The sequence below is a fragment of the Tenacibaculum sp. genome, assembly GCF_050290165.1.
Classification (GTDB): domain Bacteria; phylum Bacteroidota; class Bacteroidia; order Flavobacteriales; family Flavobacteriaceae; genus Polaribacter.
In genome coordinates, this window is the sequence record NZ_JBNKHD010000016.1 from 57,672 (window position 1) to 115,342 (window position 57,671).

General features: G+C 32.8%; 52 protein-coding genes (2 of these 52 cut by a window edge). 30 read left to right on the top strand and 22 right to left on the bottom strand.

Going from position 1 to position 57,671, the window contains the following annotated elements:
* From metH to ACQY6M_RS14380, 3 genes are all read left to right on the top strand, one after another.
* A protein-coding gene (gene metH, locus ACQY6M_RS14370) for a methionine synthase (RefSeq protein ID WP_428741124.1) crosses the window boundary here: on the top strand, positions 1-450 show its final stretch. Its footprint begins 2,226 nt before the window's first position; 450 of the gene's 2,676 nt are visible here — the last part of the coding sequence; its start codon lies beyond the left edge, outside the window; its stop codon occupies positions 448-450.
* A 295-nt stretch (positions 451-745) separates the two neighbouring features.
* The gene (gene metF, locus ACQY6M_RS14375) at positions 746-1,702 is read left to right on the top strand and encodes a methylenetetrahydrofolate reductase [NAD(P)H] (protein WP_428741123.1); all 957 of its coding nucleotides are present in this window, start codon (positions 746-748) and stop codon (positions 1,700-1,702) included.
* A 230-nt stretch (positions 1,703-1,932) separates the two neighbouring features.
* On the top strand, positions 1,933-2,721 hold the full coding sequence (locus ACQY6M_RS14380; protein ID WP_428741122.1) for a PhzF family phenazine biosynthesis protein: 789 nt from the start codon (positions 1,933-1,935) through the stop codon (positions 2,719-2,721).
* Positions 2,722-2,913: 192 nt separating this feature from the next.
* Here the strand turns inward: ACQY6M_RS14380 and ACQY6M_RS14385 are convergent, their stop codons facing one another.
* The gene (locus ACQY6M_RS14385) at positions 2,914-4,476 is read right to left on the bottom strand and encodes a hypothetical protein (protein WP_428741121.1); all 1,563 of its coding nucleotides are present in this window, start codon (positions 4,474-4,476) and stop codon (positions 2,914-2,916) included.
* Between the two features lie 132 nt (positions 4,477-4,608).
* On the opposite strand from ACQY6M_RS14385, the gene ACQY6M_RS14390 reads away from it, so the two are divergent.
* Genes ACQY6M_RS14390 through leuB form a run of 4 tightly spaced genes read left to right on the top strand, consistent with a single transcriptional unit; the run spans position 4,609 to position 8,876 of the window.
* Positions 4,609-5,784 (top strand): 2-isopropylmalate synthase, encoded by a 1,176-nt coding sequence (locus tag ACQY6M_RS14390; RefSeq protein ID WP_428741120.1) that lies wholly within the window; start codon positions 4,609-4,611, stop codon positions 5,782-5,784.
* A complete protein-coding gene (gene leuC, locus ACQY6M_RS14395; RefSeq protein WP_428741119.1) occupies positions 5,784-7,166 on the top strand; it encodes a 3-isopropylmalate dehydratase large subunit in 1,383 nt (460 codons plus the stop codon). Before ACQY6M_RS14390 ends, leuC begins: the two co-directional genes overlap by 1 nt.
* A gap of 1 nt (position 7,167) precedes the next feature.
* Positions 7,168-7,749, top strand: a complete 582-nt coding sequence (leuD, locus tag ACQY6M_RS14400) for a 3-isopropylmalate dehydratase small subunit (protein WP_428741118.1) — start codon at positions 7,168-7,170, stop codon at positions 7,747-7,749.
* An 11-nt stretch (positions 7,750-7,760) separates the two neighbouring features.
* Positions 7,761-8,876 (top strand): 3-isopropylmalate dehydrogenase, encoded by a 1,116-nt coding sequence (gene leuB, locus ACQY6M_RS14405; protein WP_428741117.1) that lies wholly within the window; start codon positions 7,761-7,763, stop codon positions 8,874-8,876.
* A gap of 123 nt (positions 8,877-8,999) precedes the next feature.
* Here leuB and ACQY6M_RS14410 read toward each other — a convergent pair whose 3' ends face one another.
* The 5 genes from ACQY6M_RS14410 to ACQY6M_RS14430 form a co-directional block, all read right to left on the bottom strand.
* On the bottom strand, positions 9,000-10,253 hold the full coding sequence (locus ACQY6M_RS14410; protein WP_428741116.1) for an alpha/beta hydrolase-fold protein: 1,254 nt from the start codon (positions 10,251-10,253) through the stop codon (positions 9,000-9,002).
* A 100-nt stretch (positions 10,254-10,353) separates the two neighbouring features.
* On the bottom strand, positions 10,354-10,722 hold the full coding sequence (locus ACQY6M_RS14415; protein WP_428741115.1) for a nuclear transport factor 2 family protein: 369 nt from the start codon (positions 10,720-10,722) through the stop codon (positions 10,354-10,356).
* A 10-nt stretch (positions 10,723-10,732) separates the two neighbouring features.
* Positions 10,733-11,476, bottom strand: coding sequence for an SDR family NAD(P)-dependent oxidoreductase (locus tag ACQY6M_RS14420; RefSeq protein WP_428741114.1), 744 nt, complete (start codon positions 11,474-11,476; stop codon positions 10,733-10,735).
* Between the two features lie 4 nt (positions 11,477-11,480).
* A complete protein-coding gene (locus tag ACQY6M_RS14425; RefSeq protein ID WP_133535486.1) occupies positions 11,481-11,675 on the bottom strand; it encodes a tautomerase family protein in 195 nt (64 codons plus the stop codon).
* Between the two features lie 120 nt (positions 11,676-11,795).
* A complete protein-coding gene (locus tag ACQY6M_RS14430) occupies positions 11,796-12,359 on the bottom strand; it encodes a Crp/Fnr family transcriptional regulator (protein ID WP_428741113.1) in 564 nt (187 codons plus the stop codon).
* Between the two features lie 451 nt (positions 12,360-12,810).
* On the opposite strand from ACQY6M_RS14430, the gene ACQY6M_RS14435 reads away from it, so the two are divergent.
* From ACQY6M_RS14435 to ACQY6M_RS14450, 4 genes are read left to right on the top strand one after another with little or no spacing between them, the layout of a single operon-like run.
* On the top strand, positions 12,811-16,239 hold the full coding sequence (locus ACQY6M_RS14435; RefSeq protein ID WP_428741112.1) for a SusC/RagA family TonB-linked outer membrane protein: 3,429 nt from the start codon (positions 12,811-12,813) through the stop codon (positions 16,237-16,239).
* A gap of 12 nt (positions 16,240-16,251) precedes the next feature.
* Positions 16,252-17,739, top strand: a complete 1,488-nt coding sequence (locus tag ACQY6M_RS14440; RefSeq protein WP_428741111.1) for a RagB/SusD family nutrient uptake outer membrane protein — start codon at positions 16,252-16,254, stop codon at positions 17,737-17,739.
* Between the two features lie 17 nt (positions 17,740-17,756).
* Positions 17,757-18,656, top strand: coding sequence for a zinc-binding metallopeptidase (locus ACQY6M_RS14445; protein WP_428741110.1), 900 nt, complete (start codon positions 17,757-17,759; stop codon positions 18,654-18,656).
* A 19-nt stretch (positions 18,657-18,675) separates the two neighbouring features.
* Positions 18,676-19,968 carry a DUF4302 domain-containing protein gene (locus tag ACQY6M_RS14450; protein WP_428741109.1) on the top strand — a complete coding sequence of 431 codons (1,293 nt, stop codon included), beginning with the start codon at positions 18,676-18,678 and terminating at the stop codon, positions 19,966-19,968.
* A gap of 362 nt (positions 19,969-20,330) precedes the next feature.
* Here the strand turns inward: ACQY6M_RS14450 and ACQY6M_RS14455 are convergent, their stop codons facing one another.
* The 10 genes from ACQY6M_RS14455 to ACQY6M_RS14500 all read right to left on the bottom strand — a co-directional run bounded on the left by ACQY6M_RS14455 (position 20,331) and on the right by ACQY6M_RS14500 (position 31,826).
* Complete coding sequence (locus ACQY6M_RS14455; RefSeq protein ID WP_428741108.1) at positions 20,331-22,235, bottom strand: tetratricopeptide repeat protein; 1,905 nt, start codon at positions 22,233-22,235, stop codon at positions 20,331-20,333.
* A 161-nt stretch (positions 22,236-22,396) separates the two neighbouring features.
* Entirely contained in the window at positions 22,397-23,671 is a 1,275-nt protein-coding gene (gene argH / locus ACQY6M_RS14460) for an argininosuccinate lyase (RefSeq protein ID WP_428741107.1), read from the bottom strand.
* Positions 23,672-24,005: 334 nt separating this feature from the next.
* Entirely contained in the window at positions 24,006-25,070 is a 1,065-nt protein-coding gene (locus tag ACQY6M_RS14465; protein WP_428741106.1) for a M20 family metallo-hydrolase, read from the bottom strand.
* Positions 25,067-25,843, bottom strand: a complete 777-nt coding sequence (gene argB, locus ACQY6M_RS14470; protein ID WP_428741105.1) for an acetylglutamate kinase — start codon at positions 25,841-25,843, stop codon at positions 25,067-25,069. Before argB ends, ACQY6M_RS14465 begins: the two co-directional genes overlap by 4 nt.
* On the bottom strand, positions 25,840-26,775 hold the full coding sequence (locus ACQY6M_RS14475; protein WP_428741104.1) for an acetylornithine carbamoyltransferase: 936 nt from the start codon (positions 26,773-26,775) through the stop codon (positions 25,840-25,842). Before ACQY6M_RS14475 ends, argB begins: the two co-directional genes overlap by 4 nt.
* A 251-nt stretch (positions 26,776-27,026) precedes the next feature.
* A complete protein-coding gene (locus ACQY6M_RS14480) occupies positions 27,027-28,175 on the bottom strand; it encodes an aspartate aminotransferase family protein (RefSeq protein WP_428741103.1) in 1,149 nt (382 codons plus the stop codon).
* Entirely contained in the window at positions 28,175-28,972 is a 798-nt protein-coding gene (gene proC / locus ACQY6M_RS14485) for a pyrroline-5-carboxylate reductase (RefSeq protein WP_428741102.1), read from the bottom strand. Before proC ends, ACQY6M_RS14480 begins: the two co-directional genes overlap by 1 nt.
* Positions 28,973-29,058: 86 nt before the next feature.
* The gene (gene argC, locus ACQY6M_RS14490; protein WP_428741101.1) at positions 29,059-30,036 is read right to left on the bottom strand and encodes an N-acetyl-gamma-glutamyl-phosphate reductase; all 978 of its coding nucleotides are present in this window, start codon (positions 30,034-30,036) and stop codon (positions 29,059-29,061) included.
* 3 nt (positions 30,037-30,039) lie between these two features.
* Complete coding sequence (locus tag ACQY6M_RS14495; RefSeq protein ID WP_428741100.1) at positions 30,040-31,218, bottom strand: argininosuccinate synthase; 1,179 nt, start codon at positions 31,216-31,218, stop codon at positions 30,040-30,042.
* Positions 31,215-31,826 (bottom strand): GNAT family N-acetyltransferase, encoded by a 612-nt coding sequence (locus ACQY6M_RS14500; RefSeq protein ID WP_428741099.1) that lies wholly within the window; start codon positions 31,824-31,826, stop codon positions 31,215-31,217. Before ACQY6M_RS14500 ends, ACQY6M_RS14495 begins: the two co-directional genes overlap by 4 nt.
* An 898-nt stretch (positions 31,827-32,724) precedes the next feature.
* On the opposite strand from ACQY6M_RS14500, the gene ACQY6M_RS14505 reads away from it, so the two are divergent.
* From ACQY6M_RS14505 to ilvA, 6 genes are read left to right on the top strand one after another with little or no spacing between them, the layout of a single operon-like run.
* Complete coding sequence (locus ACQY6M_RS14505) at positions 32,725-33,612, top strand: branched-chain amino acid transaminase (RefSeq protein ID WP_428741098.1); 888 nt, start codon at positions 32,725-32,727, stop codon at positions 33,610-33,612.
* 1 nt (position 33,613) lies between these two features.
* On the top strand, positions 33,614-35,290 hold the full coding sequence (ilvD, locus tag ACQY6M_RS14510; protein WP_428741097.1) for a dihydroxy-acid dehydratase: 1,677 nt from the start codon (positions 33,614-33,616) through the stop codon (positions 35,288-35,290).
* A 10-nt stretch (positions 35,291-35,300) separates the two neighbouring features.
* A complete protein-coding gene (gene ilvB / locus ACQY6M_RS14515; protein WP_428741096.1) occupies positions 35,301-37,034 on the top strand; it encodes a biosynthetic-type acetolactate synthase large subunit in 1,734 nt (577 codons plus the stop codon).
* A 6-nt stretch (positions 37,035-37,040) separates the two neighbouring features.
* Positions 37,041-37,568 (top strand): acetolactate synthase small subunit, encoded by a 528-nt coding sequence (gene ilvN, locus ACQY6M_RS14520; protein WP_133535472.1) that lies wholly within the window; start codon positions 37,041-37,043, stop codon positions 37,566-37,568.
* 24 nt (positions 37,569-37,592) lie between these two features.
* A complete protein-coding gene (gene ilvC, locus ACQY6M_RS14525; RefSeq protein ID WP_428741095.1) occupies positions 37,593-39,095 on the top strand; it encodes a ketol-acid reductoisomerase in 1,503 nt (500 codons plus the stop codon).
* A 4-nt stretch (positions 39,096-39,099) separates the two neighbouring features.
* Positions 39,100-40,365, top strand: coding sequence for a threonine ammonia-lyase IlvA (ilvA, locus tag ACQY6M_RS14530; RefSeq protein WP_428741094.1), 1,266 nt, complete (start codon positions 39,100-39,102; stop codon positions 40,363-40,365).
* Positions 40,366-40,486: 121 nt separating this feature from the next.
* Here the strand turns inward: ilvA and ACQY6M_RS14535 are convergent, their stop codons facing one another.
* Both ACQY6M_RS14535 and ACQY6M_RS14540 read right to left on the bottom strand, forming a co-directional pair.
* Complete coding sequence (locus tag ACQY6M_RS14535) at positions 40,487-40,852, bottom strand: YchJ family protein (protein WP_428741093.1); 366 nt, start codon at positions 40,850-40,852, stop codon at positions 40,487-40,489.
* A gap of 4 nt (positions 40,853-40,856) precedes the next feature.
* Positions 40,857-41,216, bottom strand: a complete 360-nt coding sequence (locus ACQY6M_RS14540; RefSeq protein WP_428741092.1) for a hypothetical protein — start codon at positions 41,214-41,216, stop codon at positions 40,857-40,859.
* A 111-nt stretch (positions 41,217-41,327) separates the two neighbouring features.
* On the opposite strand from ACQY6M_RS14540, the gene ACQY6M_RS14545 reads away from it, so the two are divergent.
* Both ACQY6M_RS14545 and ACQY6M_RS14550 read left to right on the top strand, forming a co-directional pair.
* A complete protein-coding gene (locus tag ACQY6M_RS14545) occupies positions 41,328-42,230 on the top strand; it encodes a DnaJ C-terminal domain-containing protein (protein WP_428741091.1) in 903 nt (300 codons plus the stop codon).
* A 2-nt stretch (positions 42,231-42,232) separates the two neighbouring features.
* Positions 42,233-42,523 carry a chaperone modulator CbpM gene (locus ACQY6M_RS14550; protein WP_428741090.1) on the top strand — a complete coding sequence of 97 codons (291 nt, stop codon included), beginning with the start codon at positions 42,233-42,235 and terminating at the stop codon, positions 42,521-42,523.
* 10 nt (positions 42,524-42,533) lie between these two features.
* On the opposite strand, the gene ACQY6M_RS14555 is transcribed toward ACQY6M_RS14550, so the two are convergent.
* The 3 genes from ACQY6M_RS14555 to ACQY6M_RS14565 form a co-directional block, all read right to left on the bottom strand.
* A complete protein-coding gene (locus ACQY6M_RS14555) occupies positions 42,534-44,909 on the bottom strand; it encodes an FdhF/YdeP family oxidoreductase (RefSeq protein WP_428741089.1) in 2,376 nt (791 codons plus the stop codon).
* Positions 44,910-45,028: 119 nt separating this feature from the next.
* On the bottom strand, positions 45,029-45,928 hold the full coding sequence (locus ACQY6M_RS14560) for a hypothetical protein (protein WP_428741088.1): 900 nt from the start codon (positions 45,926-45,928) through the stop codon (positions 45,029-45,031).
* 237 nt (positions 45,929-46,165) lie between these two features.
* Positions 46,166-47,161: a metal-dependent hydrolase gene (locus ACQY6M_RS14565; RefSeq protein WP_428741087.1), complete on the bottom strand. Its 996-nt coding sequence runs from the start codon at positions 47,159-47,161 to the stop codon at positions 46,166-46,168.
* Between the two features lie 170 nt (positions 47,162-47,331).
* On the opposite strand from ACQY6M_RS14565, the gene ACQY6M_RS14570 reads away from it, so the two are divergent.
* From ACQY6M_RS14570 to ACQY6M_RS14600, 7 genes are read left to right on the top strand one after another with little or no spacing between them, the layout of a single operon-like run.
* Positions 47,332-47,943, top strand: coding sequence for a TetR/AcrR family transcriptional regulator (locus ACQY6M_RS14570; protein ID WP_428741086.1), 612 nt, complete (start codon positions 47,332-47,334; stop codon positions 47,941-47,943).
* A 4-nt stretch (positions 47,944-47,947) separates the two neighbouring features.
* Positions 47,948-49,207, top strand: coding sequence for a TolC family protein (locus ACQY6M_RS14575; protein ID WP_428741085.1), 1,260 nt, complete (start codon positions 47,948-47,950; stop codon positions 49,205-49,207).
* A gap of 7 nt (positions 49,208-49,214) precedes the next feature.
* Complete coding sequence (locus ACQY6M_RS14580) at positions 49,215-50,102, top strand: HlyD family secretion protein (protein WP_428741084.1); 888 nt, start codon at positions 49,215-49,217, stop codon at positions 50,100-50,102.
* An 11-nt stretch (positions 50,103-50,113) separates the two neighbouring features.
* On the top strand, positions 50,114-51,016 hold the full coding sequence (locus ACQY6M_RS14585; protein ID WP_428741083.1) for an ABC transporter ATP-binding protein: 903 nt from the start codon (positions 50,114-50,116) through the stop codon (positions 51,014-51,016).
* Positions 51,016-51,744: an ABC transporter ATP-binding protein gene (locus ACQY6M_RS14590; RefSeq protein ID WP_428741082.1), complete on the top strand. Its 729-nt coding sequence runs from the start codon at positions 51,016-51,018 to the stop codon at positions 51,742-51,744. The genes ACQY6M_RS14585 and ACQY6M_RS14590 overlap by 1 nt, the downstream gene beginning before the upstream one ends.
* Positions 51,741-52,847 carry an ABC transporter permease gene (locus tag ACQY6M_RS14595; protein ID WP_428741081.1) on the top strand — a complete coding sequence of 369 codons (1,107 nt, stop codon included), beginning with the start codon at positions 51,741-51,743 and terminating at the stop codon, positions 52,845-52,847. The genes ACQY6M_RS14590 and ACQY6M_RS14595 overlap by 4 nt, the downstream gene beginning before the upstream one ends.
* Before the next feature lies 1 nt (position 52,848).
* Positions 52,849-53,970, top strand: coding sequence for an ABC transporter permease (locus tag ACQY6M_RS14600; RefSeq protein WP_428741080.1), 1,122 nt, complete (start codon positions 52,849-52,851; stop codon positions 53,968-53,970).
* Between the two features lies 1 nt (position 53,971).
* Here ACQY6M_RS14600 and ACQY6M_RS14605 read toward each other — a convergent pair whose 3' ends face one another.
* Positions 53,972-54,847 carry a LysR family transcriptional regulator gene (locus tag ACQY6M_RS14605; RefSeq protein WP_428741079.1) on the bottom strand — a complete coding sequence of 292 codons (876 nt, stop codon included), beginning with the start codon at positions 54,845-54,847 and terminating at the stop codon, positions 53,972-53,974.
* Between the two features lie 112 nt (positions 54,848-54,959).
* Here ACQY6M_RS14605 and ACQY6M_RS14610 point away from each other — a divergent pair, with 112 nt between their 5' ends.
* The 4 genes from ACQY6M_RS14610 to ACQY6M_RS14625 form a co-directional block, all read left to right on the top strand.
* The gene (locus ACQY6M_RS14610; protein ID WP_428741078.1) at positions 54,960-55,520 is read left to right on the top strand and encodes a short chain dehydrogenase; all 561 of its coding nucleotides are present in this window, start codon (positions 54,960-54,962) and stop codon (positions 55,518-55,520) included.
* 3 nt (positions 55,521-55,523) lie between these two features.
* Complete coding sequence (locus ACQY6M_RS14615) at positions 55,524-56,018, top strand: lipocalin-like domain-containing protein (protein WP_428741077.1); 495 nt, start codon at positions 55,524-55,526, stop codon at positions 56,016-56,018.
* A 95-nt stretch (positions 56,019-56,113) separates the two neighbouring features.
* Positions 56,114-57,322, top strand: coding sequence for an MFS transporter (locus ACQY6M_RS14620; RefSeq protein WP_428741076.1), 1,209 nt, complete (start codon positions 56,114-56,116; stop codon positions 57,320-57,322).
* Between the two features lie 19 nt (positions 57,323-57,341).
* Positions 57,342-57,671, top strand: partial view of a 5-carboxymethyl-2-hydroxymuconate Delta-isomerase gene (locus tag ACQY6M_RS14625; RefSeq protein WP_428741075.1) — the 5' portion only. It continues 15 nt past the right edge of the window; only the first 330 of its 345 coding nucleotides appear in the window; it begins with the start codon at positions 57,342-57,344; its stop codon lies beyond the right edge, outside the window.

Below are 57,671 nucleotides of genomic sequence, written 5' to 3' on the forward strand. Positions count from 1 at the left end.
AAAGAGAACCATGATGATTATAATGCAATTATGACACAAGCTATTGCCGATCGTTTTGCAGAAGCTTTTGCAGAGTATTTACATCATCGAGTAAGAACCAAACATTGGGGCTATGCTTCCGAAGAAAACTTAACCAATGATGAATTGATAAAAGAAACTTATAAAGGAATACGTCCTGCACCAGGATACCCTGCTTGTCCTGATCATTTAGAGAAGGAGACAATATGGGAATTGTTACAAGTAGAAGAAAACATAGGGGTAACCTTAACAGAAAGTTTAGCGATGTGGCCAGCGGCAGCAGTTTCAGGTTATTATTTTGCCAATGAAGAAGCTAAATATTTCGGTTTGGGTAAAATAACAGATAATCAGGTAAGAGATTATGCAGAACGAAAAAATATTCCTTTAGAAAAAGCCAGAAAATGGTTGCATCCAAATATATCAGACAATTAATAATAATTTAAAAAAACAATAAAAAGAGCGTATTTAATTAACAATAAGTTTTAAGTAAGCTAAGATAAAAGCTAAAAAGCCATAGTAATATTGCTGTATAAAAAATCAGGTACGATGAAACCTATATTATTTCAATAATTAGGCTACATCTAACAATTGAGAAATCATAAAAATCAACAGATGAAAAAATATCAATTAGAAATCAGGTTTGCAATTCAGTTAGCAATTATGGCAGTTTTATCGTTATTCGTAGCTTCACTAATGTAAGTTAAATATGCCTTTGTAAGCTATACTTATGAAGGTAACAGAACACATACAAAATGCTAACGGAACATCGTTGTTTTCGTTTGAAATTCTTCCGCCATTAAAGGGAGATACTATTGATTCAATATTTAAAAATATTGATCCGTTAATGGAGTTCAATCCTCCTTTTATAGACGTAACCTATCATCGAGAAGAGTACGTGTATAAAGAATTAGAAAACGGATTGTTAAAAAAGCAGGTGGTAAAAAAGCGTCCAGGTACGGTAGGTATTTGTGCGGCGATTCAAAATAAATATCAAGTAGATGCCATTCCACATATTTTATGTGGAGGATTTACCAAAGAAGACACCGAGAACTTCTTAATAGACCTCGATTTTTTAGGTATCGATAACGTAGTTGCATTGCGTGGAGATGCGGTAAAAAGCGAAACCTATTTTAAACCCGAAAAAGAAGGACATGCCTATGCAAGTGAGCTAGTAACTCAAATAGAAAGTTTAAATAAAGGAAGGTATTTAGATGATAATTTACAAAACTCCTCAAAAACTGATTTTTGTATTGGTGTAGCTGGTTACCCAGAAAAACACATGGAAGCACCAAGTTTAGATTCTGACATTCACTTTTTAAAGAAAAAGATTAGAAACGGAGCTAGTTATGTAGTAACTCAAATGTTTTTTGACAATCAAAAGTATTTTGAGTTTGTAGAAAAATGCAGAGAGGCAGGAATTACAGTTCCTATTATTCCAGGGTTAAAACCAATCTCCACCAAAAAGCAATTGAATCTTATTCCACATCGTTTTAAGGTAGATTTACCAGATGCTTTGGTGAAAGAAGTCGTGAATTGTAAAGACAATAGTGAAGTGCGTCAAGTAGGTATTGAATGGTGTATTGCACAAAGTAAGGAGCTACAACAAAAGGGAGTGCCTATTTTGCACTATTACTCAATGGGAAGATCAACTAATATTCAACAAATAGCGGAGGCAGTTTTTTAATCGCAGGGCGATAGCCAAAGGTTTAATTCTCTGAAGAAGTTGATCACTAACCGTCATTTCGAACCAAGTGAAACGAAGTGTGAGAAATCTCATTAAACGAGTAACTCAATTCAAAATAGATTCCTCCTCGTACCTCGTTCGGAATGACGTGAGTAAACATTCTTTTACTATTACCTTGTTTATATAACAAAGTTGAAAGTAATATATTTACATGTTAAACAAAGAAAAAGATGAAATTACCATTATATCAAATAGATGCTTTTACAGATAAAGTATTTGGAGGAAATCCAGCCTGTGTTGTACCCTTACAAGATTGGTTACCAGATGAAATTCTTTTAAAAATAGCCAAGGAAAATGCTGTGGCAGAAACAGCTTTTTTTGTTGATAAAGGAGAGAAAATACATTTAAGATGGTTTACTCCAGAAATTGAAATGGATTTATGTGGACATGCAACACTTGCTACAGCTCACTGTTTACACTCAATTTTAAACTATCCTCATGATAAAATCATATTTGAAACCTTGAGTGGTGACTTAATTATTACCATTCAAGAAGACTTTTATTCTATGGATTTACCTTCTAGAATGCCTGTAGTTTCAGAATTACCTGAAATCATTCAAAAATCTTTAAATATAGAACCTAAAGAGGTGTTAAAATCTAGAGATTATGTATTGGTTTACGATTCAGAAGAGCAAATAAAAAATGTAAAAGTAGACAGACAAATCTTTGATCAAATAAATCTTGATCCGGGAGGTGTTGTAATTACTGCTATGGGTGATGAATGTGATTTTGTATCAAGGTATTTCACCCCACAATCTTCAATTTTAGAAGACCCTGTTACGGGATCTTCTCATTGTTCATTAGTACCTTTTTGGAGTTCAAGATTAAACAAAGAGAATTTGGATGCTATACAAGTTTCTGAAAGAGTAGGAGTGCTAAAATGCCAAAATAAAAAGGATAGGGTAATAATTAGCGGCAAAGCCAAAACATATTCAGAAGGAAACTTATGGATAGAGTAAAATGTGTTTAAAAAGTCGTCATTTCGAACCGAGTGAAACGAAGTGTGAGAAATCTTATGAAAGTAAGTTATTCATTTTTATGAGATTTCTCCCTTCGGTCGAAATGACAGGTTAGTTTTTAATATTTCATACGTCATAACGAGGGGTATAACGACATAGTTATCTCATTAAGAGAAAGTAGTACCCAAAGTATTATTTTTGGGTACTAACAAATTTTTCCTGAATAATTTGTGCTACAGGTTTATTTTCTATCTTGCTTTCAAGCCAAGAAAGAATATCTAAATACAAAAAAGCTCTTTTTTCATAAGGATGATTCTCATATACTTTTAAGCGATCGTATATCTTTTTAAACTCCTTTTTTATTTGATGTGGATACACATCGCCTAATGCTTTAATTGAAGAGATAAACTCTTTTTGAACTTCTTGTAGATTCTCCATTTTTAGTAAAAAACGATAAGTATCTTTAAATTGTCGTTCTAAATCGTAATCCAATCCGCACTCATAATGGGCAATTAAGCACAATACTCTGGCAAAACATTGCAAATCTTGTGCTACATCAATATGTTTAGATTTGATGATTTTATTTAGGTATAAAATACACTCTTTGTTTTTGCCCATACCAAAGTACAAACAAGCTATTTTATAGTAAAATACAACAATATGATGCGTGTCTAAACGATCCTTGTATTCATCAATTTTATCATTGATAATGTCTACTAAATATTCGCCTTCTAAAAAGTTTCCTTCTAAAAAGTGTAGGTGTAATTTATTGGCATAATAGTATAAAAAGGTAAGGATTTCAGTATTACTATTCTGAGGAATAGTTTTAGCCTCAATTTCATCTTTAAACAAAGAAAGTTCTTCTTTAAATTTATCATAGTGCTTGATAAAAAATAAGCTTTCTAATAAATAATTTTTCCCTTTCAAATAAAAAACAGGGTGTAAAGAAATATTCTTAGGATCATTTTTAAATAAATCTACCCATTTGTTGGCGTATTTATAGCTCTGTAAAAAATCTTGTGTTAAAAAACTATGCCACAAGTGTGCTTTGTACAGCCATAACTTTTCTCTAAATCCTAATTTTTCATAAGTATATTCAGGTAACTTAGAATTGAAATAAGAATTTACGCGTTGTAGTTCTTCATCATTTTTTACGTAGCCATTTTTTAATAAAGTTCCATATAATTGTAGTGATAGGTTAGATAATTTACTTGCAATGACATTTTGCTGACTCAGCTCTTTTGCTTGAACAGTTAGTTCATCAGAACGTGTATCAATACTTCTAGTAATATATTGACTTTCAATAACTTTTTCCAGTTCTACAATTTCATAGGCAATGTTTTTTTCTTCATTTTCAATTGCCATATTTTTTGCTTTGTCAAGGAGCTTTAAACTTTGTTTGTACAATCCTTTTTGATACAAAACCGTAGCAAAATCTAACTGTTCACGTATTTGAATTCTGATGTTTTTATGAGCAGGATTCATACGAAGACTAATCAGTATTTGCTTATATAAATGCGCTTTTAAATTTGAAAGTTGTAATTTGCTAACAACACCACTATCAATAATAGCTTTTTCATTATAACACTTTTGTTTTTCTAACAATTTAAAAAGGGTAAAGAATTTCGCATCTACATTACCACCTAAACGACCTACATATAAATTAAATTGACGTTTTTCTGATTTTGATAAGGACTTTATCAAAACAAATAATGCGTCATTTTGTTGGTTGGAGAATGTAATTGGTTTACGCATAACTTTTTGTCTTTCAGTAGTTTATTTTTGTTTTTTCTTGTTTTGATATCGTAACTACCCCATTTAAAAAGAGTTTGTTAGAAAAGCCAATATATACATTTGGATTTTATTCTGATAATCATAGTTAGATTTATGCACAACGATAAAATTCAAATTTTTGATACCACTTTACGAGACGGGGAACAGGTTCCAGGATGTAAATTAGATACCCAACAAAAATTAATTATTGCCGAAAGACTCGATTTTTTAGGAGTTGATGTAATAGAAGCAGGTTTCCCTGTGTCGAGTCCAGGTGATTTTACTTCGGTACAAGAGATTGCTAAACTGGTTACAAACGCTTCAGTTTGCGGATTAACAAGAGCTGTAAAAAAAGATATTGAAGTAGCTGCCGATGCTTTAAAATTTGCTAATAAGCCTAGAATTCATACAGGTATTGGTACTAGCGATTCTCATATTCAATACAAGTTTAATGCTTCAAAAGACGAAGTAATTAGACGCGCTAAAGAAGCAGTTTCGTATGCGAAGAACTTTGTAGATGATGTAGAGTTTTATGCAGAAGATGCTGGTAGAACTGATAATGCTTTTTTAGCAAAAGTTTGCGAAGAGGTTATCAAATCAGGGGCAACAGTGTTGAATATTCCAGATACTACAGGGTATTGTTTGCCAGAAGAATACGGAGCAAAAATTAAGTACTTAAAAGAACATGTAAAAGGTATTGAGAATGTGATTATCTCTTGCCATTGTCATAATGATTTAGGGTTGGCAACAGCTAATTCAATCGCTGGAGCAATTAATGGTGCACGTCAAATAGAATGTACCATAAATGGAATTGGGGAACGTGCAGGGAATACTGCATTAGAAGAAGTAGTTATGATTTTAAAACAACATCCATACTTAAATCTTCAAACAGATATCAATACCAAATTGTTATACGATACAAGTATCATGGTTCGTGAAAAAATGGGAATGCCTGTTCAGCCTAATAAAGCAATAGTAGGAGCTAATGCTTTTGCACATAGTTCAGGAATTCATCAAGACGGAGTGATTAAAAATCGTGAGACTTATGAAATTATCAATCCAGCAGATGTGGGGGTTAATGAAAGCGCTATTGTGTTAACTGCACGAAGCGGAAGAGCAGCCTTAGCATATCGTGCCAAAAAGATTGGATATGAATTAACCAAAATTCAATTAGATACTGCTTATAAAACTTTTTTACAGTTTGCTGACAGACAAAAAGAAGTGATTGATGAAGATATTCACCAAATTATGAAACAAGTTAATAAGATATCAAAAATAGCTATAGCCTAATGGGAAAGACATTATTTGATAAAGTTTGGGATGCACATGTGGTTGATAGCATTAAAGACGGACCACAAATTCTCTATATAGACAAGCATTTAATTCACGAGGTGACAAGTCCACAGGCATTTAATGAATTAAAAGAACGCAATATTCCAATTGCGCGACCTGATAAAATTGTTGCAACGGCTGATCATAACACACCAACTGTAAATCAACATTTGCCGATAAAAGACGAGTTGTCTCGAAATCAGCTAGAACAATTGACCAAAAACTGTGAGGAAAACAACATTACCTTATACGGGTTAGGTCATCGTTATAATGGAATAGTTCATGTTATGGCTCCTGAATTAGGAATCACACAACCAGGAATGACGATGGTATGTGGTGATAGTCATACCTCAACGCATGGTGCTTTTGGTACTATTGCTTTTGGTATCGGTACTAGCCAAGTAGCACAGGTATTTGCAAGCCAATGTTTGTTGTTAGAAAAGCCTAAGAGTTTACGTGTAAATGTGAATGGAAAGTTGAAAAATGGAGTATTACCAAAAGATGTAATCTTATATATCATTGCCAAACTAGGTACGAATTCAGGTACTGGATATTTTTGTGAATATGCTGGAAATGTATTCGAAGAAATGTCTATGGAAGGACGTATGACCGTTTGCAATATGAGTATTGAAATGGGAGCAAGAGGAGGTATGATTGCTCCAGATGAGACTACTTTTGAATACGTAAAAGGACGTGAGTTTGCTCCAAAAGGAGAGGAGTTTGATAAAAAAGTAGCGTATTGGAAAACGCTTAAAACAGATAAAAATGCAGCATTCGATAAAGAATACTCGTTTGAAGCAGAAGATATTGAACCAATGGTAACTTATGGAACCAACCCAGGAATGGGTATAAAAATTTCTGAAAATATTCCCCTTTTAAATGATGCTTCCTTTGAAAAGTCATTGCAATATATGGATTTTCAAAAAGGAGCATCTTTAATAGATAAACCGATTAATTATGTTTTCATTGGTAGTTGTACAAATTCTCGAATTGAAGATTTTAGAGTCGCTGCCAATTATATAAAAGGAAAGCAAAAAGCACCTAATGTACATGCATGGTTAGTACCTGGGTCACAACAAGTAGCAAAACAAATTAAACTAGAAGGATTACAAACCATTTTTGAAGAAGCAGGTTTTCAATTACGTCAACCAGGATGTTCTGCTTGTTTAGCAATGAACGACGATAAAATTCCAGCAAAAGAATACTGTGTTTCTACATCCAATAGAAATTTTGAAGGACGTCAAGGACAAGGAGCACGTACTATTTTAGCAAGTCCTCTTGTAGCTGCAGCGACAGCTATTGAGGGTAAAATAATTGACATTACTAAACACTTAAATTAAGATGGAAAAGTTTGTAAAACTGATTGATACAGCCATACCTTTACCAACAGAAAATATTGATACAGATCAAATTATACCAGCACGCTTTTTAAAATCGACTGACAAAAATGGCTTTGGTGATAATGTGTTTAGAGATTGGCGTTTTCAAAAAGATGGAAGCTTAAATGAAGATTTTGTATTAAATAATGATAATTATAGCGGAAGCATTTTAATCGCAGGAGATAATTTTGGTTGTGGCTCTAGTAGAGAACATGCAGCTTGGGCGTTAGCGGGTTATGGATTTAAGGTAGTTGTCAGTAGTTTTTTTGCTGATATTTTTAAAGGAAATGCTTTGAATAATGGAATCTTACCTATACAAGTACCAAAAGAATTTTTAGCGACACTCCTAAAAAAAGTTACTGATGTACCGGATACTACGATAATTATCGACTTAGAAAATCAAGTATTAAAAACTCCTATTGGGAATATAGATTTTGAAATCAATTCATATAAAAAACTATGCTTATTAAATGGTTATGATGATATTGATTTTTTAATTAGTAAACAAGATAAAATAACAGCTTTTGAAGCAAAAATGGTATAAAAAAGAAATATATGAAGTACAATATAACCGTAATTCCAGGAGATGGAATAGGACCTGAAGTAATCGAGCAGGCAAAAAAAGTGCTAAAAGCAGTTGGTAATGTATTCGATCATACTTTTTTATTTAAAGAAACATTGATGGGAGCTTGCGCTATTGATCAAACAGGAACCCCATTACCAGAAGAAACTATTGAACTATGTAAAACTAGTGATGCTATATTATTTGGAGCCATTGGAGACCCAAAGTATGATAATGATCCTACAGCTAAGGTACGTCCAGAACAAGGCTTATTGCGTTTACGAAAGGAGTTAGGCTTGTTTTGTAATGTGCGTCCAGTAAAAGCATATGATACGTTGATTCATAATTCACCTTTAAAGAAAGAAAGAATTGAAGGAACAGATATCGATATTTATAGAGAGTTAACAGGTGGAATTTACTTTGGTATTAAAGAACTAAGTGATGATGGAAAGCATGCTTTTGATGGTTGTTCTTATACAGTTGAAGAAATTGAACGAATGGCACATTTAGCTTTTCAGTCAGCGCAAAAAAGACGTAAAAAGCTAACTTTGGTAGACAAAGCTAATGTATTAGAAACTTCAAGATTGTGGCGTAAAACAGTTACGGCCATGGCAAGTGACTACCCTGATGTTGAAGTAGATTTTTTATTTGTAGACAATGCAGCAATGCAGTTAATTTTAAATCCGAAACAGTTTGATGTAATTTTAACAGAAAACCTTTTTGGAGATATACTTTCTGACGAAGCCAGTGTTATTGGTGGTTCTATAGGTTTATTAGCATCTGCTTCCGTTGGAAAAGAAAATGCTTTGTTTGAGCCAATACACGGTTCTTTTCCACAAGCTAAAGGAAAAGATATCGCAAATCCGTTAGCTTCAATCTTATCTGCAGCTATGCTATTAAAACATTTAGGTTTATTACAAGAAGCTCAAGTAGTAGAAGCAGCAGTTGAAAAATCATTAGAATTAGGAATTACAACTCAAGATATTAATCCGGAAAACCCATTTTCAACCAGTAAAGTTGGTGATTTTATTGCTGATTACATTTATAATCAGGAAGATAGTAATATCAACTTTCAAAATGTACATATGGGACAAAGCACCATTATTTAATCAATTAGTTATTTTTTGCAAAGAAAGGTTACTTATTTTTATGAGTAGCCTTTTTTAAAACCAGTCAAAATAAAACGACTGAGTTTACTAAGTGGTTGGAAATTTAACAACCAAAAGCTATCCCTAACCTTTTATCTTTTCTTTAATATTACTTATTCTTTGTTTGTAATAATCATCAGGATTAATTTCAAATGCTTTAGTCGCAAATTTTAATGCATTAGTATAATCATTACTTGCTTCATAGAAATCAACCATAGAATTATAAGGATTTGCATTATTAGGATAGAACTTTATAGCAAATTCAAAAAACATCTGAGCTTTATTCAAGTCACCCATATCCATACTCATATGTCCAAGAGCATCAAAAAGATCTTCAGGGTACGGTGGAACTACATATCCAAAATGAGTTTCAAGTTTTTTTGCACGATAATTAATAAATTTGAATAACTCTTCCTTAGTAGTATCTGGAGAGTTGAATTTGTCTGTGTTTTCCATTTGATACCACTTAAAGTTGAATATCAAACCATCCATAATAGACGGAAAGGGTATCGTACCATGTATATCATTAGGATAGAAATTCCATTTAAATGCTAACCCATTTTTACTATGATGTTTTATCACGTTTGAAAAAGCAATATTAGCCCTGGGAAATGATGTTGATTCAGAGGTATCTTGCATTACATTATCGATATTAATATCTGGGTTTTGTGGATGTAATTGCCCATTTAAAGACATAAATAAAGATTTACCCTTATAAGAGCTTTTAGAAAATGCTTGCTGAGCATCTGATAATAATTTCTGATTGTCCCAATCTAGACTTGGGTCAATAGCAAGATAATTGGTGAAAAGATCTGGAGTATTGATTAGTGTGTACATAACAAATAAACCTCCATAAGAGTGACCTATTAATGTTCTGAATTGTGTGACTGGATATTTACTTTCTATAAAAGGAATTAGTTCACTACCTATGAATTTATTAAAATTATGAGCTTTTCCATTTTCTTCAGTATAAGGCATGCCGTATTTTTTATCAATTTTTGAAGTGGTTAAGTCTCTGGTTCTATTGCTGGCATTTGAAATACCTATTAGAATCATTTCAGGAGTAAACCCACCACTATAATACCTTTGTACATCATTAACAGTAGGAAGAAATACTTCACCATCTAAAATGTAAGCAACGGGGTACTTTTTTTTAGAGTTGTAATCTCCTGGTAACTGGACATAAAACTTTCTGTATTCTTTTAGTGTTTTTGAATAAATACTATCTATAGTACCAACTTTTTGTAAAAACTGATTGTCATTATTGGTTTGACTCATTAAAGATTGTTGGAATAAAAAAATCAATCCAATTACAATTAAGATTTGTATCTTATTCATTAGGTATGTTGAATTTAGCTTATTAAAAAAATAAATGTAAATGGTTTTTATTAAAATAAAAAACGGTTCAAGTTAAAACTTAAACCGTTTTGAAATATGATTACGCTACATGAGTAAAAATCTTAGCTACAATTTTCCAATCATTATCTACTTTTGTTAAAGATAAGTAGTCGTAATAATTATAACCTAACATTGGAACATGTAGTTTTACCATAGCAATATTTCCCATAATATCAATTCCCACAATTTTCATGTTAAAGGTTTCTTTTAGCTCATTTGGACTTTGTCTATTAGCAACTCCTTCAATATAGTTTTCAGCATTTTTAAAATAGTCCACTCCTTTAATATCTCCATAAATAGGAGTATTGTTGTGAAAACAAGCTTGAAGTTTTTTAATGTCTCCATAAAAAATACCTTCAAAGTAATTGGTAATTAAACGTTCTATTGCTGTTATATTATCTAGATACATGATTTTCATTTTAGATGGCATGACCAACAGTATGACCTCCAGCCACATTAATAGTTTCACCCGTAACAAAGTTTGAAAAAGCTAAATAATAAGCCGCTTCTGCAATATCATTAGTTTCTCCAATTCTATTTAATAAGTGTAAACCTGCTAAACTATCGGCATCTTCAATACCTATTTTTCCTTGCAATGGACTTCTGATAATTCCAGGAGCTATGGTGTTAACTTTAATATTGTCTTTACCAAATTCAGCTGCTAATTGTCTTGTCAAGGTATGAATTGCACCTTTACTCATTAAAGGAGCTGTTGCGGGAAAACCAGCGATAGCATGATCAACCAAAACAGTTCCTACATTTATGATTGCTCCACCTTTTTGAGCGACCATGTTTGGAATTACTGCCTGAGATGTAAAGTAGGTTCCTTTTAAGTTTACATTCCAATACAATTCTAAATCACTTTCTTGAACGTCTAAAAAAGGTTTTGGAGAAAATATTCCCGCGTTATTAATCAATACATCTATAGAACCAAATTTTTCCAGAGCTAATGTTACCAGTTTATAACTAGTTTCTTGTTTACTAATATCTCCAACAATATATGTTGCATTTGCAGGAGAACCTAGTTCCTGAAAAGTATTTAATAAGTTCTCTTTGTTAGAAGAATTCATAACTACGTTAGAACCTTTCTCTATAAAAAGTTTTGCAATTTCTTTACCAATACCTGTTGAAGCTCCTGTAATAATTACTGTTTTATTTTTCATGGTTTTATTTTTTTGTTCCTGTATATTGTTTACCATTATGTCCCCAATTTCCTAAAGGAATTTCTTCAATAACTATATGAGTAGTTGCAGGATTTTTTTGAAGTACATCCACTAAAAGCTGTGTAGTTCCTTCAATAAGTAGACGTTTTTGTTCTTGAGTTACCTGTTCGTCAGTAACTTTAATGTTTACGTAAGGCATAATAATATGTTTTAAAATTATGCTACAAAGTTGCGACGAGGGTACAATTTTACATAGGAGCTATGTCACTTCTTTGAAGTGATGTAGGTCACACATAGGAAATAAGTAAAATAAGAAGACTTACGAGTTAAGTCTGCTGAGAGTTTCTCTAGATACTCCCAAATAGGCAGCAATCATTTTTTTAGGCACTCGTTGGAAAAGTGTAGGGTACTGATCTAAAAGTTGGTCATATCGTTCTTTAGCAGAATTTTGTATGAGTGAAATGATTCTGTTTTGTAAAGCTATTCTACCCATTTTACTCTTTTTAGCCCAAAAGCGTTCCATTTTGTGCATTTGAGCAGTTAGTTTTTCTCTATTGTCATAAGTAATATACAACAGTTCACTATCTTCTATACAATCAATAGCAGTTTTGGCGGGGAGTTGTTTTACAAACGATTCATAATCGGTAATCCACCAATTTTCCATTGCAAACTGTAAAATATGTTCTTTACCGCTATCTTCAATAAAATAGCTCTTTACACAACCTTTAATTACCCAATATTCTTTATTTGCAATTTCGCCTTCTTGTACTAAATATTGATGTTTACGTTTTTTTATAGATTCGAAAAAACTTAAGATATATTCAAATTCTTCATCGGTAAGAGGAATAATTTCTTCAATATGTTGTCGTAAAGGGTGTGTCATGTGTAAATATTATACTATTTTTTTTTCATTATATGCAAATATAGTTTTAAAGTAAAGTAGTGTTTAGAAAAATGTTTTGTAATCTATAATTTTCTACAGATATTTTTTAAGTAATTATTTAATAGTTTCTAAACCTTATCGTAATTCAAAATAAAGGATCTACACCCTTATTCGTACTACATTTATACACAAAATAAAAAGGAGAAAAACTTTTTATATACTTCATTTAAAAAACGTTAAAATTTACCAAACGACCCCTTTTGTCTGGGTGCAAAAATAAGGGGTGACCCCTTTTGTCTGTGCTGTAAATTAGGGGGTTACGGTACTTGTCGTCAAATTTGTGGACGAGACATTAACACGCTCATTTTTTAGCGGTTAATATCTAAGAACAAGTAAAAGCGTCCAGCTTTCTTGTCGAATAATATTAAGTCCAACAAATAATTAGACGATTATGAAAAAATGTTTTAATCTGGGGGCACTTTCTAGTGTATTGCATAAGCCGTTGTTGTTTATGGGTATGCTAACTGTACCTCTTTTATCCAATGCTTCTAATAGTTATTACGAAACAACTATAACAAGGCATACCGAAGACTTCTTTACTGTAGAAGATCAACAGGCTTACGAAATTTCGGGTATTGTTAAAGATACTCACGGAATGCCTTTACCAGGAGTAACCGTAGTAATTAAAGGAACTACTATTGGGGTTTCTACAGATTTTGACGGAAAGTATACGTTAAATGTAGCATCAGGTAAAAATGTAACCTTAGTGTTTTCTCTACTAGGAATGGAAACGCAAGAAAAAGCTGTATCAGCTAATAAAAAAGTAGTAAATGTAACTTTATCTGAAGCTTCTGAGCAATTAGATGAGGTAGTTATTACTTCTGATGGATATAGAAAAATAGACCGTCGTTTGTTTACAGGTGCTGCTACAAAAGTTAATAAGGAAGACCTTTTACAAGGAATGCCTGATGTAAGTAGAGCCTTAGAAGGAAAGGTTGCAGGTGTTTCGGTACAAAACGTATCAGGAACCTTTGGAGCTGCTCCTAAAATTCGTGTACGTGGAGCCTCGTCTATTTTTGGAGACACCAAACCGTTATGGGTAGTAGATGGAGTGGTTTTAGAAGATGTAGTTGATGTATCACCAGATCAATTATCTTCAGGAGACGCAGCAACATTAATCGGGTCTTCAGTAGCAGGTTTAAATGCGGATGATATTGAAAGCTTTCAAATTCTTAAAGATGCATCGGCTACAGCATTATACGGAGCTCGTGCAATGAATGGGGTAATTGTTATTACAACCAAAAAGGGAAAGAGTGGTAAGATTAATATCTCATATAAAGGAGAGCAAACATTACGTGCTAAACCAACCTATAAAAATTATAACATTATGAACTCGGTAGATCAAATGTCTGTTTACCGTGAGTTAGAAAGTAAAGGTTGGTTGAATCATGCAGAAATTTCAAGGCAAAGTAATGGAGGAGTGTACAAAAAAATGTATGACTTAATTAATACCTACAATCCAAGTACAGGAAAGTTTGGATTGGAAAATACACCAGAAGCACGTGCTAAGTTTTTACAATCTTATGAAAGAAACAATACCGATTGGTTTGATGTATTGTTTAGAAACTCTATTATTCAAAATCACTCTTTAAGTTTATCAGGAGGTACCGATAAAGGAAACTTCTATTTTTCTACCAGTTTTTATAATGATGAAGGATGGACGTTAGCTGATGATGTATCTAGATTTACAGTAAACGCGAAAGCGAATGTAAAAGCTTCTGATAAATTAAAAATAGGTTTTTTAACTAGAGGATCTATCCGTCAACAAACCGCACCTGGTACGTTTAAAAGAAGTAAAAACCCTGTGGATGGAGCTTATGATCGTAATTTTGATATCAACCCATTTAGCTTTGCTTTAAACACAAGTAGAGTATTAAAGCCATACGATGATAATGGTAATTATGAGTACTATCGTATGAATTATGCTCCGTTTAATATTATTGAAGAGTTGGAGAACAACCAGATAGAAATGGATGTACTTGACTTAAAGGTTCAAGGAAACTTAGATTATAAGCTTTCAGAAAATCTAGATTATAGTTTTGTAGGATCGTTACGTTATGTAAAATCTACCCAAGAACACAAGATTACAGAAAAGTCGAACTTGGCTAATGCTTACAGAGCAGATGATACTTATGAAATAGCTTCATCAAACCGATTTTTATTTTCTGATTTAGCGAACCCTAATGCTTTACCAGTGGTAGTATTACCTAAGGGAGGTTTTTATAACAGAAAAGATGATTTGTTATTCAACTACTACTTTAGAAACTCGTTAAACTGGAATAAAACCTATAACGATAAGCACATTTTAAATGTATTAGTAGGGCAAGAATTAAAGTACTCAAATAGAGAAAACTCATTCTTTGATGGGGTTGGATACCAATATGATAGAGGAGGAATTCCTTTTATCGATTACCGATTCATTCAACAACAAGTACAGTCAGGATTTAGTTACTACGGAATGCAAGAATACCGTGATAGATTCTTAGCTTATTTTTCAACAGCAAGTTATTCTTACGATCGTAAGTATACCTTTAACGGAACCTTTAGATATGACGGATCTAACCTTTTAGGAAAGTCGAAAAGTGCACGTTGGTTACCAACTTGGAACGTAAGTGGTTCTTGGAATGCACACGAGGAAGATTTCTTAGCTGACTCTGATGTAATCTCATATTTAACCTTACGTGGAACTTACGGATTAACGGCAAGTATGGGACCTGCTAGAAACTCTAGCTTAATTTTAATGAACCAAATTTCTGATCGTCCTTATGACTCAGAAAGAGAGTCTCAGATGTTTATACAGTCTTTAGAAAACAGTGAGTTAACTTGGGAAAAGCAGTTTGAAACTAACTTAGGGGTTGACTTAGGATTGTACAATAACAGAATTAATTTAAGTTTAGATGCTTATAAAAGAAACGGATTCGATTTAATTGGTAACATTCGTACTTCAGGTATTGGAGGTGAGTTTTACAAGTTTGCCAACTACGCCGATATGGAGTCAAAAGGAGTTGAATTTACGTTAGGTACTAAAAACATACAAGGAAAGAACTTTAGTTGGAATACAAACTTAACTTTTGCATACAATAAGAATGAAATTACCAACTTAAAATCGTCACCTAATGTTTTTGATTTAGTACAGAGTACAGGTGGAGCTTTAGAAAACTATCCAGTTCGTGGTTTGTTCTCAATTCCGTTTGCAGGATTAAACGAAGAGGGAATTCCAACATTTATCAATGAAAATGGAGAGGTTTCTACCGATATAAACTTTCAGTCAGAAAATACAGACTTCTTAAAGTATGAAGGACCAATTGACCCTAAGGTAACAGGTGGATTAACCAATACTTTTAAATACAAGAACTTTAAGTTAAATGCTTTTGTTTCTTATCAATATGGTAATAAAATTCGTTTGCATCCGTCATTTAAAGCACGTTATTCAGATTTAGATGCTTTACCAAATGAATTTAAAAACAGATGGGTATTACCTGGTGATGAAAAATTAACCGATGTACCTGTAATTCTTTCAGATAGAGCATACGATGTGAACTACGAAAGAACTTACAATGCTTATAACTATTCAGACGCACGAGTTGCTGATGGATCTTTTATAAGAATGAAAGAGATATCGTTATCGTACGATTTTCCAAAACTTGTTTTAGATAACCTAGGCCTTAGTAATGCACAAATAAGATTACAAGGATCTAATTTATTCTTACTCTATTCAGATAAGAAGTTAAACGGTCAAGACCCAGAGTTCTTTAGAGCCGGAGGGGTGGCTATGCCTGTATCTAAGCAGTATACTATGTCATTAAAAATAGGATTTTAAACTATAGAAATTATGAAAAAATTTAAAACATATGTATGGTCTTTAATTGCTATAAGCGGATTGTTTTTTTCGTGTAGTGATTATTTAGAGACTGTACCTGATAACCGAGCAACGTTAGATTCACCTGAAAAAGTAAGTGAGTTGTTAGTATCTGCATACCCTGATGCTACACATATGAACTTTACGGAAACCATGACAGATAATGCAGGAGATAAAGAGAAAGGTGATTACATTCAAGATAGATTGGAGAATTCTGAAGCGTTTTTCTGGAAAGACCATACTACAGTAGAGCATGGTACCCCCACTTTCTATTGGAACGCTTGTTATAAAGCTATTGCGCATGCTAATGAGGCTTTAAAAGTAATAGAAGAGGTAGATGATCCAGCAAACTATTCAGCACAAAAAGGAGAAGCTTTATTAGCAAGAGCGTATTCTCACTTTATGTTGGTAAATCTATTTGCTAAGCATTATGATCCTGCAACTGCAAGTTCAGATTTAGGAGTTCCGTTAGTAACTGAACCAGAAACTACAGTTTTTAAAACATACAAGAGAGCAACAGTTGAAGAGATTTATACCAGTTTAGAACAAGATATTGTTGAAGGAATTAAATTAATTAAAGATGATGTTTACAGTGTGCCAAAATACCATTTTACGAAAGCAGCAGCGCATGCTTTTGCAAGCCGTTTTTATTTGTATAAAGGTGAATGGGATAAGGTAATTGAACATGCAAACTTTGTTTTAGGAGCTAATCCTGCAAGTAAATTAAGAGATTGGAATGGTGTATACCAAAGCTATACGGTTAATGAAATGGGAGCAGCATACACCAAAGCTGATGAACCTGCTAATTTGTTATTATCAAGTACACACTCTTTATGGGCTAGAGGATACATTGTATATAGATATGCCTTAGTAAATGATATTAAAGAAGAGTTATTTGATTCTCCTATTAATGCTTTTAGTCTTGGATACAGAGTAGTGGGGTCAGAAACATTGTTCCATATTCATAAGTACGAAGAGTATTTTAAACGAGTGGGCGGAGCTAATGCGAATGTAGGATATCCAATGTTAATGGCTCCTTTATTTGTAATGGAAGAGGTACTTTTTAATAGAGCAGAAGCACAAGTTATGAAAGGTGATTATGCTTCGGCATTGTTAGATTTAGATGCTTTTTATAGCAAAAGATCTACAAATTATGATCCATCTAATCCTATTGATGAAGAAGAAATCCGATCAATATACGAGGATGATACTACTCAGTTAACAGCACATTATCCGATAGCAGAAGAAAAAATGGATTATTTAAAATTTATTTTAGACTGGAGACGTCGTGATTTTATTCACTCAGGAATGAGATGGTTTGATATTCGAAGATTCCACATGCCAGTAGTACACAAAACTTTTAACGGTAATGAGTTGGTATTACAAGGTAATGATGCAAGAAAAGTGCTACAAATACCATCGTCGGCAATTGCAGCAGGTATAACTCCAAACCCTCGTTAATTTAAAATCTAGAAATTATGAAAAAAATAATATGCCTTTTAATTACAGGAGTTATGCTTATAACTTCTTGTACTCAAGAAGAGTTAGGAGATTCATTAATTGATACTTCCACTCCACAATTAAACTATATAGATCAATGGATTCGTGATAATTACACAACTCCATATAATATTGAAGTAAAGTATCGTTGGGATGATTCAGAATTAGATAATTCACGACCATTAACTCCACCTGAAGTTGATAGAGTGATTCCTTTTTTAGAATCAATAAAAGAGCTTTGGATTGAACCTTATATTATCCATGGAGGAGCAGACTTTGTAAAAACCTACATTCCTAAACTAATTGTTTTGGTAGGTAGTCATAATTATAATGCAAATGGATCTATTGTATTAGGGCAAGCTGAAGGAGGTAGAAAGATTACCATTTTCGATCTTAATTATATGGAAGAAGATGATGATAAAGAGCTATTAAGTAGTTTAAAAACCATTCATCATGAATTTGCTCATATCTTACATCAAAAGGTTGTGTACCCTGTAGAGTATCAAGAATTAACTCCAAGTTATACAACAACATGGTTTAATTTTTCAAACAAGGAAGCGTTGAGTAAAGGGTTTATAACACCTTACTCAATGAAAAGTCCTGATGAAGATTTTGTTGAAATGGCTTCTGAGTTTTTATTACGTTCAAAAACTGATTGGAATGAACTTATAGATGGTATTCAGGTATACAAACTAGATGAATATGGAAATCCAATTTTTGATTGGACCACTTTTACCTATGTAATTGACGAGGAAAAAACCAATAAAGCAAAAAGCTTGTTAAGAGAAAAACAAGACATTATGATAAACTACTTTTTGCAAGTATGGAATATTGATATGTACAATTTGCAAGAAGAAATCGCTAACAGGTTACCATAAAAAATATAAACGAAATATCATGAAAAAAATAATATATATACTTACCAGTATTACATTTTTACTGTACGGTTGTAGTGATAACACTACAGAAGTTTTTGATGCTCCTGCCGACGTAAGAGTTAACGAAAAGGTATCAGAATTAAAGAACTTATTAGTGTCTTCAGAACATGGATGGACAACTAATTATTACCCAAATCCAGAAGTGTTTGGAGGTTTCTCTTTTGTATTTAAGTTCAATACAGATGAAACTGTAGAAATGGTTTGGGATATTAGAGAAGAAAATAACCTTAGTTATTATTCAGTAAAAGCAATTGACGGTCCTACATTAAAGTTTGACACATATTCGTTGTTTTCAAAAATGACAGATCCTGAAGTAGGACAAGCAGGCCAAGGATTAGGAGGAGAACAAGAGTTAATATATCTAGGAGTTTCAGATGATGGGAATGAAATTTATTTTAAAGGAAAAATAAGAGGTGTTCCTGTAACATTTACCAAAGCTAAAGAACAAGATTGGCAAGATATAAACACTTTTAAAACGATGGAAACTACTTTAAAAGAGGTTCCTGGAGTACATTCATTTTACAATGTGTTATCGGTTGAAGGAGGTACACGAGAATATGTGTTGGTATTTTATGAAGATACACGTCGTGTATATTGTTACTATATGAATGAAAGTGGACAACCAGAAGAGTTTAACATGGGAGTAAACTTCTCGGCTGAAGGTTTTGAGTTTTATGAACCTATTGATATGGGAGGAGGAAAAAAGGTACGATGCTTTAAGTTTGATGAGGCATATAGTAAGTATACTGTAATAGATCCGGGAGTAAATGGAGAAATTGCTTTTAAAGATGAGTCACCTGTAGTTTTTAAGGATGCAGCAGATTTATATTTTTCTACAGCATTTGTTTATAGCTCTTTTGATAGCCCTAAACTACTTAGTCAAATTCAGGAAATGTTTACCATAGCAAAACTTCAATATTTTTATTATTCAGCTTATAGAGCTATTCCAGCTTATCAGGAGTTTAAAACTTTTTTTGAAGATTATTCTTCTTTTTCTTGGGATGTATCTGAGTTTGAAAAAATAGGAGAGGATAGTGTTGTGTTTCACGATGGAGGTTTTAGTAGTAGAGATTATGACGAAGCAACTATAACAAGTAATACAGGAGTTCAAGCATTATACAGCATACTTTTTGACCCGAATGGTTGGACAGTTGTACCAATAACAAAAGATGATTTTGGTAAACGATGCTATTTAGTAAGCAATTCCGATCCGAGTATTTATATGCGCTTTGATAGTGATGTTTTCGATTAATATTTGTGTTGAAAAAGAAAAAAATTGTGTTAATTAATTTGAATTGAGGGTAAGGGTGTTAACTATGGGGTGTTAATGCCTTTACCCATTTTCAATAAAGTACTGTAAATCTTGAATTATCTGATTTATACAGATGTTTTGTACAATGTCAGTTCAAGTAATTTTTATCTCATAATCACTTGGTACAAATTGTATCAAGAACTACTCTAATACTTCTCACTACTTCATTTAAAATTAAATCACTTTATAGAGTGCTATAATAAAGCGAAATAATATCAACTACCTTTAAGTAAATCTACAGGATATTAGTAAAAAAACTTAATTCATTTGAAGTATTGGGAAATTAAATTCACTTAGTGGAATTAAAAGTTACTAAGATATTCGTACAGACTATCTTTCGGGTTCAAGTCGAACTTTTTTCTAAGTCGATAGCGTCTTTTCTCAACAGCATTAACTGATATGTTAAGAACCCTAGCAACCTCTTTAGTGTCTAAATTAAGACGTAAGTAAGCAGAAAAACGAAGTTCGTTAGCATTCAAGTCAGGGTGTTTAGCAACAAGTTCTTTAAAAAATCCTTGATGAACACCTTCAAAATGAATTTTAAAGTTTTCCCAATCCTTATCTAAGTTAATATTACTGTCAATACTTTTTACAAGTGATTTTAAAGCCTTTTTTACCTCAGCACTTTTTGCATTTTCCATGGCAGCAGAAACAGATTCTTTTACAGTTTGTAGAGCCTCATTTTTATTAACTATATGCAAAGCATTGGTTGTAAGCTCTCGTTCTTTTAGCTTTATTTCTGTTTTGTATTTCTGCTTTCTTAATTTGTTTATTTCTTCTTTGGCTTGTATTTCTTCTTGTAAGCGTAAGTTTTCTAAATCTTGTTTCTTTTTTTCAGCATTAATTTTTTCTAGTGCTAGTTTGTCTATTTCTTTTTCTTGTTCAAGTAATAGGTTGTCTCGTTTTAAACTTTTACGATGAAGGTTTAAGTTTCTGAAAATTAAAAAAGAAATAACAAGTAGCCCTACTATAAGTATGATTAAGTTTCGTTGTTGACGTTTTACATTCAATTCTAAATTTTTAATTTCTTCTTCTTTCTTTTCAGTTTCATATTTAATTTTAAGTTCGTTTATCTGTTTTTGTGTTTTATCGTTATAAATCTGATTATTGTAAACAATAAAATGATTTTTACTTTCTAAAGCTTTTTTATAATCGCCTGTGTGAGCATAAGCATCTGCTAGTTCTCTGTAGTTATCTTTAATATGTTCTCTATCTTTATTTTGAATAGAAAGAGCTAGTGATTTTTCAAAAAATAAGATAGCTTTATCATAATCTTTTGAAGCTAAATAGTACCTCCCTAAATTATGAGAAGCAACAATAATTCCTCTAGCGTATTTAATGGTCTCAGAAATTTCAAGAGATTTGTTATAGTTTAAATAAGCATTTAGAAGATTCTCTTTTCCTAAAAAAATATCTCCTAAACTATTAAAAGCAGTGGTGAGCATTTGACTTTCTCCAAGTTTGGTAAATACGGGTATAGCTTTTTCTATGCTTTCCATACTTTTGTCGTAATCCCCCATTAAGGTGTATATGTTAGAAATGTTTACAAGGGTTTTTGCCTTCAACATTTCTTTATTTTCTTTAGTGTAGATATCAATAAGACTATTAAACCATTTTAAAGCATTATCGTAATCTTCGTAAATAGAATAAATAATAGCAATGTTGTTTTGAAGTTGAGCTATTCTATCAATCCTATTCAATTCTTTTGCTTTATTTAAAGATTCAAAATAATATTCTAAAGCATTGTTATACATTCCTAAATGAAAATAAGTGATTCCTATTTCATTTAAGGTACTAATGATATTATCTTCTAATTGTTTATCAACTGCAATTTTCTTGGCGGTTTTAAACTTCTGTAAGGCTTCAAAATAGTTGCCGATGTTTGAATTTTCACGCCCCAAAAAAGTAAGCGCTTCAACTTCTGCTCTTGGGTTATTTAATTCTCTTGAAAGTTCTAGTGCTTGTTTCCCATACAAAACACATTTTCCAGAATCTTTTTCTACATAATAACTACAAAGCTGAAGAAGTATTTGTAATTTATCTTCCTTATTCGCCTGTTTTAATTGGGTTTCAAGATTGTTGATGATTTTAGTATCTGAATCAAGTTGAGAGTATGAAATTGAGGTTATGGATAAAAAAATAAGTAATGCTAAACCTAGTTTTATATCTATAATTAAATGTTTACATGCTTTATACCAATCGCGCATTAAAATATGATTACAAACTTTAAAACAAAAAGAAATGTTTTAAAGGAGATTATTATTTCTTCCTATAGCTAAATTACAAAAATGATATTAGAAAGGCTATAGAAAGTATTGCTTCCACACTGTAAGAATAAATATAGAGAGGAAGCAATGTTCCTTAAAAATTAAAAGTTTAACTTATTACGAATATCATCCAAACACAAATTATCAATACTACCCACATGCGTATGTTTTTTAGAGGTATTTGGAGTATAGGTTCCGTTGTTTACTTCCCCACCAATTTTTTGGTAGGCTTCTCTAAAACTCATTCCGTTTTCAACAAGCGTATTGATATTGTCTACTGTGAATAGATATTTGTATTTTTCATCCTGTAAGTCAATATCTTTTACAATAACTTGCTGAATAGCGTAATCAAAAATATCTAGTACATCTTTTAACTCTTCAAAAGCATTGATGATATTTTCTTTTAATAACTGATAATCTCTATGATAACCACTTGGTAAATTGTTAGTGATTAATAAGGCTTCTGTATATAAAGCTTGAATTTTATTGCATTTTCCTCTAATCAATTCAAACACATCAGGATTCTTTTTATGCGGCATAATACTACTACCTGTAGTCAATTCATCTGGGAAAGAGACAAAATCAAAATTCTGACTCATGTACAGGCAAATGTCCATCGCAAAACGAGCTAAAGTGTTACTCACACTTCCTAATGCCATGGTAAGTGTACGTTCACTTTTTCCTCTACTCATTTGTGCAGCAACCACATTGTATTTTAAGGTTTCAAAGCCTAGTTCTTTTGTGGTGAATTCTCTATCAATAGGAAAAGAACTACCATATCCAGCAGCAGAACCTAACGGATTTTGATCTACTGTTTTTAACGCTGCATTAACCATGTACAAATCGTCAATTAGCAATTCAGCATAAGCAGAAAACCATAATCCAAACGAAGAAGGCATTGCAACTTGTAAGTGAGTATAGCCTGGTAATAGCTTGGTTTTGTATTGCTCTGCTAGCTGTAATAATGTATTAAATAGCGTTTTTGTTTTGTTGGAAATCGATTGTAGGTTGTCTTTATAATACAATTGTAACGCCACCAAAACCTGATCGTTTCTTGAACGTGCGGTATGTATTTTCTTGCCAACATCACCATACATTTTAGTCAATTCAAACTCAATTTTAGAATGTACATCTTCAAATTGAGCATCAATTATAAAAGTACCGTCTTCAATTTGCTGTTGTAACGTAGCAATTCCAGTAGTTAATTGCTCTAATTGTTCCACAGTAATAATACCAATGGATACTAACATTTTAGCATGTGCTAATGATGCTTGCAAATCATACGGAGCGATGTGTGTGTCGATTTCTCTATCATTTCCAACAGTGAAATGTTCTATTTTTTTATCTATGGATAAACCTTTGTCCCAAAGTTTCATATTCTTAGTTTTTTATTTATCACCTCGAACGTATGTGAGAGGTCTTAAAGTTATTAGTAACTCATTTTTTTGAGATTCCTCCTCGTACCTCGTTCGGAATGACGGTTGTTTTAGAGCCAAGAGAATAGACCGCTTCGCTGTTAGAGCAAAGACTTATCTATAGGTCTTTGTTCTTGACTCTTTTTATTGTTTGTTGTCATTTCGACCAGAGGGAGAAATCTTAAGTATGTTTGTTACTCTTTTTAATGAGATTCCTCTCTACCGTTCGGAATGATGGTTAGTTTGTTGTTTTGTGCTAGTAGCTAAAAGCCAATGGTCAGCAACCAACAACTGCCTACCGAACTACTTTTCCCAACAACTGTATATACAATTCAATTCCTTCTTCAATTTCCTTCAGATAAATAAACTCATCAGCGGTATGTGAACGTGTACTGTCTCCAGGACCTAATTTTAACGACGGACAACTCAACACAGCTTGGTCAGATAGGGTAGGAGAACCATAGGTTTCTCTTCCTAAAGTAATACCTGCTTGTACTAATGGGTGTTCCACTGGAATAGATGAGGAGTTTAAATGCAACCCTCTAGGCTGAATTTTACAAGGTGCGTTTCGCTTTAAAAAGTCACTGATTTCTTGATTGGTATACTTGTCGTTTACACGAACATCGATTACCAATTTTACTTCGGAAGGAACAGCATTGTGTTGTTTTCCTGCATTGATTTGTGTTACCGTGAGTTTTACATCTCCTAAAGTTTCTGATGTTTTTTCAAATTCAACATCTTTAAACCACTGCAATACTTTAATAGTGTTATAAATAGCATTATCGTGATTCGGATGTGCTGCATGACTAGGGGTTCCTTTTACCTCAGCATCAAAAACGACCAAACCTTTTTCAGCAATAGCTAAATTCATTAAAGTAGGTTCTCCTACGATAGCTACATCAATCTTTGGTAAAGTTTTTAGTAATCCGTTTAAACCGTTAGGGCCACTGCTTTCTTCCTCGGCAGTTCCTGCAAAAACAAGGTTGTAAGTCAAGTTTTCTTTTTGGTAGAAGTGGGTGTAGGTCGCCAATAACGAAACTAAACATCCACCAGCATCATTACTACCTAACCCGTAGAGTTTGCTATCTTCTACAATAGCTTTAAACGGATCTTTGGTATAGCCGTTATTAGGTTTTACCGTATCGTGGTGCGAGTTGAGTAATAACGTAGGTTTGTTAGCAACAAAATGCTTGTTTATAGACCATACATTGTTCTGGGTTCTGGTATACGGAATATTGTATTCTTGAAACCAGTTTTCTAACAGTTGCGCGGTTAGGTCTTCTTCCGAAGAAAATGAAGGCGTTTCTATTAGGTTTTTTAATAGGTTAATGGCATTTATAGTAAGTTCTTGTATCGTCATAATGTTAATGAGGTGTGTTTAATCGTTGGATTGAATACCATATCGGTATTACCTATATGTACTTTATGTACATTGTGTTGTAAGACGTGAAAACAATTGTCTAGCTTTGGAAGCATTCCTTCAAAAATAACACCGTTAGTTTTTAATTGTGTATAAGTTTCAGTATTGATGTGTTCAATTACTGAGTCATTGTTGTCAATATCGGTTAATACTCCTGACTTTTCAAAACAGTAATACAATTCTGTATTAAAATGTGCAGATAAACCTATAGCAATTTCTGAGGCTATGGTATCTGCATTTGTGTTCAATAACTGTCCGTTAGCATCGTGCGTAATGGCACAAAACACAGGCGTTACTTCGTTATTAATTAATACGATTAGTATTTGCGGATTTACGGTAACAACGTCGCCTGCAAATCCATAATCAATAGGTTTTACAGGACGTTTTACAGATACAATCGTATTTCCGTCAGCTCCCGTAAAGCCTACAGTATTGGTGTTGTGCGCTTGTAACTGTGCTACAATTTGTTTGTTAATTTTTCCAGCATATACCATAGTAATCACGTCTAAAGTTTGTGTATCAGTTACACGTCTGCCTTCAATCATTGTTACCGGAATGTTGAGCTGACTGGCTAGTTCAGAAGCTAATTTTCCTCCACCATGAACCAACACTTTCGGACCTTTTAACTGAGCGAAATTAGCTAAGAAATTGTTCAAAGTTTTTTCGTCGTTAATAATGTTTCCGCCTATTTTAACAATCTTTATGGTTTTCATAATTCTCCTAAAATTTGTTGTAAAATTATTTGAGCAGCAAAGGTTCTGTTGTTGGCTTGTTCAATAACAAGAGAATTCTCACTATCTAACACAGCATCTTCAGCTACCACATTTCTTCTAATAGGTAAACAGTGCATAAATTTAGCAGTACCTATTTTTTCCTGAGTAATCATCCAGTTGGGGTCTTCGTTCAGTATTTTACCATACTCATTAAACGAACTCCAGTTTTTAGAATAGATAAAATCGGCATTCTCAAAAGCTTTTTCTTGATCGTATTCGATAGGAAACTGTTGCGTGATTTCTGGATCTAGCTCATATCCTTTTGGATGGGTAATTACAAAATTAACCTCCATTTTATGCATCATGTGTACAAATGCATTAGCTACAGAATGAGGCAAGGCTTTTGGATGCGGCGCCCATGATAGTACTACTTTTGGTTTACTCACCGTTTTAGCTTCCGTAATGGTAATCGCGTCTGCCAACGCTTGTAACGGGTGGTCAGTAGCACTTTCCATATTCACAATAGGCACTGTGGCATATTTAACAAAACTGTTGAGTACTGTTTCAGTTCTGTCTTTTTCCTTGTTTTCTAAAGAAGGAAAAGCCCTAACCGCAATAATGTCGGCATATTGAGAAATCACTTTAGCAGCCTCCTTAATATGTTCCGAAGTGTTTAAGTTCATTACAGTTCCATCTTCAAACTCCATGTTCCAAGTATTGGTAATGTTTAATACACTTACTTGCATTCCTAAGTTTTTAGCTGCTTTTTCAGTACTTAATCTAGTACGTAAACTAGCATTAAAGAATAGCATAACTAGGGTTTTGTGTTGTCCTAAATCAGCAAACTGATAAGGGTTCTTTTTTAATTGAATTGCTTTTTGAATGGTATCTGAAAGATTCTCAATATCGTTTATAGTGGTATATTTTTTCATGATTATTTTGGGTTGATTGTCTGTTTGACAATCTTTATGTGGTTATTACATCATCCCGAAGCTTCGGGATTGGTAATAAGGTTGTTAATATGCTTCATTATTAATTGTGTTGTTGTATATAAAAAGCTTTTCCGTGATTTTAGTTGTTGCATAGGTTATTTTGTTTTGAATTGTTAATAGTTAGATTGCCACGCTTTGCTCGCAATGACGTTATAATGAGGAGCGGTAGCGACGTGGTTATCTCATGAAAACTAACTATTCAGAATAAATTTCATTGTTAAGTTCTTTTTTAAGGCGATGATAAATGCATCTACATGTTCCTTTTGTAAGGTTAAGGAAGGTAAAATTCTAAGTAGGTTAGGATTTTTAGCACTTCCCGTAAAAACATGCTGATTGAATAATAATGATTTTCTTAAGTTGGCAATAGGAAAATCAAATTCCAAACCTAACATTAAGCCTCTTCCTTTTACAGCTTTTAGTTGTGGAATGGTTGAAATTTGTTCGATAAAGTAGGTGGAAACTTCCTGTACATTTTTCATCAACTGTTCTTTTTCTATAGTGTCAAGGACTGCTAAAGAGGCAGCACAAGCTAAATGGTTACCACCAAAGGTAGTTCCTAACAATCCATGTGAAGCTTGTATACTCGGATGAATTAAAATTCCACCTACAGGAAATCCGTTCCCCATTCCTTTTGCCATAGAAATAATATGTGGCGTAATTCCATGCTTTTGAAAAGCAAAAAAATCACCTGTTCTACCAAAACCGCACTGAATTTCATCAGCAATAAGCACGGTGTTGTATTGTTGGGACAAGTTTTCCAATCCTTTATAAAAAGCTGTTGAAGCTTCGTCTAATCCTCCAATGCCTTGAATGGTTTCAATAATAATGGCGCAAACATCATTGTTCTGTAAAGCCTTTTCAACACCTGCTAAATCTTCAAACTCTAAAAAGATAACCTCTTGTTGTGCATTGATAGGTGCTATGATTTTTGGATTGTCTGTAGCAGCCACCGCAGCAGAAGTACGCCCGTGAAACGAGTTTTTAAAGGCAATTACTTTTTGTTTTCCTGTGTGAAAAGAGGCTAGTTTTAAAGCATTCTCATTAGCCTCAGCTCCCGAATTACATAAGAATAACTGATAGTCTTTACAGCCCGATAGTTTTTCTAGCCGGTCAGCCAATGCAACCTGTAACGGATTTTGAATGGCATTGCTGTAAAAGCCTAGTTTACTTACTTGCTCGCTAACATTTTTTACATACGTAGGGTGTGAGTGCCCGATAGAGATTACAGCGTGTCCGCCATATAAATCTAAATATTTAGTGCCTTTATCGTCATATACATATACATCGTTGGCAGTAACTGGAGTAATATTATATAAAGGATATACGTCAAATAAACTCATTAGTTTTCTTTTTTTATGGTGTTAATTTTGTTGAATGAAGCAACCATTCCCTGTATTAAAGCAGCACTTAAACCTTTGTGTTCCATTTCATTCAAACCTTCAATAGTACAACCTTTAGGAGTAGTTACTTTGTCTATTTCTTCTTCAGGATGATTTCCTGTAGCGATTAATAAGCTGGCAGCACCTTCGCTGGTGTGCATCGCTAATTCTTGTGCTTCTTTGGCATCAAAACCTAGCTGAATAGCTGCCTGTGTGGTAGCACGTATCAAACGCATCCAAAAAGCAATACCGCTGGCGCATACTACGGTAGCAGCTTGCATTTGACTTTCTGGAACTACCATTGAAGTACCTAATTGATTGAAAATAGCTGTAGCCGTTTGTAAGTGTGCTTTTCCTTGAGTATTACTACAAATACAGGTCATAGACTTGCCCACAGCAATAGCCGTATTAGGCATAGCTCTCATAATAAAGGAATTAGAACCGATAAGACTTTCCATTTTTTCTATAGAAAATCCAGTAATGGTAGAAATTAGGATATGCTTATCAGTAAGTACAGAAGCAATTTCTTTTAAAACGCCTTCAAAGTGCCTAGGTTGCACCGCAAAAATGATGATATCTGACAGCGCAATAGCTTCCTCGTTATTAGAAGTTATAAAAACACTCGGGGTATTTTTAAATTCATTTAGCTCTTCCGTATTTCTTTTAGTTAAGAAAAGCTGTGTAAACGAGTTGTTTTGTATCAATCCTTTAGCGATTGATTTTCCTAAATTACCTGTTCCTATAATTGCTATTTTCATCTGAAAAAGTTTAGTTTATATTTTTATATGATTCACTTCTTTAAATAAAGTTATTCATCTTGGTTTACCTAATCCCTCTGCGAGGGTTAAAAATAATTAGCTTTTAGTTGTAATCCTGTATCTTCTTGAAAACCAAACATCAGGTTCATGTTCTGAATTGCCTGCCCAGAAGCTCCTTTTAATAAATTATCAATAACACTGGTTATTAGTAATTTATCTTCGTGTTTGTGCACATGAATTAAACACTTATTGGTATTGACGACTTGTTTTAAATGTAGCTCTTGGTCTGCCATATGCGTAAAAACAGCATCTTTATAATACTCTGTATATAATTGTTTCGCTTCGTCTAAGGTTCCCTCATAATGAGTGTATTGCGTAGCGTAAATACCTCTGGAAAAGTCTCCTCTGTTAGGAAGAAATAACACCTCCGATTCAAAATTTGATTGAAGCGTATGTAAGGTTTGATTGATTTCTCCTAAATGTTGATGCGTGAAAGGTTTATAGTAGGAAAAATTGTTGTCTCTCCACGTAAAATGCGTAGTAGAAGATAATGAAGTTCCTGCTCCAGTAGCACCAGTAACCGCATTGATATGCACATCATCTTGTAACAAACCTGCATTGGCTAAAGGTAGTAACCCAAGTTGAATAGCGGTAGCAAAACAACCTGGATTGGCAATATAAGAAGCGTTTTGTATGGCTTCTTTTTGAAATTCAGGTAAACCATATACAAACTCTTTTCCTTCAAAGGTACTGTCTGCTTCCAGTCTGAAATCATTTCCTAAATCGATAATTTTAGTGTGATTTGAAAAGGTATGTGTTTCTAAAAATTGTTTAGAATTTCCGTGTCCTAAACATAAGAACAGTACATCTACTGCTGTATTAATTTCATTGGTAAATGCTAATTCAGTGCTTCCTACCAAATCCTGATGTACATTCGCTATCTTATTACCAGCATTAGAAGTGCTATAAACAAAATTAATAGTCGCTTTTGGATGTTGTAACAAAAGCCTAATTAACTCTCCTGCTGTATAACCAGCACCTCCGATGATTCCTACTTGTATCATAATTTAGCTATTTACTTGTTGATATATCTTATTCTGATTTCCTAATAATTTGATGAAGCCTTTAGCATCTTCTGCAGTCCATCCTTTGTTTAGTTCACCGTAACTACCAAACTTGGCATTCATTAAATCGTGAGGAGAATCAATTCCATCTAAGGTAAAGTGATACGGTTTTAGCGTCACAAACACGTCGCCGGTAACCTTAGCTTGGCTATTTGTGAAGAAGGTTTCCATGTCTCTCATCACAGGGTCTAAATACTGACCTTCATGAAGGTGCATACCATAAAAACTTGCTAAATATTCTTTGTGTTGCAATTGCCATTTGGTTAAGGTGTGTTTTTCTAACAAATGATGCGCTTTGATTGTGATTAACGCAGCAGCAGCTTCAAAACCAACTCTTCCTTTAATTCCTACTATGGTATCTCCTACATGAATGTCTCTACCAATTCCGAATTTTGAAGCTAGGGCATTCAATTGCTCAATGTTTTGTACAGGAGCTTTTTCGTCATCATTAATAGCCGTTAATTCACCCTTTAGAAAAGAGAGTTTTACTTGTTCAGGTACTGTTTTTGTTATTTGAGAAGGGTAGGCGTGTTCTGGTAACGGGTGTTCTGAGGTTAAAGTTTCTTCGCCTCCTACACTGGTTCCCCATAAACCTTTGTTGACAGAATATTTAGCTTTTTCCCAAGACAAATCAATACCGTTACTTTTTAAATACTCGATTTCTTCCTGTCTTGAAAGCTGTAAATCTCTAATAGGAGTTATGATTTCAATTTCAGGAGCAATCGTTTGAAAAATCATATCAAATCTCACTTGATCATTTCCAGCACCTGTACTACCATGCGCAATATAGCTAGCACCAATACTCTTAGCATAGTTTACTATTTCTATAGCTTGTATAATTCTTTCGGCACTTACAGAAAGTGGATACGTATTGTTCTTTAACACATTACCAAAAATTAAGTACTTAATTACTTTGTTGTAATAATCAGTTACTGCATTGATGTTTTTATAGGTTGCAGTACCCATTGTGTAAGCGTTGTGCTCAATCTTTTTAATTTCTTCTGAAGAAAATCCGCCAGTATTCACGCTAACTGCATGAACTTCATATCCTTGTTTTGATAAGCTTACTGCGCAGTACGAAGTATCTAATCCGCCACTGTAAGCAATTACTAATTTTTTCATTTTTTGTCTTTTTTTAGGAAGATGGTTTCCTTAATTCTTTTTAGTCTTTGAAAGACTTTCTCCTTAACTTTTACGTTTTGAGTTTTTTTGTTAGGATCGTATAACATACCAGTACACAAACACATTTTTTGCTGAGTACGTTGTAAAACATCATAGTTTTTACAGGTTTGACAACCATTCCAAAAAGATTGATCTTCTGTAAGTTCAGAAAAAGTAACGGGTTTATAGCCTAATTCGCTATTCAGTTTCATTACGGCTAAACCAGTAGTAATACTAAATATTTTGGCATTAGGAAACTTGGTTCTAGAATGCTCAAAAACTACTTTTTTAATTTTTTTGGCTAAACCTATACCTCTGTAATCTGGATGCACAATTAATCCAGAGTTCGCTACAAACTTACCATGGCTCCAAGCCTCGATATAACAAAAGCCAGCGAACTTGTCTCCGTCTAGCGCTATAACAGCATTGCCATTTTCTAGTTTTGTAATAATATATTCTGGTTTTCTTTTGGCAATTCCTGTACCTCTAACCAGCGCAGCCTCGTCAATAGTTTGACAAATAATTTCTGCATACTTACTATGCGATTGATCAGCAATAACAACTCTCATTGAAATTGATTTTAAATATATTTTTTGTTAATAATCCTTGGTTTGAAAGAAGAACCGGACGCACCTGAGTTCCCAAAAAAGTAGCACCCTTACGGGCGACGTCGGATAAAAGTAGGTCGTACAATAACTGCGTTATTGAAAATAATAACACTAATTAGTAACGATATAAAAATGTAAATGATTGAAATCACAGATAAAAAAATAAATTATACAATACTCAGTTTAGGGAAAAAGGAAGACTAGCGTCGGTTGTAAGACCGCACTAAAAAACTGGGTATATTGTTGTATATTTTATTTGTTTTCATGATGCAGCAAATCTATAAAATAAATTTTGATAAATGCTAAATAAAAAATAAAAATTTTCGTAAACACAAGTAAAACAGTAGGTTATAAGGTGTTTTTTGGTAGTGTGAAATAAAAAAATCAAAAAAATATTAGGATAACTAAAAAATAATTTTAAATATTTGTGACATCAAATGAAGAAACAAGTATTAAATATCATTTCTATTATTATTGTCATTGTGATTATTTCACAAGGATAAGGAAGTGGTATTTTATTATTAAATTATATAAATTTTGAAAAGGCTTCCTAAATTTTAGGAAGCCTTTTTTAGTTGCAAAAAACATGAATCAATTTTTTAACATCGTGGTAATTATTATTGTCATTATTAGCTCTCCACCGAGTTGATACAGATAGTTTTTGCCTATAAGGAAGCCTGTATCTAACTCTAGATACAGGCTTTTTTTATTCCGTGAATATCATAAGGTTAAAAAGTTAAATTATTGATTTTTAATTGATTGTATTTTTTAAAGATAAATTAGAAATCATTAAAATATTGAAAAACAAAAAATAGAATAAAAACCAAAAAATAATTTTGAACAGCAAAACAACTGGAAAATGTATTACAACGAAGAAACAGTAATTTATTACAACGGAGAATTTATCAAAGCCACAGACGCAAGCGCTAACTTGTATAGTCAAAGTTTACACTATGGAAATGGGGTTTTCGAAGGTATTAGAGCATACAATACTAACGAAGGAGCGAAAATTTTTAAGCCATATGAGCATTACAAAAGGCTAAAGTACGGAGCAGAAGTCATGAATATTCAATTGGAGTATTCAGAAGAAGAACTAACGCAAATTACTTACGAATTGTTAGAACGTAATGGTTTGAAAGATGCTTACATCCGTCCGCTAGTCACTACAGGATCAGACATGAGTTTGTTAACTTCTAAAGAAACCAACTTAGTTATTCAATGTTGGGAGTGGGGTAAGTATATGGGAGATAAATTACTACGTGTAAAAACGTCTTCGTTCCAACGTCCGAATCCGAAGTCATGTTTTGTAGAAGCTAAAGTAACAGGGCATTATATTAATTCAATACTATCAACGAACGAAGCAAAAAATAACGGTTATGACGAAGCATTGTTATTAGATATGAATGGTAATGTAGCAGAGTGTTCAGGAGCTAACATTTTTATGGAGAAAGAAGGGAAACTATATACACCACCTAGAGGCCATATCATGGCAGGTATTACACGTGCTACGGTAATTGAGTTATGTGAAGAAGAAGGAATTTCTGTAGAAGAAAAGCATTTCACTTTAGAAGAATTAAAAAATGCAGACGCTTGCTTTTTCACAGGAACAGCAGCTGAAGTAGTAGGGTTACAATCGCTAGACGATTATCAATTTCCACTAGCGTGGGAAAAATCATGTGGACACAAACTAATGAAATTATATAAATACGAAGTATTAGGCTTACGTCAAAAACGAAAAGCAAGCTAACATGGAACTAAACAAATTTAGTAAACAAGTAACGCAAGACGACACTCAACCAGCAGCTCAAGCGATGTTGCATGCCATAGGATTGTCAAAATCAGATTTGGAAAAACCGTTGGTAGGAATTGCAAGTACGGGGTACGAAGGAAATCCGTGTAATATGCACCTAAACGATTTAGCAAAATTGGTGAAAGAAGGAACCGAAAATGCAGATTTAGTAGGATTGATATTTAATACCATAGGTGTTTCCGATGGAATTTCTATGGGAACACCAGGGATGCGTTATTCTTTACCTTCTCGTGATGTCATTGCCGATTCTATGGAAACGGTAGTGCAAGCGATGTCGTATGACGGATTGGTAACCGTAGTGGGCTGTGATAAGAATATGCCAGGAGCCCTAATGGCAATGCTACGTTTAAACCGTCCTTCAGTTTTAGTATACGGGGGAACTATTGCGTCTGGGTGTCATGAAGGAAAAAAGTTAGATGTTGTATCCGCTTTTGAAGCTTGGGGAGAGAAAGTTGCCGGAACAATTACAAAAAAAGAATATCAAAGTGTCATAGAAAAAGCATGCCCGGGGGCAGGAGCTTGTGGAGGAATGTACACCGCAAATACTATGGCGTCGGCAATTGAAGCTTTGGGTATGAGTTTACCTTACAATTCATCTAACCCTGCGATTAGCAACGACAAAGAGCAAGAATGTGTCAATGCAGGAGAAGCGTTACGGGTATTACTTGAAAAAGACATCAAACCATCAGACATCGTTACTAAAAAATCGTTGGAAAATGCAGTACGATTGGTAACAGTTATGGGAGGTTCTACCAATGCAGTATTACACTTTTTAGCGATAGCAAAAGCAGCTGATGTGCAGTTTACTTTGGAAGATTTTCAACGTATTTCAGATGAAACTCCATTCTTAGCCGATTTAAAACCTAGTGGAAAATACCTAATGGAAGATGTACACAAAGTAGGAGGTACACCAGCAGTTTTAAAGTATTTGTTGGAAAAAGGGTTGTTACATGGAGATTGTTTAACCGTAACAGGAAAAACTTTAGCTGAAAATTTAGCATCGGTTCCTAGTTTAACAGAAGGACAAGATGTAGTAAAACCATTAGAAACTCCTATTAAAGCTACAGGTCATTTGCGAATGCTCTACGGAAATTTAGCAAAAGAAGGTTCTGTAGCGAAAATAACAGGAAAGGAAGGATTGTATTTTTCAGGAAAAGCAAAGGTTTTTGAAGGAGAGTATGAGGCTAATGACGGAATACGAGATGGTAAAGTTGAAAAAGGAGACGTTGTGGTAATTCGTTATGAAGGTCCTAAAGGAGGACCTGGAATGCCAGAAATGTTAAAACCAACAGCTGCTATTATGGGAGCAGGATTAGGTAAAGATGTTGCTTTAATTACAGATGGTCGTTTCTCGGGAGGAACCCATGGATTTGTAGTAGGTCACATCACACCAGAAGCCCAAGAAGGTGGGGTAATCGCTTTGGTAAAAGATGGAGATACTATAACTATTAATGCAGAAACAAACACGATTCATGTTGATGTTTCAGAAGATGAATTAATCAAAAGAAAACACGAATGGACAGCGCCACCTTTAAAAGTAAAAAGAGGAGTGCTATATAAATATGCAAGAACAGTAGCATCAGCATCTAACGGATGTGTAACCGACGAATTTTAACACTTGTACTATGGAAACAAAAACGAAACAACAAACAGAACTAGAAAAAAAACAGAGAGTAACCATTACAGGTGCAGAAGCTGTAGTAAAATGTTTATTAGCAGAAGGAGTCGATTTATTATATGGGTATCCAGGAGGAGCTATCATGCCCGTATATGATGAGCTGTATAAATATCAAGATAAATTGCACCATGTATTAACACGTCACGAACAAGGAGCTACACATGCAGCACAAGGCTATGCTAGAGCTACAGGTAAAGTAGGAGTAGCTATAGCAACTTCAGGTCCAGGTGCAACCAACTTAATTACAGGTATTGCCGATGCGCAGATAGATTCTACGCCAATGGTATGTATCACAGGACAAGTAGGAGCACATTTATTAGGTTCTGATGCTTTTCAAGAAACGGATATTGTGGGAATTTCAACTCCAGTAACGAAGTGGAATTATCAGATAACCAAAGCGAGTGAGATACCTGAAGTAATAGCAAAAGCATTTTACATCGCTCGTTCAGGAAGACCAGGACCTGTGTTGGTTGATATCACCAAAAATGCGCAGTTTGAAGAATTTGATTTTGAATACAAAAAATGTACTTCGGTTCGTAGTTATCAACCTGTTCCGAGTATGAATATCCAAAGTGTTGAAGCAGCTGCTGAGTTGATTAACAATGCGGAAAGACCATTTGTAATTTGGGGACAAGGAGTAATACTTGGAGAAGCTGAAGAAGAATTTAAAACATTTATAGAAAAAGCAGGAATTCCATCGGCAAGTACTTTGTTAGGTTTATCAGCTTTACCAACAAAGCATCCTTTGCATGTAGGTATGGTAGGAATGCATGGTAATTACAGTCCAAATAAATTGACCAATGAATGTGATGTGTTGATAGCCATCGGAATGCGTTTTGACGATCGTGTTACAGGGGATTTAAGTCGTTATGCTAAACAAGCTAAAATAGTTCATTTTGAAATAGATCCTGCGGAAGTAGATAAAAACGTAAAAACAGATGTAGCTGTTTTAGGAAACGTAAAAGAAACCTTAGCGGCAGCACTTCCTCTTTTAGAAGAAAAATCACACAAAGAATGGTTGCAAGAGTTTCGAAATTTAGATGCGGTAGAGTTTGATAATGTGATAAAAAATGATTTGTTTCCAACGAAAGAAGGATTAACGATGGGAGAGGTTATCAAGCAAATAAATGAAGCCTCTAAAGGAAAAGCCATTGTAGTTACCGACGTGGGTCAACATCAAATGATAGCAAGTCGTTATGCAGAATTCAACCAATCAAAAAGCAATATTACTTCGGGTGGATTAGGAACTATGGGGTTTGCCTTACCTGCTGCGATTGGTGCTAAAATGGGAACTCCAGAGCGAGAAGTAGTAGCTGTGATTGGTGACGGAGGTTATCAAATGACTATACAAGAACTAGGAACGATTTTGCAAACCAAAGCAGCGGTTAAAATTGTAGTACTGAATAATGAATTTTTAGGAATGGTACGACAATGGCAGCAGTTGTTTTTTGACAAACGATATGCTTCTACAGTAATGACAAACCCTGATTTTGTTGCCATTGCTAAAGGATATCATATAGCAGCTAATAGAGTTACTAAAAGAGAAGAATTAGCAACAGCTGTTCAAGAAATGATGCAATCCAAAAAAGCCTATTTCCTAGAAGTTTGTGTAGAAAAGGAAGATAACGTATTTCCAATGATTCCAACAGGGGCATCTGTATCTGATGTTCGATTAAAATAAGAAAATATGAATACAAAAAACACCTATACAATTTCAATTTATACAGAAAATAATGTTGGATTGTTAAACAGAATATCAGCAATATTCCTACGAAGACATTTGAATATAGAGAGTGTTAACGTATCAAAATCTGAAATTAAAAGTGTGTCTAGATTTACGCTTTTAGTGAAGGTTACTGAGGAACAAGTTAAAAAAATCATTGGTCAGATTGAAAAGCAAGTAGAGGTAATTAAAGCTTTTTATCATACGGATGAAGCAACAGTTTACCAAGAGTCATGCTTGTTTAAATTAAGTACAGACTTACTTATTCAAAATGATGAAATTCAAACAATCATTAACCAAAGTAAATCAAGGGTAATTAATATAAACAAAAACTTTTTTGTTCTTGAAAAGTCCGGAACCAAAGAAGAAGTAGAAGAACTATATCACATTTTAGATAAGCATGGTATCATGCAATTTGTTCGGTCTGGTAGAATAGCTATTACGAAAGATGAAATGCCAGTATCAAAATTATTACAATTAATAAAAGCATAAACAAACAACACAAATACAATAGAAATGAAAAATTATTTCAACCAATTATCACTTAGAGAACAATTAGAACAGTTAGGAAAATGTAGATTCATGAATGCTGAAGAATTTTCAGAAGGAACTACAGCATTAGAAGGCAAAAAAGTGGTAATTGTAGGATGTGGAGCACAAGGACTGAACCAAGGGTTAAACATGCGCGATTCAGGGTTAGATATTTCATACGCATTACGAGAAGCAGCCATTAAAGAACAACGTCAATCATATAAAAATGCAACAGAACACGGTTTTGAAGTAGGTACCTATGAAGAGTTGATTCCTACTGCTGATTTGGTTTGTAATTTAACACCCGATAAACAGCACACACAGGTGGTAAATGCAGTAATGCCATTAATGAAATCAGGAGCGACTTTATCCTATTCTCACGGATTTAATATTGTTGAAGAAGGCATGCAGGTACGTAAGGATTTAACCGTAATTATGGTTGCACCTAAGTGTCCTGGAACAGAAGTAAGAGAGGAATATTTGAGAGGGTTTGGAGTGCCAACATTAATCGCAGTGCACCCAGAAAATGATCCTGAGAATAAAGGACTGGCACAAGCAAAAGCCTATACATATGCAACAGGTGGTCATAAAGCAGGAGTGTTAGAATCATCGTTTGTTGCAGAGGTAAAATCAGACTTAATGGGAGAGCAAACCATCTTATGTGGAGTGTTACAAACGGGATCTATTTTATCATTCAATAAAATGGTTGAAGAAGGAGTAGAGCCAGCGTATGCTTCTAAACTCATTCAATATGGATGGGAAACCATTACAGAAGCATTAAAGCATGGGGGAATTACGAATATGATGGATCGTTTATCGAACCCAGCAAAAATTAAAGCTTATCAACTTTCCGAAGAATTAAAAGAAGTGTTAGCTCCATTATTTAACAAACACATGGATGATATCATGTCAGGACACTTTTCAAAAACTATGATGGAAGACTGGGCAAACGATGATGTAAATCTATTAACATGGAGAGCGGCTACTGGAGAAACACAATTTGAGAAAACTGCCGCTACTTCTGAAGAAATTTCAGAACAAGCCTATTTTGATAAAGGAACTTTATTAGTTGCTTTTGTAAAAGCTGGGGTAGAATTAGCTTTTGAAACGATGGTGAAATCAGGAATTATTTCAGCATCGGCATACTATGAATCGTTACACGAGTTACCATTGATTGCCAATACTGTAGCACGTAAGAAGTTGTTTGAAATGAACCGTATTATTTCTGATACTGCTGAATATGGATGTTACTTATTTGATCATGCTGCCAAACCATTATTGACTGATTTTATGAAATCGGTAAATACTGATGTTATTGGAAAAGAATACAGTGCTACCAACGAAGTAGATAATCTTGAATTAATTAAAGTGAATAAAGCAATTCGTAATCATCCTATTGAAAAAGTAGGAGCAGAATTGCGAGAAGCAATGACGGCTATGAAGGTAATAAAAACCAATGTCAGTCAAGAAGAACCTGTTTTAGCATAATCGTATGGAAGTTCAAAAAGAAACTTATTTTCCTAAATTAACAGCAATACAACAAGCTGCTGCAACTTTAAAAGAGGTTGTGGCAGTTACCCCGCTGCAAGAAAACTTCAATTTATCTAGACAATTTAATGCCAATATCTTTTTAAAAAGAGAAGATTTACAACAAGTTCGTTCGTATAAAATTAGAGGGGCTTACAATAAAATAAGCTCATTAACAGAGGAGGAGTTAACTAATGGAATTGTGTGTGCCAGTGCAGGAAATCATGCACAAGGAGTTGCCTTGGCATGTAGAAAAAAAGAAATTTTTGGAACCATTTATATGCCTGCACCAACACCAAAACAAAAGGTAGAACAGGTAAAAATGTTTGGGGGTGATTTTGTAGACATTCGATTGATAGGTGATACGTTTGACGATGCTTATAAGGCGGCAAAATTATTATCGGATAGTTTGCAAAAAACATTTGTACATCCTTTTGATGATGAAAAAATTATTGAAGGTCAGGCAACTGTGGGCTTAGAAATTTTAGAGCAATCACAACAACCTATCGATTATGTTTTTGTACCTGTAGGTGGTGGTGGATTGGCTTCTGGTTTATCAAGTGTTTTTAAATTGTTGTCTCCAAAAACAAAGATTATAGGAGTAGAGCCTGCGGGGGCACCATCAATGAAAAAATCCTTAGAAGAAAACAAAAACGTTATACTAGAAAACATAGATAAATTTGTTGATGGAGCGGCAGTACAGAAAGTAGGGGAGTTGACCTACAAAATTTGTCGAGAAAATTTATCAGATATGATTACCGTTCCTGAAGGAAAAGTGTGTCAAACTATCTTAGAAATGTATAATAAAGAAGCAATAGTGGTTGAACCTGCTGGAGCTTTGACGATAAGTGCACTTGATTTTTATAAAGAAGAATTGAAAGGTAAAAATGTAGTATGTGTTATTAGTGGAAGTAATAATGATATCACTCGTACGGCCGAAATAAAAGAACGAGCATTGTTGTACAGTAAATTGAAACACTATTTTATCATTCGTTTTCCTCAGCGTGCAGGAGCTTTAAAAGAATTTGTAGCTGAGGTATTGGGAGAGAATGATGATATTACTTTTTTTGAATACTCTAAAAAAACCAATAGAGAAAATGGTCCAGCTGTTGTTGGTATAGAATTAGAGAAAAAAGAAGATCTGCAACCATTAATTCATCGAATGAAACAACGAAACTTTTATGGTGAATACCTAAATGATAAACCTAATTTATTTGAATTCTTAGTGTAATATTAATGAGACTGTCTAGAGTGTCATTTCGACCTAAGGGAGAAATCTTTTGAATATTTGTACTCATTTGCAAGAGATTCCTCCTCGTACCTCGTTCGGAATGACATTGTTTTAGACAGTCTTATTTTTGACCAAGATATACCCAATGGTCATTTTCTTTACAAAAAATTGAGTTTTCGTGAATCACATCGATATTGCTATTTTCCATAAAAAAAGCTTTAAACTCAACAGTGGTTTCTGTTGTGTGAAGTACTTCTAGCTTTATCCAATTAACAGTTTTTGTCCAAGCTAAAATTTCTCTCTTTTCACGCTTAGAAGGTCTGGTACTGCTATGGTGACTTTTTTGTAAATAGTCAATATTTGCTAGTACAAAAGCACTATATCTTGAACGCATTAAAGCTTCAGCTGAGGTAACTGAATGAATGTTTTGATGTGCTTTTTGACAGCAATCACGATATTGTTTGCTAGGGTTACATGGACACTGCATAATGTTAATTGATTAATTCGGGTTGTTCTTGTACTCTAAAGCAACGTTCTTCTCCTAGAAATAGAGGGTTTCCATGTTTTTCAGACCAAAATCCGTCTAAAATATCTTTAGAAAGACAAGAATACACTGCTACACCTTTGTAGATAGTGTTATCATCGCCCGTGTAGTTAAAATTGATAGCTAAAATATTATTTTTAAAGAAGCCAGTTCCAAATTGTTCCTGTTCGTTGTTAATTAACCATTTGGCAACTATTCTGTTGTTTTCGTCAAGGGTTAAAGAAAGTGTTCCTTTGTAAGTGTTAGTATTTTCGTCTTGGTTGCTACCAATAATGTTGTAGGTTCCTATTAAATCTTCTATCGTCATGAATCTTCATTAAAAATGCAAAAATAAGAATAAATTAAGTGGAGGTTATAATTAGCTTAACACGATAATATTTTGTATATTTTCAAGTGTTTTACACTAGCTATCAGTACTATGGAGTTTATAGATTATTATAAAATTTTAGGGGTAGACAAAAATGCTTCACAAGATGCTATAAAAAAAGCCTATCGTAAACTAGCAAGAAAGTACCACCCAGATACAAATCCAAATGATGAGGAAGCGAAAAAAAAGTTTCAGCAAATAAATGAAGCAAATGAAGTATTGAGTAATCCAGAAAATCGAAAAAAGTATGATGAGTATGGAGAGAATTGGCAACATGCGGAAGCTTATGAAGAAGCCAAAAAGCAACGAGGTTATCAAAGTGGATTTGGTGGCGGAGGTTCTTACCAGCAATATTCTTCTTCTTCTGGTTTTGAAGGAACTGATTTTTCTGATTTTTTTAATGCAGCTTTTGGAGGAGGAAGAACTGGTAGACGGTCAACACAATTTAGAGGGCAAGATTTTAATGCCTCTTTACAATTAAACTTAAAAGATGTCTATACTTCACAAAAACAAGTGCTTACTATAAACGGTAAAAAGATACGAATTACGATTCCGGCAGGGGTAGAAAATGGGCAAACGATTAAAATAAAAGGACATGGAGGAGAAGGGATTAATGGAGGACCTAAAGGAGATTTATATATCACTTTTGAAATTATTCCTGATGCTCGTTTTAAGCGAGATGGAGCTAATTTATACACAGAGCAAACTATAGATTTATATACGGCAGTATTAGGAGGAGAAGCAGTGATTGATACTTTTGTTGATAAGGTAAAACTTAAAGTAAAATCGGGAACTCAGAATGGAACCAAGGTTCGGTTGAAAGGAAAAGGATTTCCGAAGTATAAAAAAGAAGGTCAGTTTGGTGACTTATATGTTACTTATAAGGTGGATATTCCAACTAATTTAACAGATGAACAGCGCGATTTATTTGCAAAACTCTCTAAATTAAAATAAAGATGAACGACAAAGAATTAATAAGCATACAAAAGGTTATCATTCATCATAATTTAGATGAACAATTTATAGAAAGTATCGAATCTTTTCAACTCATAGAGTTTGTAGTAAAAGATTCGGATAGATATGTATATATAGAGCAGTTACCTACCTTAGAAAAAATAATCAGATTGTATTATGATTTAGAAGTCAACATGCAAGGTATTGACGTAATTAACAATATGCTAGATAGAATGGATGCGATGCATAGAACTATTCAACAATTACAAAATAAATTAAAATTATACGAGTAGAAACAGCTTTTTAATTGGTTCTCTTTTTGTAAAGAACACCGTCTATTTTATCGTATGCATCCGGATTGTGTTTTTTGATTTTGATTTTAATATGTTTTGAAGCAGGCATATTACTTCCCTTTACTGTGTTATGAATAGAAACTAACACATTAGTTTCAGGAAAATAAGTAACTGTGTTTTTCTCAGGAATAGGATATTCAACAATAATAAATAAAGGAGCAATACGCTCTGTGTTATTATCATAGTTGTATAAATCTACTTTGTCACCAGTTTTGAAGCCAGCTTTTTCAATATCTTTTTTATTCATAAAAATAACACGACGCTCATTATGAATACCGCGATAGCGATCGTTTAAGCCATAAATAGTAGTGTTAAATTGATCGTGTGTTCTTACCGTAGCCATTAAATACTCATCATCAGCAAGGGTGTTTTGCGGTAATGATGTTATAGAAAACGGAACACGATCTCCAAATTCTTTTGTTTTAAAGTTTCCTTCACGAGCACCATTGGGTAAGTAAAATCCACCTTTTTGTTTTACACGAACATTATAGTTCTCAAAACCAGGAATACATTTTTCAATATCATCTCTTACTGCATCATAATTATTCATATAACGATCCCAATCAACTACACTTTTGTCTCCTAAAGTTGCTTTTGCCATTCTACAAACAATATGTGTTTCGTTAATGAGTTTGTTAGAAATTGGTTTTAGCATTCCTTTTGACCATTCTACAATACCCATAGCATTTTCGGTACTCACATATTGTAATTTTCCGTTTATTATATCAGTTTCACTACGAGAAATGGTTGGTAAAATTAACGCTTCTTTACCATGAATAAGGTGAGTTCTATTTAATTTGGTAGAAACACAAACTGATAGATCTAGTTGTCTCATTCCGTTTGCAGTATAGGTAGTATCAGGAGTAGCTGATAAGAAATTACCACCCATACTAAAGTGTACTTTAATTTTTCCTTCATTCATTGCTTTTATGGTACCTACAACATCATACCCACTATTTCTTGGAGGATTAAAGCCAAAAACTTCCTCTAGTTTATCCAATTGTTCTTTTGAAGGATGGTTATTGATAAGCATTGTTCTGTTTCCTTGAACATTACTATGACCACGTACTGGACAAGAACCTGCTCCAGGCTTACCAATACTTCCTTTTAAGAATAATAAGTTTAAGACTTCTTTTAAAATGTCAACTCCGTTAGGTTGCTGCGTAAGTCCCATTCCCCAACAAATGATAATTCTATTTTTATAAGCTAGCATTTCAGCAGCTTTACGAATATCTTCTAATGAAATACCAGAAGCTTTTGCGAGTTCATCAATATCATAGTTTTCTATTTGCTTGATTAACTCGTCGTAACCTACCGTTTTATTTTTGATAAAGTCTTGATCGAAAACTTTACCTGGAGCTTCTTTCTCAAAATATAAGAGTAGTTGTTCTATTGCTTTTAGGAGTGCTAAATCACCATTAATTTTTACAGGAAGGTATAAGTCGGCAAGTTGTATACCTTTACCTAAAATACCACTTATTTTTTGAGGATCTCTAAATCCCATCAATCCAGCTTCAGGAAGAGGATTAACGGCTATAATTTTTGCGCCGCTCTTTTTCCCTTTTTCTAGGGCACTCAACATTCTTGGTGAGTTGGTACCTGGATTTTGTCCGATAATCATGATGATATCGGTATCGTAAAAGTCATTTAAAGTTGCAGTCCCTTTACCAACACCTGTTGTTGCAGCTAGAGTAAAACCTGAAGTTTCGTGGCACATATTTGAACAATCAGGAAAGTTATTCGTACCAAATTCACGAACAAAAAGTTGATAGGCGAAAGAGGCTTCATTACTTGTTCTACCCGAAGTATAAAAAGCAGCATTATCAGGAGATTCTAACTTATTTAAATGTTCTGCTATCTTTTTAAAGGCATTATCCCAACTAATGGGCTCGTAGTGTGTACCATTTTTAGGTAAGTACATAGGTTCAGATAGTCGACCTAAATGCCCAATTTCATAGTCGGTTAATTGAGATAAGTCATATACCGAATTTTGTTTAAAAAAATCGGCTGTAATTCTTTTACTGGTAGCTTCTTCAGCGATAGCTTTTGCTCCATTTTCACAATATTCAGCAATAGGAGATCGGTCATCATCAGGATCAGGCCAACCACAACTAGGACAATCAAAACCATCAAACTGATTCATCTTAAACAATGCTTTTCCACCTCTTACCAATGCCTTATCGTTGATTAAGCTTTTTATAGCATTGGTAACTCCAGGAATACCCGCAGCCCAATCTTTTGGTTTGCCTGTTCTTAAGCTTAATAACTTATAAGGAGGCTCAGCAGAAGGTTGTTTATCAGTTTGTTTTTTGGGTTTGTTGCTCATACCTTTTATATAATCTTTTTGAGATATAAAATTAAGAAAAAAAACTAAGTGATATTATCTTTACGCAAATCAAAGAGAAAGACTAAAAAGGGTTAGGACATTGTTATAGTAAAATTTCATTAATCACAGTTTGTGTTGAATTCTTGATAATCAGATTTTAAAAACATGGGAATATTTTGACCATTATATACCTTAATGCAGAATAAGTTAGGGTTTGCATTAACAGTTAAACGATCCAAATTCACCAACCCACTTATATCGAGTGATGTAAGTAAGTTACTGGAACAATACAACACTTCAATATTACTGTTAGATTTCAAGTCGATATTTTTAAGCTTGTTATCAGATAGAGCTAAAACTTCTAAAGCTTTATTAGCGGTAAAATCTACTTCTAAAATCTTATTATTTTGTGCCAAAATAGTTTTTAAGCTTACTGCTTTTTTTACATCTAAAGACGTTAGAAAGTTATCTCTAACATTTAAGGTTTCTAAATTGGGATTATCAATACTTAACGTTTCTAATGAATTATAGTATAGACTTAACCATTTTAGATTAGTAGCATTTTTTAACCCAGTAATAATATCCAATTCGTTTACATCAAGATCAACCTTGATTAATTGTGTATTGTAACTCAAATCAATATTTTTAAGATAATTACCAGCAAGTACCAAAGTATCTAATTGTTTATTAAACCTCAAGTCTATAGTGGTTAAATCATTTCCCATGGCATGTAATCTTTTTAGATTAATAAACCCTTCAATACCTGTTAGGTCTTTAATCATAAAATTATCATTGGATGTGTTTAAATTAAGACTGGTAACTCTTAAAGCGTCACTTTTTAATAGTTGTTGATTGACAATACCATCAGAATCTATACCCAGATTGATTAGTTTGGTCTCAAATTGTGTATCGGGAATGTTTACATAGTTTTGCTCTTCGGTATTGTCATCACTTGAACATGAAATGAAAAGACAACATGATATAAGAATTAAGTTTAATAGTTTTAAATAATGCTCCATTGATAAGGTTTTAATTTTTCATGTTTTTACTAAAACAAAACTCGTGAATAAACTGTTTTAAAAAATTAATCCAGATTAATTTTTTAGTCTTATTTATATAAAACAATAAAATTGTGTTTAAGAAGAAGTTTTAGATATTTTTTAAGGTAGTTTCTTTTTCTTTTTTGAAGATATGATAAGGTTGTTTAGACCAATAAAAACTAAGACGGATTTACCATATATACAACGATCTCTCAATTAATTTCCTTGAATTCTAAGCCAAAGATCTTTTAGTAATTGTTTGGCTTTCTCTCTATTTCTAGGAACTTCTTCTATAGTGACTATGTTATGTTCTTCAGCTATTTTAAAACTAAAAGCAAATTGTTGAAAGTTAGGAGCTACACTTAATAAACCAAACCGTAAATCGTTTAAGTATAGTGTATTGTCTTTCTCTGAAATAGTGTACCAACCTTTAGTTATCTTAATAAGTCTTTTTACTTTAGTATCCTTATTATATTTTCCCAGTAAGTGATGATTTTTTGGATAAGAATAAAATTCAATCGGTTTAGTGTCAAAAAGTGAATAATAGCCAATAAGGTAAGCATCTTCGGTTGCTACATTAGCTGACCATAGAACAGTATTGAGAGGAGTAGGCTTGGTTACAATTTCGTTATATACAATTCCTTGACTGTCTAGCGCATGTTTAAATTTAGTATAAGTAATACCTTTAATTATGATTGTCAGGAACATATAAGAACTACTTATAATAAGTCCCAAGTTGTTATATTTTTTTCTTTTTTTAGAAGCTTTTGATTGAAACATCGCCATTAATAAAAAGAGTAAAAAAGGAAGTGTGTAAAGAGGATCTATTACAAAAATATTTTTGAAAGCCAATCGAAAATCAAAAGGCCAAAAGAGTTGTGTTCCCCAAGTTGTAAAAGCATCTAAGATAGGGTGAGTTACCAACCCCCAAAACATGAGTTGCATCCATTCTTTAGCAGAAGCATTTTTTTCATACAATGATATAAGCCAACCAAAAATCCAACCAAAAACAATAGAGAAAAGGATAGAGTGTGTAAAACCTCTGTGTAATTCTAAAGCAGTTACAGTATCAAATAATTTACCAATATATACATCAAAGTCTGGAATAGTACCAGCAATAGCTCCATATAACATGGCCTTGTTACCAACTTTTTTTCCTAATACAGCCTCTCCCACAGCGGCTCCAAGAACAATTTGTGTAAGTGAATCCATGTTGTAAAAATACTTATAAATGAGCTATTAAATTGAGGTAAAATGTGACTTCTTCATAGGTTATAATATTTTTATTAAAGCTTGATTTTAAAATAAATATGTTAAAATAATATATGATATAGTTTTTTTTGTATTTTTATTAACCAAATGGTTAAACTTTTTAGTTGAAAATGGCAAAGAGTAGAGATAACAAAACAGAAGAACAGATATTAAAAGCGGCACAAGAGATTTTTCAATCCAAAGGAATGGACGGTGCCCGAATGCAAGAAATAGCAGACAAAGCGAGTATAAATAAGGCGATGCTACATTATTATTATAGGAGTAAGCAGCTATTGTTTGAGGCAGTATTTAAAAAAGCTTTTTCATTATTGGCTCCTCAACTTAATGCGATACTAAATGATGATTCGACTATAGAAGAAAAGATAAGAAGTTTTACTCATAACTATATTACTTTTATTATGAAGCATCCTTATTTACCGAATTTTATCATTCAAGAATTAAATCGTAAGTCTCAATTTATTGAAGAAATAAAGAATAATACATTTTTTCCTAAACTAGATAAGTTTAAAGAACAGATAGAAAAAGAGGTTAAGGCAAGAACAATCAGACCAATTAGCGCAGAACAATTATTCATAAATATAATATCGTTAAACGTTTTTCCTTTTGTAGGTGCACCTTTAATTAAAGCAGTTGCTAATGTCGATAATGAGAGCTATAAAGAAATACTAGAGGCTCGAAAAAAAGAAGTATCAGAATTTATAATTAATGCCATAAAAAAGTAAACAAATGAAAGCTAAATTTTTATTTGGATTGTTCTTTTTAGCTATAACTGTTGGGTATGGTCAGCATACTATTAGTTTAGAGGAGTGTTACGGTAATTTGAAAGAAAATTATCCGCTTGTAAAGAAACAAGCTATTTTAGAACAACAAAAAAAGGCAGATTTTTCTGTTATCAAAGCAAAAACATTGCCGCAGTTCTATCTCAATGCCCAAGCTACTTATCAGTCAGAGGTTACAGAAGTACCATTCCCAAATTCAGGAATAGAACCTTTGAATAAAGATCAATATAAAGCCACTTTAACTGCAAACCAATTATTGTATAATGGAGGCAAAATTAAAGAAACACAAGATCTTCAAAATATAACGTATAGTAGGAAACATCAAGAAGTAGAAGTTAGTCTTTATCAATTAAAACAACGTGTAAACCAGCTTTATTTTTCAATATTATTATTTGATGATCAAACAATATTATTAGATACGAGAGACCAACAATTAAGAGTAAAATTAAGCGAAATAAAATCAGGAATTAAAAATGGTGTTTTGTTGCCTGTATCTGATAAAATTATAGAAGCAGAAATACTTAAAATAGCTCAACAGAAAGAAGAAGTAAAGAACAACAAGTCAAAGTTGGTCTCATCTTTATCAATGTTAATAGGGGCTCCCATCAATGTAGAAACAGTATTTCAAAAACCGTTGATTTCATTGTTAGAGAATCAAACATTGAATAGACCCGAACTAGAATTATTCAGTTTACAAAAACAAGAGCTTGATAAACAAAAGAACGTACTATCCAAAGAATTGATGCCAGAACTTGTTGGTTTTGCAACAGGTGGTTATGGTAATCCTGGACTTAATATGTTGAAAAATGAATTTGAATCTTACTATATAGTAGGTCTAAAGTTGAATTGGAATGTGTTTGATTGGAATAGTAATAAGAGAAAAAGAGAGGTCATAAATTTTTCAAAAGAAATTATAGATACTCAAGAAGAAATTTTTAAGCTGAATACTAATACCGCTTTGAATGAACAAAACAAAGAAATTGAAACACTTGAAAGTACAGTTGTTATTGATAAAGAGCTTATTTCTTTACAAAAAGAGGTTGTTACGGCATCTGATTCTCAATTAAAAAATGGAGTAATAACACCCTCTCAATATCTAACTGAATTGACCAAATTATATGAGTCAGAAAACTTGTTCAATCAACACAAAACGCAGTTAGAATTAGCTAAAGCAAACTACAATACTTTAAAAGGATATACCAAATAGAAATATAATGAAAAACTCACAAATCATATTGTACTATGTATTCTTTGCAGTTCTTTTATCTGCTTGTAAAGGTACTAATGACATAGCTGATGGATATGGAAACTTTGAAGCTACAGAGATAACAATTTCTGCAGAAAATAATGGAAAATTATTGTCTTTTCAGATTGATGAAGGTTCAATTTTAAAAGCAAATGAGCTAGTTGGTTATATAGATACAATTCCACTTCACCTTAAAAAAGAACAACTAAAGGTTCAAAAAGAAGTAATCAATGCTAAATCTAAAGGTGTTTTATCACAAATAAATGTGTTGCAAGCTAAATTGAAAACCGCGAATACGAATAAAACAAGGGTGGAAAATTTAATAAAAGACAATGCAGGGACACAAAAACAATTAGATGATATTGATGGAGAAATAGCAGTGTTAAATAACAGCATTCGCAGTGTTGAAGTTCAAAATGCTCCTGTGGTAAACGAACTAAAAAGTATAGATGTACAGATACAACAGCTGAATGATCAATTATTAAAAAGTAAAATAGTAAATCCTATTCAAGGTACCGTATTGGCTAAATATGTAGAACCTAATGAAATTGTAAATTTTGGAAAACCGCTATATAAAATTGCAGATTTATCAACTATGGAACTTCGCGTATATGTTAGCGAAACTCAATTACCAAATTTGTCTATTGGTGAAAAAGTGGTCGTTAAAATAGACAATCAAAAAGGGATGAAAAACTATGAAGGAAAAATTAGTTGGATAGCTTCAGAAGCAGAGTTTACGCCTAAAATGATTCAAACAAAAGAAGAGCGAGTTGCTTTGGTTTATGCGGTTAAGGTAAAAGTGAAAAATGATGGTAGTCTAAAAATAGGAATGCCAGCTGAAATGTGGTTTGAGTAAATCTAATAACGATGAGTATTATTGTTTCAAACATATCTAAATCATATGATAGTATAACCGCACTGTCTAACACCTCTTTTACTGTTAAGCAAGGAGAACTTTTTGGACTCATTGGACCAGATGGTGCTGGTAAAACAACATTATTTCGCATACTTACCACTTTATTAATTGCAGATGAAGGACATGCTAGTGTTACAGATTTAGATGTTCTTAAAGATTATAAAGCGATACGTAATAGTGTAGGGTATATGCCAGGGCGTTTCTCACTCTACCAAGATTTAACGGTTGAAGAAAATTTGCATTTTTTCGCGACCATTTTTGGAACAACTATAGAAGAGAACTACGATTTAATAAAAGAAATTTATGTACAGATTGAACCCTTTAAAACTCGTAGAGCAGGAAAACTTTCAGGAGGAATGAAGCAAAAGCTAGCTTTGTGTTGCGCATTGATACACAAACCTAAAGTATTGTTTTTAGATGAACCTACTACAGGAGTTGACCCAGTGTCGCGAAAAGAGTTTTGGGAAATGTTAAAACGTTTACAAAAAAAGGGGATTACTATTTTGGTTTCTACTCCCTATATGGATGAAGCTGAGTTATGTGATCGTATAGCATTAATTCAGGACGGGAAAATTTTAGAAGTAGATACCCCAAAGAATATTGTTAATCATTTTTCGAAGCCACTATATAATATTAAAGCAAGTGATATGTATCGTTTAATTGAAGCTTTGAATATATATAAACATACGCATAGTATTTTTCCTTTTGGTGAATATGTACATTATACAGATCAACAGAATGCACTAGATGAAGTAGCTTTAAAAGCTTATTTAAAACAGCATGAGCTTTTAAATATTCAAATTGAAAGAACACAACCTACCATTGAAGATGTCTTTATGGAATTAGCTAAATAATGGAAACAAACAACGTTATAGAAGTAGAGAGTTTAAGTAAAAAGTTTGGTGATTTTATAGCAGTTAACCAAATAAGTTTTCATGTAAAAACTGGAGAAATTTTTGGCTTCTTGGGAGCTAATGGAGCAGGGAAAACTACAGCTATGAAAATGTTGATAGGTATATCATCACCAACTTCAGGGAAGGCTAAAGTAGCAGGTTTTGACGTATATAAAGAAACAGAATCTATTAAAAAAAACATAGGTTATATGAGTCAAAAGTTTGCTTTGTATGATGATTTAACAATCAAAGAAAATATTGATTTTTTTGGAGGTATCTATGGATTGTCTAGAAAGCAAATAGATTCAAAAAGAAGGGAATTAGTCGAAGAATTAGGACTTCAAGAAGTAACTGATAATCTTGTAGGATCATTACCATTAGGTTGGAAACAAAAGTTAGCATTTTCAGTATCCTTATTACACAATCCTAAAATAGTATTCTTAGACGAGCCAACAGGAGGTGTAGACCCTATTACCCGTCGCCAGTTTTGGGAAATGATTTATAAAGCAGCCCATAACGGAACTACAATTTTTGTGACAACACATTATATGGATGAGGCAGAATACTGCGACCGCGTTTCTATTATGGTTGATGGTAAAATAGAGGCTTTGGATACTCCCAAAAAACTAAAAGAGCATTTTAAAGTAGATTCAATGAATGATGTATTTTTAAAATTAGCAAGAGGATGAAACAGTTTATAGGTTTTGTAAAAAAAGAATTCTATCACATATTTCGTGATAAACGCTCTTTATTTATTCTATTTGGAATGCCTATAGCGCAAATTTTGTTGTTTGGGTTTGCTATTACTAATGAAATAAATAATGTTAACATAGCCATTTTAGATCAGTCTAATGATGCTACAACTAAAGAAATTATTAATAAAATTTCAGCTTCAAAACATTTTAGTATTGTTAATGTTATTCAACAAGAATCATCTATAGAATCGATATTTCAAAAAGGAAAAGTAAAAGCAGTACTACAATTTGAAAAGAATTTTGGTAACAATCTTATTAAAGAGAAAAAGTCGAATGTACAGGTTCTTACCGATGCAACGGATCCTAATATGGCAAACACCATAAGCAACTATGTTTTTTCCATTCTTAAAAATTATCAACAAGAATTAAATAAAAATGTATCACTTGATTATCAAATAGGCATACAAAACAGAATGGTTTACAATGCTGAATTAAAGAGTGTTTATATGTTTGTACCTGGTGTAATGACAGTTCTTTTAATGTTAGTGTCAGCTATGATGACTTCTATTTCCATTACTCGAGAAAAAGAACAAGGGACAATGGAAATTTTATTGGTATCACCTTTAAAGCCATTCCAAGTTATTATAGGAAAAGTTTTTCCTTACATTTTTTTATCAGTTTCCAATGCCATTATTATAGTGTTATTAAGCATTTTTGTTTTTAATGTACCTGTCAAAGGGAGTTTGTTTTTATTAGGATTAGAAAGCATTCTATTTATTATCACATCACTCGCTTTGGGTATTTTAATTTCTACAATAACTGCAACACAACAAACTGCTATGATGATATCTCTAATGGGGTTAATGTTGCCAACTATATTACTCTCAGGGTTTATTTTTCCAATTAGTAGTATGCCTCTAGTGCTCCAAGGTATTAGCAACATCATACCAGCTAGATGGTTTATAACAATTGTAAGAGGAATTATGTTAAAAGGTATAGGGATAAGTTATGTTTTTAAAGAAACCTTGATTTTAATAGCAATGACCATATTTTTTATAGGTCTTAGTATAAAACGATATAAAATTAGATTGGAGTAACATGAAAATAATTTTATACATCATAAGAAAAGAGTTCAAACAGATCTTTCGAAATAAGGGAATGCTTCCTATTATTTTTATCATGCCTCTAATACAATTGGTTATTTTATCCAACGCGGCTACTTACGAGATAAAAAACATAAAGTTAGGATATATAGATGCAGATCACAGTAGTACCTCTAGAGGATTAATAAAGCGATTTGAAGGATCAGCTTATTTTAATGTGTCGAGCATATTTTCTTCAGAAAACGAAGCTTCTAAAGCAATGCAAGAAGGTAAAATAGCTGCGTATATCAATATTCCAACTCATTTTGAAAAAGATTTACAAAAGAATAAAGCCAATACATTAGGGGTCTTTATTGATGCAATTGATGGTTCAGCAGCAGGAATTATAAACGTGTATATCACACAAATTATACAAGGTTATAACCGAAGTATTATTACGAACCTAATACAAAACCCAAAAAGTATGCAAAGTCTTAGTAATATAGATAGCATTCCTTTGTTTTGGTACAATAAAACCTTGAACTATAAAACATTTATGGTTCCTGGAATTTTGGTGTTATTAGTTACTATGATTACACTTTTTTTATCAGGAATGAATATTGTTAGAGAAAAGGAGATTGGAACTTTAGAGCAAATAAATGTAACCCCAATTAAAAAGCATCAATTTATAATAGGTAAATTATTTCCTTTTTGGGTGTTAGGTTTAGGAGTGCTGTCAATAGGGTTAATTCTATCTAAAGTTATTTTTAACATACCAATGTTAGGAAGTTTGACGCTGTTATATGTTTATACATCCATTTATATTTTCCTGATTTTAGGAATAGGCTTATTCATTTCTAATTTTACAGATACACAGCAGCAAGCAATGTTTATAGCATGGTTTTTTGCGGTAATATTTATACTGATGAGTGGGTTATTTACACCTATTGAGAGTATGCCAAAATGGGCACAAGCAATTACTGAGTTTAATCCTGTTAAATACTTTGTAGAAATTATAAGGATGGTAATGCTTAAAGGTTCTGGCTTTTTTGATATTTATCCGTTAATTATTAAAACCTTAGTATATGCTTTAATAATGAATGCTTTGGCGGTTAGGAGTTATAGAAAAACAGTGTAGATTAAACTAGAGAATCATTTATAATTTTATAAAACTCTTTAGCGGCCTTTTTTTCATAAATATCTTTAATAGATATAATCATCCCTTTTCGTATCATTTGAGGTTGAATAATAGGAACAGAAATTAAAGAGTTAAAATTCTGAACAGTAGTTTTTGCTAATACTGTAAAAAACTTACCTGTTTTAACCAAATCTAAAAGCATTGGAATATCATTAACTTCTAGTGAAATGTTTAATTCTAGGTTTTTCTTTTTGAGGATTGAATCTATATATTGTCGAGTGCTAAATCCTTTAGCAGGTAAAGCTAATGGAAACTGCACTAAATTTTCCATTTTTACTTTTTTAAGTTTGTTCAATTCTGAATCGGAAGCACCAATTAAAACCATTTCTGAATCAAATAGGAATTGGTATTTGTGATTTTTGTTGACTTCAAATTCCTGAAAAGATAAGACGAAATCTAGCTCGAAATTGTCGAGCTTTTCTATCAATTCTCGTGATGTACCATAAATTACATGAATTACTATTTTTGGATATAATGATAAAAATTGAGTTACTGATCCTGTTACAATGTGTTTCATCCCATATGTAGCACCAATTTTTAGCTCACCAGTATCTAAGTTTTTCAAGTCTTTCAACAAGTCAAATCCATTATTAGCGCTATTAACGCTTTGAAGTGCATATTCATAAAACAATTCTCCGGCTTCGGTTAGTTTTACTCTTTTCCCAATACGGTTGAATAACGGAACTCCTAGCTCAATCTCTAATTGCTTTATTTGTTGCGATAAGGTACTTTGACTGATGTATAATTCAGCTGCAGCTGCTGTAAAGTTTAACAGTTCCTTTGCTTTTAAAAAATATCGTAATTGTCTTAACTCCATATTAATCGGTTTTATCGATTGATGTTATCGAAAAATAGCATTTTACAAATTTAAAAATTCTCTTCAACTTTGCTGTAGATAAATTAAGTGAAACCATTTAAAGTAAAATAATATGAAAATTTTAATTATCGGAGCAAACGGAGAAATAGGTAAAAGACTTGTTTTAGGTCTTGAAGATAAGCATGAAATTATAACTGCAGGAAGGTCAACAGGAGATATAAAAGTTGATATTTCATCTAAAGAATCTATAAAAGATATGTTTAATCTAGTAACTAATATTGATGCTTGTGTTTGTGTAGCTGGAGATAGTTATACAGGAAGTTTAGATTCATTGGATGAAGAAAAACTTAATGTAGGGATTAAGAATAAACTTGTAGCGCAAGCAAACTTGGTACTTATTGGTAAGAATTATATAAATGATAAAGGTTCTTTTACATTGACTTCTGGAAAAATGGGAGACAAACCTGGTGTAAATGCTGTGGGAAAAGCAATTGCTAATGGAGGTGTAAATAGTTTTGCGCTAGCTGCAGGTTTAGAAATGCCAAGAGGAATAACTATTAATGCAGTAAGTCCATCAAAAGTATCAAACATTTCAGATGAAGATCTTATTAATGGTTATTTAAAGAGTATTGAAGGAAATACAAATGGAGAGATTATAAAAATAAATTATTAAAAGATGAAAAAGATAATTGTTTTATGCTTGTTAGTTTTTGGTAAAACTTTAATAGCACAAAATACTAGTAATAGTTCATTTGTAGGTTCTTGGTCTCTAGTTTCTATCAATAACATATACCAAGATGGGAAAAGAGTTCAACCTTATGGAGAAAATCCTGAAGGATTGTTAATTTTTACTGAGGAAGGAAATTACGCGATTCAAATCTTGAAAAAAAATAGACCATTAATTGTTTCTGGTAATAAAAATACCTCGACACCTGAAGAGAATGCAGCAATAGTAAAAGGCTTTAATTCTCATTATGGTGAATATGTTGTAGATAAAGAAAATAACACCATAACATTTGAAATCTTACATGCTTCTTTCCCTAATTGGGAAGGAAAAATTCAAAAGCGTACTTATGATTATAGTAACAATGTACTTAAGTATGTTGTGACCAATACTACCCAAGGAGGAGCATCAGTAATTGCTGAAGTTGTTTGGAAAAGAAAAAGCTAACAAATAACCTTGAAAAAGAAATAAAAACCTCAGAATAGGTAAAAGTATTCTGAGGTTTTAAATCTCACGTTAAAAATCACATTAATAACTATTTCATGCTAGATAAAAATTCTAAAACAGTCTTTAGTATCTTGTATTTTATAAGTTTTTCGCACTTAATAAATGATTTGATTCAAGGAGTGATTCCATCAGTATATCCAATTTTAAAACAGAAATATGGGCTTACTTTTGTTCAAATAGGATTAATCACCTTTGCTTTTCAATTTAGTGCCTCAATATTACAACCCATAATAGGTTATTACACAGATAAAAAACCAAAGGTATATAGTCAAATTTATGGACTTTTTGTATCAATGCTTGGAATCTTGTTATTATCCTATGCTAGTGACTTTAATGTAATATTATTAGCTTGTGTATTGATAGGAGTTGGATCAGCAATTTTTCATCCAGAATCTAGTCGCATTGCCAATTTAGCTTCAGGGGGTAAAGTCAGTATCGCTCAATCAATATTTCAAATAGGAGGAAATTTAGGAACAGCATTAGCGCCTTTATTAGTGGCTATAATTGTACTACCAGACTCACAAGAGTTAATTATAACTTTTGTATTACCGTTAATTTTGAGTTTTTTAGCTTTGATAAAAGTTGCCATTTGGTATAAAAGACATATAACTAAAGCAAAATTTAAAAAAGAAGGTACCCCAAAACATAAAGTAAGTTTTACAAAGCAAAAGATACAATTCATATTAAGTGTATTGTTGGTAATTATTTTTTCAAAATTTATCTATGCAGCAAGTTTGTCAAATTATTACAGTTTTTATTTAATTGAAAAATTCGGGCTTACAGTAGGGCAAGCACAAATCCATTTATTCATCTACTTATTTTCTTACATGTTAGGAACTATTTTAGGAGGTGTGCTGGGAGATAAATTTGGGAGAAGAAATATGATTTGGTTTTCAGTTTTAGGAGCTACTCCTTTTACACTTTTATTACCTTATGTAAATCTTTTTTATACCGATGTGTTTATGGTTATTATTGGGATAATAATGGCTTCCGCTTTTCCAACAATGCTTTCGTATGCTCAAGAGTTATTGCCAAACAAACTAGGGGTTATTTCTGGAGTGTTTTTTGGGTTTGCGTTTGGGGTAGCTGCTTTAGGAGCAGCTGTAATTGGTTTGTATGCAGACTATAGCTCAATATATTTTGTTTATCAATTATGTTCATTCTTTCCATTGATAGGGGGAGTTTGCCTTTTTTTACCAGAGTTAAATTTTAAACCACATAGAATGATAGCAAATCATTCTTAAAATATAAATACATACAATTATGCCACATTTTATAATAGATTGTTCAGAAAATATTATTTCACTCAAATCTCCAAAAGACATTATGCAAAAAGTTTACGATGCAGCAGAATCTACAGAACTTTTTGATGAAGGCGATATTAAAGTAAGAATTAACCCTTATAAATATTACAATGTAGGAAACACAACAAACGATTTTATTCATGTGTTTGCTAACATGATGGAGGGTAGAAGTGTTATTCAGAAAAGTAAATTATCAAAAAAGATAGTAGCAGAGTTAAAAATAATGTTTCCTGATGTACCTGTTATTTCTATAAATATTAGAGATTTTGAAAAAGCTACTTATTGCAAT

Bases quoted from the DNA above. Each gene is read 5' to 3' on its own strand.
- metF (WP_428741123.1), top strand. From the start codon at position 746: ATGAAGGTAACAGAACACATACAAAATGCTAACGGAACATCGTTGTTT.
- ACQY6M_RS14380 (WP_428741122.1), top strand. From the start codon at position 1,933: ATGAAATTACCATTATATCAAATAGATGCTTTTACAGATAAAGTATTT.
- ACQY6M_RS14385 (WP_428741121.1), bottom strand. From the start codon at position 4,476: ATGCGTAAACCAATTACATTCTCCAACCAACAAAATGACGCATTATTT.
- ACQY6M_RS14390 (WP_428741120.1), top strand. From the start codon at position 4,609: ATGCACAACGATAAAATTCAAATTTTTGATACCACTTTACGAGACGGG.
- leuC (WP_428741119.1), top strand. From the start codon at position 5,784: ATGGGAAAGACATTATTTGATAAAGTTTGGGATGCACATGTGGTTGAT.
- leuD (WP_428741118.1), top strand. From the start codon at position 7,168: ATGGAAAAGTTTGTAAAACTGATTGATACAGCCATACCTTTACCAACA.
- leuB (WP_428741117.1), top strand. From the start codon at position 7,761: ATGAAGTACAATATAACCGTAATTCCAGGAGATGGAATAGGACCTGAA.
- ACQY6M_RS14410 (WP_428741116.1), bottom strand. From the start codon at position 10,253: ATGAATAAGATACAAATCTTAATTGTAATTGGATTGATTTTTTTATTC.
- ACQY6M_RS14415 (WP_428741115.1), bottom strand. From the start codon at position 10,722: ATGTATCTAGATAATATAACAGCAATAGAACGTTTAATTACCAATTAC.
- ACQY6M_RS14420 (WP_428741114.1), bottom strand. From the start codon at position 11,476: ATGAAAAATAAAACAGTAATTATTACAGGAGCTTCAACAGGTATTGGT.
- ACQY6M_RS14425 (WP_133535486.1), bottom strand. From the start codon at position 11,675: ATGCCTTACGTAAACATTAAAGTTACTGACGAACAGGTAACTCAAGAA.
- ACQY6M_RS14430 (WP_428741113.1), bottom strand. From the start codon at position 12,359: ATGACACACCCTTTACGACAACATATTGAAGAAATTATTCCTCTTACC.
- ACQY6M_RS14435 (WP_428741112.1), top strand. From the start codon at position 12,811: ATGAAAAAATGTTTTAATCTGGGGGCACTTTCTAGTGTATTGCATAAG.
- ACQY6M_RS14440 (WP_428741111.1), top strand. From the start codon at position 16,252: ATGAAAAAATTTAAAACATATGTATGGTCTTTAATTGCTATAAGCGGA.
- ACQY6M_RS14445 (WP_428741110.1), top strand. From the start codon at position 17,757: ATGAAAAAAATAATATGCCTTTTAATTACAGGAGTTATGCTTATAACT.
- ACQY6M_RS14450 (WP_428741109.1), top strand. From the start codon at position 18,676: ATGAAAAAAATAATATATATACTTACCAGTATTACATTTTTACTGTAC.
- ACQY6M_RS14455 (WP_428741108.1), bottom strand. From the start codon at position 22,235: ATGCGCGATTGGTATAAAGCATGTAAACATTTAATTATAGATATAAAA.
- argH (WP_428741107.1), bottom strand. From the start codon at position 23,671: ATGAAACTTTGGGACAAAGGTTTATCCATAGATAAAAAAATAGAACAT.
- ACQY6M_RS14465 (WP_428741106.1), bottom strand. From the start codon at position 25,070: ATGACGATACAAGAACTTACTATAAATGCCATTAACCTATTAAAAAAC.
- argB (WP_428741105.1), bottom strand. From the start codon at position 25,843: ATGAAAACCATAAAGATTGTTAAAATAGGCGGAAACATTATTAACGAC.
- ACQY6M_RS14475 (WP_428741104.1), bottom strand. From the start codon at position 26,775: ATGAAAAAATATACCACTATAAACGATATTGAGAATCTTTCAGATACC.
- ACQY6M_RS14480 (WP_428741103.1), bottom strand. From the start codon at position 28,175: ATGAGTTTATTTGACGTATATCCTTTATATAATATTACTCCAGTTACT.
- proC (WP_428741102.1), bottom strand. From the start codon at position 28,972: ATGAAAATAGCAATTATAGGAACAGGTAATTTAGGAAAATCAATCGCT.
- argC (WP_428741101.1), bottom strand. From the start codon at position 30,036: ATGATACAAGTAGGAATCATCGGAGGTGCTGGTTATACAGCAGGAGAG.
- ACQY6M_RS14495 (WP_428741100.1), bottom strand. From the start codon at position 31,218: ATGAAAAAATTAGTAATTGCTTACAGTGGCGGATTAGATACTTCGTAC.
- ACQY6M_RS14500 (WP_428741099.1), bottom strand. From the start codon at position 31,826: ATGAGAGTTGTTATTGCTGATCAATCGCATAGTAAGTATGCAGAAATT.
- ACQY6M_RS14505 (WP_428741098.1), top strand. From the start codon at position 32,725: ATGTATTACAACGAAGAAACAGTAATTTATTACAACGGAGAATTTATC.
- ilvD (WP_428741097.1), top strand. From the start codon at position 33,614: ATGGAACTAAACAAATTTAGTAAACAAGTAACGCAAGACGACACTCAA.
- ilvB (WP_428741096.1), top strand. From the start codon at position 35,301: ATGGAAACAAAAACGAAACAACAAACAGAACTAGAAAAAAAACAGAGA.
- ilvN (WP_133535472.1), top strand. From the start codon at position 37,041: ATGAATACAAAAAACACCTATACAATTTCAATTTATACAGAAAATAAT.
- ilvC (WP_428741095.1), top strand. From the start codon at position 37,593: ATGAAAAATTATTTCAACCAATTATCACTTAGAGAACAATTAGAACAG.
- ilvA (WP_428741094.1), top strand. From the start codon at position 39,100: ATGGAAGTTCAAAAAGAAACTTATTTTCCTAAATTAACAGCAATACAA.
- ACQY6M_RS14535 (WP_428741093.1), bottom strand. From the start codon at position 40,852: ATGCAGTGTCCATGTAACCCTAGCAAACAATATCGTGATTGCTGTCAA.
- ACQY6M_RS14540 (WP_428741092.1), bottom strand. From the start codon at position 41,216: ATGACGATAGAAGATTTAATAGGAACCTACAACATTATTGGTAGCAAC.
- ACQY6M_RS14545 (WP_428741091.1), top strand. From the start codon at position 41,328: ATGGAGTTTATAGATTATTATAAAATTTTAGGGGTAGACAAAAATGCT.
- ACQY6M_RS14550 (WP_428741090.1), top strand. From the start codon at position 42,233: ATGAACGACAAAGAATTAATAAGCATACAAAAGGTTATCATTCATCAT.
- ACQY6M_RS14555 (WP_428741089.1), bottom strand. From the start codon at position 44,909: ATGAGCAACAAACCCAAAAAACAAACTGATAAACAACCTTCTGCTGAG.
- ACQY6M_RS14560 (WP_428741088.1), bottom strand. From the start codon at position 45,928: ATGGAGCATTATTTAAAACTATTAAACTTAATTCTTATATCATGTTGT.
- ACQY6M_RS14565 (WP_428741087.1), bottom strand. From the start codon at position 47,161: ATGGATTCACTTACACAAATTGTTCTTGGAGCCGCTGTGGGAGAGGCT.
- ACQY6M_RS14570 (WP_428741086.1), top strand. From the start codon at position 47,332: ATGGCAAAGAGTAGAGATAACAAAACAGAAGAACAGATATTAAAAGCG.
- ACQY6M_RS14575 (WP_428741085.1), top strand. From the start codon at position 47,948: ATGAAAGCTAAATTTTTATTTGGATTGTTCTTTTTAGCTATAACTGTT.
- ACQY6M_RS14580 (WP_428741084.1), top strand. From the start codon at position 49,215: ATGAAAAACTCACAAATCATATTGTACTATGTATTCTTTGCAGTTCTT.
- ACQY6M_RS14585 (WP_428741083.1), top strand. From the start codon at position 50,114: ATGAGTATTATTGTTTCAAACATATCTAAATCATATGATAGTATAACC.
- ACQY6M_RS14590 (WP_428741082.1), top strand. From the start codon at position 51,016: ATGGAAACAAACAACGTTATAGAAGTAGAGAGTTTAAGTAAAAAGTTT.
- ACQY6M_RS14595 (WP_428741081.1), top strand. From the start codon at position 51,741: ATGAAACAGTTTATAGGTTTTGTAAAAAAAGAATTCTATCACATATTT.
- ACQY6M_RS14600 (WP_428741080.1), top strand. From the start codon at position 52,849: ATGAAAATAATTTTATACATCATAAGAAAAGAGTTCAAACAGATCTTT.
- ACQY6M_RS14605 (WP_428741079.1), bottom strand. From the start codon at position 54,847: ATGGAGTTAAGACAATTACGATATTTTTTAAAAGCAAAGGAACTGTTA.
- ACQY6M_RS14610 (WP_428741078.1), top strand. From the start codon at position 54,960: ATGAAAATTTTAATTATCGGAGCAAACGGAGAAATAGGTAAAAGACTT.
- ACQY6M_RS14615 (WP_428741077.1), top strand. From the start codon at position 55,524: ATGAAAAAGATAATTGTTTTATGCTTGTTAGTTTTTGGTAAAACTTTA.
- ACQY6M_RS14620 (WP_428741076.1), top strand. From the start codon at position 56,114: ATGCTAGATAAAAATTCTAAAACAGTCTTTAGTATCTTGTATTTTATA.